Raw genomic sequence first — 57,671 nt, forward strand, 5'->3', positions numbered from 1 at the left:
GAGATACAGAGATCATTGTCTTTACAATTGAACATATCTTGAGCCACCAAAGTCAAGTGGTGATTGATACGGTCAATAGAAAAATCAAGCAGATCATTTATGAAGTGAGATGCGAACTTATAGGAGAGTTTGCTACTAAGTCCGACCTAGAAGCAGCTGTCGCTAAACTCGAGCAAAAACTTATGGGAGAAATCTCTAAGATAAGACTTGAGATAGCAGAGTTGCGAACAGAGATAGCAGAAACAAAATCTGAACTCAAGCAAGATGTTGCAGAGTTGAGGGTAGAACTCAAGCAAGATGTTGCAGAAGTAAGAACTGAAATTGCAGAGTTGCGAACTGAACTCAAACATCTTTCCAAAACCGTAGATGAGAGATTTGCTATTTCCAACAAAAACCTAGATGATAAAATTGGTGCTTTCAAGTTTTCTATTATCAAATGGATGGTAGGAAGCGTTGCAACAGGTATTATCATCTCTACTGCTATTATAAAACTACTCTAATCTCCCCCTACCTTTTGTCATTGTTAAACCTTGATAAATAAAGGGATTGTTGTGTCCGTTTAAGTTGCTTTATGCTTATGAGGGATTTTCTGTCCCCAATACCAAAACCTATAAAGGATAAATTATGCTACAATATACAAATCCACAAGGAGAAGTGATGCGATTGAATTATGAACTCAGTAAAAAAGTCTATGAAGCTATTCATAATAACTTCCCAGATAATCAGGCTGAAACGCTCACACTTGCCCTCAAACAAATCCTAGCAGAACAAACCCAAAGCGTGCGAGATGCTGTCAATGAAAAGATTGATGATATTATCTATCGTATCAAGATTGAGCTGTCTAAGGAATTTGCTACCAAATCAGACCTAAAAACAATTAGTGCTAAGTTAGAAAAAAAGATTAGTGAAGTTGCATCTAAGGTAGAACGAACTAAATCTAAAATCCAAGAGCAATTTGCCAAAAATGAAACTCAAATAGAAAAAAAATTTGGGCAAATAGAAACAAGGCTCACTAGATGTGAAGATAAAATAGATACCCTCAATGAGAAAATTGATAATGTTGAACAATCTCTCAACAAAAAGATTGACAATGTTGAAAAGTCCCTCAATGAGAAGATTGACAATGTTGAACAATCTCTTATTGAGAAGATTGATACCTTGGGGAAACAAACCCAAAAACATTTTGACCTTCTCTCTCAAAAAATGGATGAGAGATTTGCTATCTTTTCCAAAACCGTAGATGAGAGATTTGCTATCTCCAACAAAAACCTAGATGATAAAATTGGTGCCCTTTCCAAAAGTGCAGATGAGAGATTTGCTATCTCCAACAAAAACCTAGATGATAAAATTGGTGCCCTTTCCAAAAGTGCAGATGAGAGATTTGCTATCTCCAACAAAAACCTAGATGATAAAATTGGTGCTTTCAAGTTTTCTATTATCAAATGGATGGTAGGAAGCGTTGCAACAGGTATTATCATCTCTACTGCTATTATAAAACTACTCTAATTCCTTTTACAAGGAGGAATAAATGAGTTTCGGTCAGCTTCTTATGCTAATACTTGCAATTGTTGTTTTGCTTTGTGCTCTCTTTGTCAAAACAAATAAAGATGACACAACAGGCAATACTCACTGCAAAGACTAAAGCCTTACCTTTTAACCCCAGAGGATTTTCCTCAAACACCCCTTTAAACACAGCCTAGAGTTGCTTTATGCCCACATGGGATATTTCTGTCCCAATGGTTGGCGTGAAGTAAAAAATCAAATAAAACACTGCAACAACATCTCCATAGGTGGGTTAATTTTCTCCCTATGGGGTAATTAACCTTGGATTTTAACTACAACTTTAAGGAAAAACAATGAGAAATAAACTAACGAAACAAGAAGTATATTCAACCCTTATCAAATGTCTAAAAAAAGCCAATTATCAATGGTGGAATGAAGAATTATTAGTGCCTGATTATACAAATGAAGTTTTGTCTTTTCTGAGTGCAGATACTATTTATGCCCACAAAAGAATTTCGAGAAGTCAAAAAACAATCGACAAACTAGTCAAGACCATTTTTCAAGATAAAAATTTATTGGCTTATGAGATTGTTTTCATTAACGGAGAAGTATATTGGAGAAATCCCCAAGATTTTGTGTTGCCATACAAAACAATGGGGACATAAAACAAGGGATGAAACCTATATACAGCTAAAGTTGAACTTTTAGTTCTTGCCTACTAGGGCAGCAAATCCTGCCTGCCTAAAGGTAAGAATTACTGCCCTCACTTATGAGGTAAATATACATGAAAAACCGAACAACTGTCATATCTATTCTTGCATTGGCAATTCCTTTGATAGCTTTTAGTTTATCAGCAGGAAAAACCAAGCAAGTGCAATTATGCCAAAAACCCTCTCAAGATTCAAGAGCTTCTCTTTATTCTTCAGCATTTGCCAAAGAGTTCAGTGGATGCAAAATTGAATTAGCGAGGAGATGATATGATGGAAACTTTGGCACCCAATAAGATTTTTGCTTCTATCTTGCTCTCTATGGGTAAAGATCCAAATAGAATGCGAAAACAAGAAGGAGTTTATAAATACGGAAATAAGGTAATTTTCTATCCCAAAGCCAATATTCTCACCACAAAAGAGCATATCTCTAAATATATGGGTTGGGGATATGAAAGGCTCACGGAAGAAAAGGACTTTTTAATCACAATCTTGCCCAATAAAATTCAATTGAAGCAAGTCAAAACAATTACATACTAGAAAGGAAACATAATGGAAAAGACAACACAATCAGAAGGCTTTTTTGTCCTTTTGCAAGCACCTACCGAAGATATGGGAAGAAAATATGGATCAATTATTGAAAATTGTAGCATAAATCTCTACCAATCACTACGAAGATGCTTAAACCATGGAATACACGAAATGGAAAGAGATTTATGGCGAGCTGAATGGTTAGCTGACCATAATAAAGAAGAAAATCACTCTTCAATGCTTTTAAAAGCCACTCATATGCAAGATGATCAAGAATTGGCAAATTATCTTAGATCCTTGAGTGAAAATGAATTAATCAATCTATGGTTTGAACTACAAGATTGGTGTAATAACCTAGGCTTGGAATACGATTATGCAATTTTTGATTGTGTAAATGAGGTATGGCTTACACCCCACACCTTTGACAAAGGATACTTTTCATAAAATCCCTTCTAGGGATTTCCTCTACTTTGAGGTTCATTAAGGGCTCATTGGAGCTTTTAATCAATTTCAAAAAGGTTGGTATCTGTTATAGAGAGCTAGATAGTCAAAGCGTTTAGGAACAAGAAGTCCCTAAACTTATTGAGATAGGTTTGACTATCTTTATCAGTAGCATTTCTACCACCTCATTTCGAGGTCATAAATTTGCCACCGAGAGATTGTGGCTCTCTGTGGCACAATCTCAAGCATAATTATAACCAATCCAAGTCTGAAACCATTATTCTCAATCAATATAAAACGCGCACAATCGTTTAGGTTTTGTGATCGACAATAGCCCCTTTTTGGGATTAGAGTTTTTAGCTTTTTAGGAAAGGGAAAATGCTGATTGCCATAGATGGTTATCAAATGCGAATAATTCAATACGCACAAATCACCTGCTATATGTTATTTGAATACAATTTATCGAACCCCCTACACTCCACCATTACTATTTTCTTTTGCATACAATATTCCAAACATTGATACATTATTTTCCTCTAAAACCACCTATTTTACGAGTTTTTTTGTAGATTTTTTTGATAGATTTTCTGCAAGCCCCTGATTTGCGAAACTTCCCCATATTCAAAAAAGTGGTTATCAACTGGTTAGTTTTTGACAATGAGTTTTTGTGTCTATTGTTTGATAACCACCCTTTAGGTCAAATCCCCAACTCAAGGCTTGTTTATGCTCCCTTTGGATTTTGTTTGTAGCTTGAGAAAAAAGGCTATGCTATAATATAGCAAATCAAGGGCATTAACCCTTTTGGGAAAATATAAGAAATGCAAATGTAAAAGTCGAGATTTTTTCTAGCTATCATAAAAGAATAGATTTAGCTACCAACCATTAAGCCAACAAATCTATTCCACTCAAAAACCCATACCGACCACCCTTGATTTCAAAGCCATATCTAATCCCACCAATCCTTGCAAACAAATCAATAAGTCATTTGCAATCCATATTCTGCTTTCTTTGTATTTTAACAGATACCATCAATCAATTCTATAGCGCCATACAAACTCGCACCAAACCACGCCCTCAAGTGCTTAAAAATGTGTAAAAACTTCACAAAAGCAAAATCCACGCCCTGCTTAAAGGAATTTAAAACCTCTGTATGCTAAGATTGGACTAGGAAGTAGGTAGCAAGCCATTTTTAGAGCCACCTTACTATATTTCCTTGATCCAAAACTTGACATTTTAGGAAGGAACTCCCTATGAAAAAAGCATATTTCAAACTCGCCTTACTTGCTTTAGTCGGCACTTCTTCGCTCGATGCGCTCAGCTCAAGTCTGCCATTTGACTACACTATCAGCGGCAAAGCAGAGTCTTTCTCAAAATTTGGATTCAATCATACGCCCATAAACTCAACCAAAGGTAAATACCCCACAGAAAGCTTCGTGACTGCTGTAGGGGCTTTGCAGATTGACTTAGACTTGCTCTCAAAGCTATCAACTGAGCACAAATTGACGGCAGGGCTTGGAGGAATGATCGGTGGTCTTGCTTATGATTCGACTAGAAATCTCATCGACCAAGCCACAGGCAAGCCCTATGGCTCGACAATTTATAACTACATTGGCTATTGGGCGACTTATAACGGAACAGCCGATTGGAGCTCTAGCAACGCAGGTATGGCTAATCACGCTCGAAATTATGTCATCTATAATGCGTTTTTGAACTATGATTATGCGGGTATTTTTGGTATCAAAGGGGGGCGCTATGAATCGAGTGCAGAATTTTCAAGTGGCTTTACAGAGGGCTTTGAAACTTATGTAAAGTTTTCAGAATTCAAGCTTTGGTGGTTTAGCTCCTATGGACGGGGCTTTGCTTATGATGAGTGGCTCTATGATTTTTATGCCCCCAAGACCTACACCACCCCAAGTGGCAAGACAATCAATCTAGGTATCCACGCCTTCAAGGCGACTTGGCAGCACGGGGGCTTTAGACTCTCGCCTTTTATTTACTTTTCACCCAAGACCTACACAGCCCCAAGTATCGAGATCGGCTATGATACCAATCCAGACTTCAACGGGACTGGATTCCGTTCTCAAACCACCGTATATGGGCTATTTCCGTTTTTTGACCCTCGGTTATGGGAAGTGAGCCGCTATGGCAACCCCACAGGCAGAAATGGACAGACTTTACTCATCAAACAACGATTTGATATCAATAACTACAATCTCGGTGGGGGGATTTATAAAAACTTTGGCAATGCCAATGCGCAAGTGGGGACTTATGGAAACCCCATCGGCATAGACTTCTGGACAGCGAGCGTCTATGATATTGGCTCTTCACTCAGTGATATTATGGGCGAAGATGCCTTCACAGCTTTCCTCTATGGTGGGGGTGTGCACGGCAAATTTGTATGGGGCTTGCTCGGTAGAGTCACCACAAGCAAGCGCAGTGATGAACAAAGTCTAGCAGTCAATGTCGCCTATGACTTCACGCGAAATTTTTCAGCAGGGCTTAAGCTTGAATACTACAATGACATCACGCACGCTGGCTATAAAGTCGGCAGCAATAGCCGTGTCCCAGGTCAGCCTCAAGACACCTCTGATAGAAGCCATATGATGACATTTTTAAGGACAAAATTCTAATTATCTTTAAATATTCAAATCTCAAAGATTCAAAGGGCAATCAAGGGACAATCAGAGAGCAAGGCTAAATCCCTAGCTAGCCAATCTCTCTCAAATCCCTTGCCCTTTTATTTCTTTATCTTTTCCCCCCATTTTTTTATTTTTTTCCTCTTTTTTTATCTCCCCTCCCCTTCATCTTCTCCCCCCCCCCCATTTTTTTGCCCTTTATCTCCCTATTATTTTTGCCTTTTTATATTTTGTGTGGGCTTTGTGTGAGCATTTGTTACAATTATGAATTAATTGTCAAGACTTGGTATGTATATTATCAACATTTATTATTTTCCTATAGAATAAAATCCTACAAAAAGCAAAGATCCAAGGAGTGAATTATGTTTCCAAATAAAGCAAGGGTGCTAGCAATATCAATGCTGGTTTTGACCAATATGTATGGCTTTGACTATAAAGTCAGTGGGAGTGCAATCAATTTTTCAAAATTTGGCTTCAACAATAGCAAAATCGATGCAAAAAAAGGGCAATATCCCACAGAAAGCTTTGTCAATATGACAGGAACTATGCAGATAGATGCACAGCTCTTTAATGGCTTGAGTGCTGGGCTTGGCGGGGCTGTAGGCGGGCAGGCATATGATTCAACTAAATTTGCTAAAGATGTCAATGGCAACCTCGCTACACCCTATGGACTCGGCTATGAATATATGGGCGAGTGGAACGGCTGGTTTCCCAACTACTACACAAACGCCACAAGCCGCAACGCAAAAAATTACATCATCTATAATGCTTATTTGGACTATAAATACGGCGATATGTTCCATATCATTGTCGGTCGATACAAATCTGATATGGATTGGTTCTATCAATACACAGAAGGAGCAAAAGCCACACTCAAGCTAGCAGACTTCACTTTTTATGCCTTCACCTCTTGGGGGAGAGGGATTGCTGATGGGCAATGGCTGTATAATTTCTATCGAGAAAAATACTATGGTGTCCACGCCCTAGGTGTCACTTATAATCACAAAGGTATCACAGCTGAGCCCTTTGTATGGTTTTCTCCTGAAACTTTTACAGCCCCTGGCGTGAAGCTTATCTATGATACCAATCCAAATTTTGGAGGCGATGGCTTCCGATCTAAGACAACCTTTATCGGTATGTATGTCTATCAAGCCCAAAACTCCAAATATGGCAGATACGCCCCTGCAAGATACAATACTTGGGATCCTTATTTAGATGGGGGCAAGTGGAAGGGCTTGCAAGGGCCTGGTGGGGGCACTATCCTCCTCAAACAAGAATTTGACCTCAACAACTACAATTTTGGTGGAGGGATCTATCTCAACATCGGCAATCCCAACCAAAATATCGGAACTTATGGCAATCCCATCGGAGTTGAGCAATGGACAGACACGATTTATAACATCGGTTATGCAGGTATCAACAACATCACAGCAGCCGATGCCTTTACAGCGTTTTTAAAAGGTGGCGCGAGTTATGGGCAGTTTAGCTGGGATATAGTCGGTCGTGTCACAACCGCACCACGTGCTAATGAACAAAGCTTAGCGCTCTATCTTGATTATCAATTCACACACCATATCCAAGCAGGTATCAAGCTTGAATATTTCAACTCTGCTACCAACGCAGGCTACAACCCAGGTGCGGGCTATTTGGATAGCAATGGAAGTGTGATCGATCCTGCTACAGGAGTTGCTGATGCCAATGCAGGGAGCTATGGGATCGCACATACCATTATCCAAGACAGAAGCCATATCATGACACATATTAGCTATAGCTTCTAGTCTTTCATCTCTGCAATCATTTCCTAAAATTTTTTGTAACATACCCCCAATATGTTACAAAAATAAATACTTCTCTTCTTTGGGTCATTTCCTATTTTTATATTTAAACTTATTTTAATCTGTCCTAACATTAAATAAAGTTGTCCATAAAAATATTTTAGGAGCAACTATGAAAACTCTAGGCAAAACCCTGCTAGCAGTAGGTATATTCACTTCTTTGGGCAATGGCTTTGAGTATAAAGTCAATGGACAAGTGCAAAACTATTCAAAATTTGGCTTCAATAACGACAAAATCAATCAAGCAAAAGGCAAATACCCCACAGATTCATTTTCTACAATGATCGCTTCTTTGGGGGTAAATATGGATATCGGTGCAGGATTTCAAGCAGGGCTTGGAGGGACGATAGGAGGAATTGTCTATGATGGGACAAAATACCAAAAAACCATTGATAACACCACGCTCAACCCCGATGGCTTGGTGTGGAATTATTTTGGCTTTTGGGCAGGGAACGACTACAGATTCAGTGCTTCTGCAAACAACACAAAAAATTACTTCATACAAAATGCCTTCATCACCTACACTTATGATAAATATATCCAGATCAAAGGGGGGCGTTTCCAAATGCCCGGGGATTGGTTCAGCGGCTATATACAAGGCTTGTATTTGCAGTCTTGGGCGATCCCGCATACTAGACTTTGGAGTTTTGCTACCAACCATAGAGCTTCGTGGGGCGGGAAATGGTTCAAAGACTATAAATACATCAATCCCAATGTCGCAAAAGACAATGGCAAGGGCTTTTATGTCTTTGGAGTGGGTGCAGAGTTCAAATATAAAAATTTCAGCGCACAGCCTTATTTTTACGCACAAGATTCAAGGTTTTATGCCCCAGGGATCCATTTGACCTATGATACCAACCCCGATTTCAAATCTGAGGGCTTCCGATCTAAAACTGAAATTATCTTTTTACATATGACCCATGTAGGCCCTGCTCTCCAAAAATCAACTGCTTATAACAACTACGATGCGCTGCTATATCCTGGGCAGCAGTTTGTTGGCAGAGGCGGGGAGAGCCTTTTACTCAAGCAGACCTTTGAGATTGATCGTTATTATTTTGGTGGGGCGTTTTATAAAAACTTTGGCAATCCCAATGAGTTTTTAGCCCCCTATGGAGATCCTACGGGCTTTGATAACTACGATAATAGCGTGTATGATAGTGCAGCGTGGAACAATGTATTCCGCAGAGATGCTATCAATGGATTTTTATTCGCGGGGGCTCAATACGCCCAACTCAAAATCACCTTGCTAGGTCGCTACACAGATACGCCCCGTGCTAGAGAAGAGGCATTTTCTATCGGACTTGATTATAAATTCGCACACAACATCTTAGCAGGCCTTAAAGCAGAATATTACAATAACACCACCTTTAAAGGCTTTACACTAGGCTATAGCGGCAACAAACCCAAACCACTCACTCAAAATGTAACACAAGATAGGAGCTATATCTCTACATTTATCCAGCATAATTTTTGAATACTTATGAAAATATAAGTTGGATAATAGTAGAATCCATAGAAACAATAAGGTTAAAAAAGAGTGATTTTCCTAAAAAGAGCAATAATTTTTATTTTTTTGTATGGCGTATTTTGTGAGGGGGCTTCTAGGTTGAGGGATGATTTTTCGGGGAATATTTCTAGCTATTCTAAATTCGGCTTCAACCACGCCCCCATCGATGTATCAAAAGGTCAATACCCCACCGATAGCTTCTCAGACCTCTATGCCACACTCAACCTCGATCACACATTTTCAAACCATTTCAATGCAGGCATTGGCTTTGCTTTTGGCGGGATTGTCTATGATTCGACCAAATATGACAGAGATACCACAGGCAAGCTAGTCAATCCCAATGGTATGGCTTATAAATATCTGGGCTATTATGCAGGCTTTTGGAGTCAAAACAAAGCCAGCGCCCTCAATACCAAAAACTACTACCTCTCCAATCTCTACATTGGGTATAACAATAGCTTTTTTAGCTTCAAAATTGGTCGATTTTTGTTCAAAAATACCGATTGGCTCACGGGCAATCAAGAGGGAGCTGAGATCCATTTCAAGACCGAACACACGGACACTTGGGGGGTGATGACACACAAAAAGTCTTCTTTGGGGGGGAAATGGCTCAAGGATTTCAAATATATCAATGCATCTAAAGTCCCCACATTTGCTGCAGGTATCAAACTCAAATACCCACACACGACCTTTATCCCCTATATCCAATCCCAGCCCAATCTTTATTTGATGGCGGGGTTTCGTCTGGAATATATCAATAACTTTATGCTTTGGGCAACGCCAATAACCTCTGAAACGACACTCTCAAGCTTCTATATCCACCACACTCCCAAAGCCCAAAAACGACTCTCTGTCTATGACAATGGCAACACGCCTGTATTTGGGAGTATCACCTTGCCAAGCTTGGAGGGCTATAAGGGGCGATTGGTGGGGGCTGGTGGGGAGAGCTTTTTACTCAAGCAGATTTTTAGAATCTCTAGCAGTGCCCTCAAACATCACTTCGGCTTCCAAATCTATGAAAACTTTGGCAATGCCAATGAATTTGTCGGAGGATATGGCAACCCTTTAGGTATCGACCTCAATGATAGCACTATCTATGATCGCGGGACAGCCAATAACGCAATCTTTGCAGCCAATGCGTTCAATAACATTGTGTTTTATGGATTCAAATACCAAAAATTCAATATGAATATTGTCAATCGCTACACAGCTAGCAAAAGAAGCGATGAAGAAAGTTTGTCTTTGAATATGGATTATTTTTTTGCTGATAAGTTGAGTTTGGGGGTCAATTTTACTTATTTTGATGACACCACCAAAAAGGGCTATCAAGTCTATCACACATACCTAACCCACGACATCAAAGAAGATCGCAGCTATATCTCTACTTATATCAAGCATATGTTTTAAACCAAAACCTTTGCCCTCCCCTGCTCCAACATATCAGCAAAGGCTATTTGTAAGATTTGAAATCAGATTCAAGCCTCTTGTGTCTGTGCGTGTGGTGTTTCAAGGATTTTACGGACTTGAAGTCTTTTAATCCTAGCGCCGTCCATACTCAAAACCTCAAATTCACAATACTTATCACGCACGCGATCCCCCACCACAGGCAGCCTGCCCAACAGCCCAAACACATAGCCGCCGATAGTCACCTGCTCACACCCATCATCAAAACTAATATCCATCGCTTCTTCAACACTCTCTAAATCCATCATTCCCTCAAACTCATAAGTGTCTTCATCAATGCGATGCATATCTTCTGTCTTTAAATCGTGCTCATCAGAAATATCCCCCATAATCTCCTCGATGATATCTTCCATTGTCAAAAGCCCTGCTGTCCCGCCATATTCATCAATCACCAATGCTGTATGGATTTGTTCTTTATTCATTTTAATCAGTATTTGTGAAATCGACGCACTCTCAGGCACGATAATCATCTCCCGCACCAAGGCCTTGAGCTCGTGCTTATTGGAGTCAAAAACTGAGCTTGTGAGCAAATCTCGAATATGGATCATTCCAATAATATTATCCTTGCTCCCCTCACAATAGGGGTATCTTGTATGGCGACTTTCCATCACGATTTGGATATTTTCTTCATAGCTTTTTTCTGCATTGAGACAAATCATATCTTTTCTAGGAGTCATGATTTCTTTAGCGATCGTATCAGAGAAATCCACGGCATTTTTGATGATTTCTCCCTCGATGGAGTCGATAAATCCACCCTTTAAGCTCTCGCCTACAATGATTTTTAGCTCTTCTTCTGAGTGGGCTGCTTCACTTTCTTTGGCGGGCTCTATGCCGATTTTCTTGAGAAAAAAAGCAGCCAAAATATCAAAAAGCCTAATCACTGGATAAAAAACAATCCAAAAAGAATACAGCGGCCTAGCGACAAAAAGTGCAGATTTTTCAGACTTAGCAATCGCAATCGATTTGGGCACAATCTCCCCTAAGACCACATGCAAAAGCGTGATAAAAGTAAAAGCAATCACAAAACTAACGGTATGGAGCAAGATAGGATTGGACTCAAAAAGCCCTTTAAGAGGGACACTGATGAGTGCAGCTACAGCAGGCTCTCCTATCCAACCAAGTGCAAGAGAAGAAAGTGTGATCCCTAGTTGTGTAGCACTCAAATAAGTATCAAGCTGATGGGAGATTTTCAAGGCTAGCTTTGCGTTGGCACCATTGCCTTTGGCGAGCTCTTCAAGGCGAGATTTCCTCACCTTAACGATAGCAAACTCAGAAAGAACAAAAAAGGCATTTAAAAAAACTAAAAAAATCGCAAAAACAAACATTAAAACCGAATGATACGGGTCCAATCATTACTCCTTAAATTGAAACATTGCTCAAAGCAAAGCACTTGCTTATCTGATTATTCTAGCATAAATATTCTAAGGATTGCTAAAGTCCCAAGCCCACTGCAGTCACAATAAAATATGTTATCGCCCCCAAGATGGCTGAAACAGGCACGGTGATAATCCAAGAAGCAATAATTTTATGGATAATACTGCGCTTGACTAATTCGTTTTTATAGACTTTTTTGAGCGATTTTTTTTCTTTTTTATTCAAATGGGGCAGGGAAGATTTTTTATGCATTTTTTTGAGTCCCTCAAGCATTGCACCTTTGCGCTTCACGCTCGCTTGATTGAATTTTTCTAAAAATTCCAGAGCGACTTTTGCGTCCTTGCCACTATGGGCTGAGAGAATTGTTTGCTGCATTTCGTGGTATCGCTTTTTGAGATATTCCCGCAAAAATCCTACCCCAAAGACCCCACCAATAGCAATATGTGTTGAGCTCACTGGCAAGCCCAGTCCTGAAGCGATCAATACCGTGAGTGCTGCAGACATCGCAATACAAAAAGCTCGCATTTTATCCAACTCTGTGATCTCACTCCCCACGGTCTTAATCAGTCTAGGGCCATAGAGCGCAAGCCCTAATGAAATCCCAAGCCCTCCAACAACCATAATCCACAAAGGCACACTCGCCTTCTCTCCCACGCTCACAAGACTCCCTAAAGCCTGATTGATAGCAGCTAATGGACCGATTGCATTGGCCACATCATTTGCCCCGTGCGCAAAGCTCAATAACGCAGCTGCAAACACCAAAGGGATCGTAAAAAGGGCATTGATATCTTCTTTTGTATTTTGGAGTGTATCGGCCTTTGCGCTTACAAGCGGCTTGATGATAAAATATATCCCCAAAGCAACCAAAAAACTCACCACAATAGCAGTAAAAAGTCCCATAGAATAGACTTTACTCAAGCCTTTTAAAATCAAATACAGACCAAATGCCCAAGCCATAACAAAAATCAGTATCGGCACGACTTTTTTAGCCGCTAATCTTTTGTTTTGCTTATAGGTGATGGTCTTTTTTATCAACATCAAAAAAGCCATCGCAATCACCCCACCCATCAATGGCGAGATGATCCAACTCGCTACAATCCCCCCAAGCACTGCCCATTTTGCCACGCCCAAGCCCCCAGCAGCAATCCCTGCACCCAATATCCCCCCTACAATGGAGTGTGTCGTGGATACTGGTGCTTTTAAAATCGTTGCCAAATGCACCCAAACAGCTCCTGATACCAAGGCTGCAAGCATTACAGCAACAAAGACTTTAGGTGTAGCAATACTCATGGGATCGATAATGCCTGATTTGATTGTATCCACAACATCGCCCCCAGCGATGATAGCACCCCCTGCTTCACAAACTGCTGCGATGATGATAGCCCCTGTGAGCGTGATAGCTTTAGAACCAACTGCAGGACCTACATTATTAGCGACATCATTAGCACCGATACTCATCGCCATATAGCCCCCGATAATCGTAGTCAATACCAACAACAACGGGTGAGAGAGATTGCCAAAATTTAGAGCAATCAAAGAAATAAATACCGCAAAAACCATAATGATGGCAATTTTAGAGCTATCTTTTTGAAACCTTTTATCTATTTTTTGAAAATGATCCACATCTTTGATTTCCACGCCCATCTCCAGCAATGCTTTTGGCGTTATCATATCAAAAGTTATCCCAAAGAAAACTTTTTTAAGCCATTTTTATCAGACCTCCCCTCTTTTTTAAGACCCCCTAAGTCCTAGCAGAGATAGAAAAGGGCTTAGGTTTTATACACAACAAACTTTCTATTTACAAAAACTTCAAAACTTATGCTATAAAATATGCGTTCAAGCTAATGAATCAATTTTGAACCAAATAGTTATTCAATAAAAGGAAGTGATATGTTCCCATTTAGCGATGAAGAGCTCAAAAAACCTGTAGAAAATTCTATCCAAAAAATCCGTCCCACCCTCACTCTTGATGGTGGTGATATTACAATACTCAGTATCAAGGGCAATAAGGTCTATGTCCGTCTTGAAGGGGCGTGCAAGGGCTGTTCTAGCAGCTCTAATACCCTCAAATATGGCGTTGAAAGGCAGTTAAAAGAAGATATCCACCCAGATATCGAAGTCATCAATATCCCCCACGGGCAAGAAAAAAACTATCAGATTTCTTAAGGGATCTCAAAATGGAAGCCACATTTCAGATCAATAACAACCCCAAAAAGCGAACTTTTATCTACAAGGGCTTTAAGGCCTTTAGCAATGGTGCGTATCAAAATGCACTATTCTTTTTCTCGCAAGCACTTTTTTTAGACAAAGACGATCTCAATGCAAAAATAGGGCTTTTGCTCGCAGATATTGCTATGGATTTTCCCAAAGAGGCCTATGGATTTTATGAACTCTATCAAAACCTGCTCAACTCCCAGCCCCGCGCAGCTAGAGCCAAAGTCCAACACCAGATTTTAGACCTCATCAAGTCTTTTGATAGCAATCTCAATAAATTATCTGATCTTTTTTATGATGAAGACTCGATAAAAGCTGATAGCATTGATGGGATTTTGTATAAAGATTTCAAAAAGCTCACAAAAAACAAGAACTTCAAAAAAACTTTTCAAAGCTTGATGTTTAGCACTAAAATTATATTCACCAATAAAAATGATTTTTATGATTTTTTGGAGCTTTTGATTGAAAACGACCTCTATGAAATGTCGATTAGCTACATCGAAAATATCCAAAATCTCACCTTTTATGACAATAAAATCAACAAAATCCTACAAAAGGCGGCTCAAAAGCAAAGTGAAAATACCAAAACCCATTGAATACAACAAAAAAAAATATGCCTTTTTGAGCGATGATTCTAGGATTGCGTGCAATGACTCTGATGTGCTATTTGTCCAAACCAAGCAAAATGCCCCCTTTGCCAAAGAGCTCATAGACAAAGGACTTGATATTTTGCCCGCACAAGATTTGCACAAATATTTCAACCTCACACCTAAAATCATCGGTATCACTGGCACCAATGGCAAGACCACAACAGCTGCAATCATCTATTCAATTTTATTGGATATGGGATATTTGTGTGCATTGCTAGGCACAAGGGGGTTTTTTGCCAATGACAAACAGCTAAGAGGCAAAGGGCTCACCACACCGAGTATTTTAGAGCTTTATGAAGATATCGAGCAAGCAGCGGTCTTAGGCTGTGAGTTTTTCATTATGGAAGTCAGCTCACACGCCATCACTCAAGAGCGCATTATCGGACTTGATTTCTGCGCTAAAGTCCTTACCAACATCACTAGCGACCACCTCGACTATCACAAAACGTTAGAAGAATATATTCGGGTCAAAAATAGCTTTTTTGCTGATACCACGCTCAAAATCATCAATCGCGATGAACCAAAAGCCTCTTTCAACCCCACAAATGCCTATGGTTATGGGATTGAAGCAAAAACCCATCTAAGCGTGAGTGCATATTCCCTCACTCAAGGGCTCTCTGGGCATATCATCTGGAGAGAAGACCCCCGCAATAGGGATTCTAACTTGCAAGAATCCTTGATAGAATCCCCCCTCTATGGCTTGCATAATCTCTATAATATCTTAGCAGCGCTTGCTTGTATCAAAGCACTCACAAAAGCCCCATTGCAAGAGATCATCAAACATCTTGAGAATTTTGCTGGGGTGAGTGGGAGAATGGAAGTCATCTCGCAAGACCCTCTTGTTATCGTGGATTTTGCCCATACACACGATGGAATGCGCCAAATCTTTGAGAGCTTCAAGTCAAGAAAAATTTCTGTTGTCTTTGGAGCAGGTGGTGATAGAGATAAGAGCAAACGCCCAAAAATGGGGCGATGTGCCTATGACTATGCCCAAAAAATCTATATCACTTCAGACAACCCACGCTCAGAAGACCCCCAAGCCATCATTGCCGATATTCTAGCAGGTATCCCCCCACACCCAGCCCACCCCATCACCATAGAAGCCGATAGAAAACGAGCAATCCATATGGCCTTAGATGCGCTTGAGCCCGATGAAATCTTGCTTGTTTTAGGCAAGGGCGATGAAACCAATCAAATCATCGGAGGGGAAAATATACATTTTGATGACCGAGAGATCATCAGAGAGCATTTGATACACAAGACTCGCAAATGATTTTAAAGCAAAATGCGTTAAAATATTTCAAAAACAATCTAAGGACAAGATGATGGAAACTCTACAACAAGCAGGCTTTAGCCTGTGGTGTGATTTTATCGAAAGGGATTTTTTAGCAAATGGCTTCAAAGATCTCCTCAAAAAAGGTGCGATACAAGGGGCTACAAGCAATCCGAGTATCTTTGCTAACTCTATCCTCTCTTCACCTATTTATCAGCACCAAATCACTGCCCTCAAAGGCAAAAAGCCCAAAGAAATCTATGAAACCATAGCAATACAAGACATCAAAACAGCTGCCCTAGCCCTAAGACCCCTTTGGGAAAAGGACAACAACAATGGCTATATCAGTATCGAAATCGACCCATTTTTAGGCAAAGACGCACCCAAGAGTATCCAAGAGGGCAAGCGACTTTTTGAAGCAATCGACGCCCCTAATGTGATGATCAAAATCCCTGCGACCCAAGCTGGCTATGAAGTAATGCATGCACTCTATCAAGACAATATCCCCATCAATGCGACCTTGATATTCTCCCCCCAACAAGCCAAACAATGCGCTGCTATCTTCAAAGACACTCCCACCAAATCACGCAAACCAAATCACGCAGTCATCAGTGTATTTGTATCGAGATTTGATCGCGCGCTCGACCCGATTTTAAAAGACAAAGCCCCTGGCTTAATGCTCCAAGCAGGTGTTTTGAACGCTATGGAGTGCTACCATCTCATAGAAGCTCATGAAAATCCCTATACCCGCACACTCTTTGCCTCCACGGGCGTCAAAGACCCCCACCTACCCAAAGACCACTATATCAAGGCTTTGCTCTTGCCCCATTGTATCAATACTGCACCCCTAGAATCCATCAATGCCTATCTCCAATCCCCAACCCCCGCTCTCCAACCCCTAAGAGACAAACAGACGATCCACTCCCAGCTCCAAGCAATCCAAGCAGCAGGGATTGATATGCCCTCTCTTTATACGAGCTTGATGGAAGAGGGCTTGAGGGCTTTTATCACATCTTTTGAAACATTATTGCAACGCATTTCGAGCTGATATCTGGTAGATTTTTAGAAACTTTAAAGGATTTTTAGATAAAATAAGCCCTTTTAAAACCAAAATGACAAGGATTCAAAATGTTAGAAGGCATTATTAGAGAGAGTATTTCAAAGGCAAGCACAAAAGCCCTAAGAAACGATGGTTATCTAATTGCAAATATTTATGGCAAGGGAACTACCAATATCCATTGTGCTTTTAAGACCAACGATTTTATCAAAACAATCAAGACAAAAACATCATTGATCTTCCCTATCAAGCTCGGCTCCCAGACACTTGAAGTTGTCGTCCAAGAATATCAAAAAAACCCCGTGACTAGCGAACTCCTCCATGTCGATCTCCTCTTAGCCCAAAAAGGTGTGGTTTCAAAATACAAAATCCCTGTCAAGCTCAGCGGAACTCCTGTGGGCTTGAAAAATAAAGGCGTGTTGCTCTTTTCTAAAAAGCGCATTACCATAGAAGGCGCTCCTGAAAATCTCCCTGCAAGCTATGATCTTGATGTATCCAAGCTTGATGTGGGCGATTCAATCCTTATCAGAGATTTGCCCCAGACTCCATCTATCAAAATCATCGAAAACCTTTCAGTTGCCATCGTTGGTGTCATCAAAGCCAAGTAACAAGCAAATGGCATCTTTGCTGCTTGCTGGCTTGGGCAATCCCACCGATAAATACAAACACACAAGACACAATATAGGCTTTGAAGTCTTAGATTCCCTAGCCTTAAAGCTAGGGATTGAATTTCAGTTTTCTGCTGCATACAATGCTGCTATCGCTAAATCCCCCTCCCAAGAAGTCTTTTTGCTCAAACCCCAGACTTTTATGAACGCATCTGGTGAGGCCATCGCCCCTATCATGCGCTTTTATAAACTAGAAACTTTGCTTGTTATCCACGATGATTTAGACTTGCCCCTAGGGTGTGTGCGCTTTAAAAGAGGTGGCGGGAGTGGTGGGCATAATGGTCTCAAATCAATCGATACCCACTATGGCAATGACTACTACCGACTGCGCTTTGGTATCAGCAGAGATGAAAAAATACCTGTCATCAACTATGTGCTTCAAGATTTCAAGCCCAGCGAACTCTCCCTCAAAGACCAAACAATCACGCACGCCACAAAGGCATTAGAATTTTTCATCAACAATCGAGATTTTCTGTCCTTGCAAAATCGCTTCACCCAAAACATCAAAAACGAGGGCTTGTAATGCTTTTTCGCTTTGTGGGGTATTATTATTTGAAATATATCTTGATTATTTTTTGTGCGCTTGAAATGTTTTTTATCAGTATTGATAGTCTGAAATATGTAGATAAATTCCCCGATTCAGCCAACCTTGCGATTTTATTTTTTGTCTATGATGCGCTCTATGCGCTCAATTACACACTCCCTATTTCCTTGCTTTTAGCCTTAGTGATCTTTTATGTCAGTATGATCAAATCCAATCAATACACTGCCCTGCTCGCCATTGGCTTTTCTAAAAGAGCCGTGCTCAAGCCTATTTTAGCTATCAGTCTTTTTTTTAGTTTTCTTTATATCGGGCTCAATGCCACGCCCTTTGTCTATGCCCAAGAAAAGGCCGAGGGTATCATCTATCAAGGGAGCTTTTCCAACACCACTGAAGACTTGCTCGTCAAATACGGACAAGACTATGTTTATTTTGGCAAAATCTATCCTATTTTGCAAAAAGCCCAGCATATCAAGATCTTTCAACTCCAAAACAAAGCCCTAAGCTCCTTCACGCAAGCAGATACTGCATATTTTGAAAATGGCTATTGGGTGCTGCAAAATGCGACCATCTCTACCTTGCCTAAAAGCTTTGATCTTGGCGATAAGGGCTTAGATATCACGCACATTGATAGACTCTTGATTCTCAAAGGCTTTCGCCCTAAAATCCTTGATACTATCTATCAAAACAAGCCCTCTGTATCCATCATAGACGCACTCCAGTCTATGCTCATACTCAAAAAACAAAATGCAGGGAGTGAAAAAGTCCGCTCCATGCTCTATAGCTTTATCTTGATTCCATTTTTTGTCCCACTCACTGCTATCATCATCGCCTACTACACCCCCAGCTTAGCACGATATGGGAATCTAGCATTACTAAGCTTTGAATTTATCGTGATTTCACTCATCATTTGGGGCTTATTCTTTGCCTTAGGCAAGCTCAGTATCAGTGGGCTATTTCTGCCTGAAATCGGTATCTTAGCCCCTTTGGTGCTTTTGGGCGCTGTGTCTGTATGGCATTTTAAAAAGATCGACATTAAAACCTAAAACTCTATCAAATATAAAAATATCTTTAAACAAGGCAAGCACAAAACAGAGAGAGAAGTAAAAAGCTAGAGGGAAGCAAAAGGAGTGGAGTAAAAAAAGGGGGGGGGCTCTTTGTGAGCGCCACCTCCATCAATGCAAATGGGAATTATCTTTGATAGGCTGGATATTTTTATTATCAGCAAGCTTTTGATCTTCTACCTTTTTCAAAAACTCAATCAAAGCAATAGAAGCACGGACATACTCCTTAGCACTATGTGATTGTGGGTCAAAAAACACAATAGGCTTGCCACTATCCCCACTTTCTCGCACCTTTGGTTCTAGCGGGACTTCAGCGAGTATTTTTGTATCATATTTATCTGCCATCGCTCTGCTTGTGCCCTTGCCAAAAATGTCATATTCTCCCCCACAATCAGGACAAATAAACCCACTCATATTCTCAATCACCCCTGCGATAGGAATATGCAGCTTGACAAACATATCCAAACAGCGCGCACTATCATCAAGACTGACTTGCTGGGGAGTCGTCACTGCAACCCCTGCACTCACGGGCACACTTTGTGCCAAACTCAACTGCGCATCACCTGTCCCAGGGGGCATATCAATCACCAAAATATCCAAATCACCCCATATCACATCACTCAACATCTGCTCAATCGCACGCATTAGCATTGGCCCCCGCCAAATCAAGCTCTGCCCCTCTTCATACAAAACCCCCATACTCATCATCTCTACGCCAAAAGCTTTGAGTGGAATCAGTCGCTTCCCGCTAGGATCTACATTGGGCTTGGCTGTGTTTAGACCAAACATTCTAGGGATATTGGGTCCATAAACATCTGCATCTAAAAGCCCGACTTTTTTGCCTTGTTGTGCGAGTGCAACAGCGATATTGGCACTTGTAGTGCTTTTACCCACGCCCCCTTTCCCTGAGCTCACCATCACAAAATGCTTGATTTGTGGTGCTAGATTTTTTGTTACAGGTGTTTTGGGCTGAGGTTTGGGGGGCGTTTTGATATCAATATGTATTTCTTGGATACCCAATGCACTAATTTTTTCTCTGATTTCTTTTTCTAACTGCTCACACACAGCCGGTGCACTCGATGGAATATCAAGCAACAACCCCAGCTTCTCCCCGTAGAGCGTAACATTTTTGACAAAACCAAAACTCACAATATCTTTTTCAAAATTAGGATAAATCACCTTTTTCAATACTTCCAATATATTATCTTGCGTAATCATTATCATTTCCTTCTCTTTAATAAAATACACCAACCTTATAATCAATCAAACCTTAATCAATGCTAAATCCCAATAATTCTACACACAATACCCCTCTATGTCCCTTTCTTGTGTGTCTATAGCACCCAAAACCCCAGAATCTGAAAATATTGAAACTTTTTTGCCATATTTGATAGATTTCAGACTAAAATATTTAATAATAAAACTAATATTTTACTAATATGAAATATAGCCACTAAATACCCCTTAAATTGCCACAAGAATATAAATATTTATTTTAAAAATTTTATTTTATAAAAATTATTATTTAAATTTTCACAACAAAGATATGTATTACCCCCTCAAGCAACAATAAAAAATTATAGAATCTTTCTGACAAAAATTTTAATAAGGATTTACTTATGGAAAGCAAAGGTAATTTTATTATTTATCTTCCGCTGATCATTGTCTGTCTTGCCCAAGTGGGGACTTCAGGTGATAATTCAGTTGTCTCTTTGGCTACAGGTCAGTTCATCTCCAAGCTGGGTGCTACGATGGATAAAGTCCAGCTTGCTAATATTATTTATAGCCTGCTAGCAGGGGCTTTGATGGTCTTTGGTGGTATGCTAGGCATTGCTAAGGGCTTCAAAAAAATATTTTTGAGTGGTGCATTTTTATGCTTTTTGGGCGAACTCATCGCTGTCTTTGCGCCCAATATTGACGTGCTCAATTGGGGTGCGCGGCTCATCACAGGGCTAGGCGCAGCCTTTATGATACCGAGTGTATTGGGTATTATTGTCAATCTTTTCAGTGGGGCTAGGCGTGTTGTTGCCTTTGGGGCAATAGGTGCAGCCACGGGGATTGCTGCAATCATCATGCCTCTAGGCGCAGGGCTGATTATGGATCACTTGGGCTATAAAATTGCATTTTTTATCTTAGCCTCTTGGTTTTTTGTTGTTTTTATCTTAGGGACTGCCTTTATCCCCTCTATCTCAAAAAACACCATGAAAGTCGATTATTTGGGTGCTATCTTGACTTTTATCGGGCTGGTATGCTTTATTTTGGGCTGTTCTAAAATCTCTGTATGGGGGCTCATCACGCCATTGAATCCACCTTTTTTATTCTTTGGTATCTCCCCTGCTTTGCCCTTAGTGTTTTTAGGCGTGCTGATTATTGCCTTGACTTTGGTGTTTGAAAACTTCATAGAAAAATCCCGTGGTGCTGCGCTCATACCCCAGTCATTTATCCGCACAAGGCAAGTCAGAAATGGTCTGTATGTCACAGGGCTTATTTTTCTGATGTTTGGCTCTGTATTTTTCTTTGTCCCTGCGTGGATCATGGTCGTAGCCAAAGAAAGCAGTATGCTCTCTGCAGTAGCTGTTGTCTGCACGGCTGTGCCTATGATTGTGCTTTCTTTGCTTTTGCCTAAAAAATTCGCCTATCTCTCACCCCAAAAAGTCTGCTTGGTTTCAGGCGCTTCTACCTTGATTGGTTGTTTGGTGATGATTGCTTCCTTGCAAATAGGTGGGTATGACAAACTCATGCTTTATATCGGGCTTTTGTTTGTTGGTATCGGGATTGGTGGGTTTTCTTCTCAGAGTGCAATGATTGTTTCTGCTGCGCTCAATCCCAGAGATGCCGGCCAGAGTGGTGGCTGTCAAGCATCGATCCGAAATATCTGGCAAGCAGGAGGTGTGGCGATAGTTGGTGCGGTATTTTTGTTTTCCCTCACAGGTATTTTTAAGACAAATGTCGCCCAAAGCGACCTACCCCAAACCATCAAAACCACAATCGCTGATATGAAAGTCATCAACCTGATTAGAACTACAGAGATTATCAAAAAGCTCCAAACTGCAGGTATCAACGACCTCAGCGCTACAGCAGAAAGCACACTATCTGCCCTCTATGACGATGCCACCTTAAAATCAGGACGTCTAGCCCTGTGGGTCCTTTTTATTTTGGTGGCATTGCATATTCCGGGATTTTTTGGGATTCAAAAAAATGGCTGGACACAAAAACTTAAAACCAAGGAGTAGAAAATGAGATTTGACGACATTGATTATGGATTGATCGATCCAAGTAAGCCTGTGAAGGTATTCAGTGCAAAAAAAGTCATCACAATGGATAAAAACAGACCTGAGGCACAAAGTATCGCTGTGCAAGGTCAATACATCGTAGGTGTAGGGAGCAAAGAGAGTCTTTTGCGGGCATTGAAAGTCAGAGAAATCCCTCTTGAGATTGATGACCAATTTGCAAACTACTATATTTATCCTGGCTTTGCAGAACACCACATGCACCCACAGATTATGGGGAGCTTTATGGTTGGGGGCAATTATGTAGGTTTCACTGATAGAACCACTGCTGATGGGAGCATACTCCCAGGGATCCAGAGTATTGAAAAGCTCAAAGACAGAATCAAAGAACTCATCGCTCAAAATGAAGCAAGGCTCAAAAAAGGCGGCAATGAATGGCTGAACTGCTGGGGATTTGACCCTTTAATGCTCGAAGATGCAGATATCACACGCGATGTTTTAGACGAAGTATGCAAAGACTATCCCCTTTGTATCTACCACGCATCAGCCCATATCATGAACCTCAATTCAGCGGGCTTAAAACTCGCTGGCTATGAAGAGCTGCCACCAAGCCCATTTCTCCCACGATATGAAGATGGCAGAATCAATGGCACGATAGAAGAGCCTGAAATGATGCACTATGCGTTTGAAGCTGGGGCTTCTAGGGTGGATTATTCTTTAGAGGGGTTGATAAAGGCCAGTGAAGTTTCTACCAAAATAGCTAGAATCAAAGGCTGCACCTCCGTAACAGACAAAGGCACTAACTTCCCACTCACACCAAAAGATGTAGCCTCTAGGGCATGGCTAGCTGCTAGAGATCAAAAAAAGCTCCATACTCGCGTCAATATGGAAGTGTGGTTTAATACCGTAGATGTCTGGGATTATAAAGGCAAAAAGGGCTGGGAGGCAATCAAGCAAATCCAAAACGAAAAAGACCCGCGCTTGAGTGTAGGGAACTATAAAATACTCATTGATGGCTCTATACAAGGCTTCACAGCCAATCTTTTACCCAACTGCTGCTATATCAAACCCGGCAAAGAAAATGGCTTACTCACAGTCGATGAAGACCACTTGCATAAATATATCCAAATAGCTGAAGAGCACGGTATGAGCGTTTCTGTGCATACCAATGGCAATGGCGCAACAGAAGCTGTCATCAATGTCATAGAAAAAATCAGAAAAAAATCTCCCAATATCGGCTTTAGGCACTCTTTAGAGCACTGCCAACTAGCTACGGAAAACCAATTTTGGCGCATGGCAAAGCTCCATATCACACCCAACCTTTTTACCAATCACCTATATTACTGGGGAGATGCCCACGCTAAATACACCGTAGGCGACCACGGCGTGCGCCATATGGACGCTTGCCGATCGGCTTTAGGCTATGGACTCAAAATCGGTATGCACTCTGATGACCTTGTCACTGAAGTATCCCCTCTCTTTACAGCGTGGTGTGCTGTCAATCGCAAGTCGCTCACAGGCAAAGTCTATGGCGAAGATCAGTGCATTTCTGTTGATGAGGCCATGCGTGCAATCACTTATAACCACGCTTGGCTCGCCCATCAAGAAGATGTCCGCGGGAGTATTGAGATGGGTAAATGGGCAGATTTCACGATATTAGCAGAAGAAGCCACTGAGGACAAAAAAGAGCGCTTAAAAGATATCAAAATCATTGGCTCTGTCATAGGTGGTGATGATATTTTCATCAATGGCAAAAGCTAATGCCTAGCAGACTTTCTGCTGGAGGGGCGAGTGGATAGTAGATATAAGATGATGATAAAATTTCTGTCTGTTTTGTTGGGTATGTGCCTTTGTTTGAAAGCTTTTGACTCTCAATTCCACGGATCGGTTTCTAGCTTCTCAAAACTTGGCTTCAACAACCACAAAGCAGACCTATCTTCAGGGCGATTCCCCACAGAATCTTACTCGTTTTTAAATGCGGGTATGGATTTCAATTTCGGGCTTGGATATGGATTCAATCTCGGGCTTGGGGGCTATGTAGGGGGTGTTGTCTATGATGGAAGTAAGCAAGTCCAAACCACGCAACACACGCCCTTGAACCCTGATGGGATTATCTACAATCTCTTTGGTTTTTGGTCAGGGTCTAATGCTGCCACGCCAGCAACTGCACACAATGCCAAATACTACACACTCACAAATGCCTATCTTGGCTATCAATACGCTGATGATTTTGTATTCAAAATAGGTCGTTTCAAGCTTGGAGGGGATTTAGGCACAGATTGGCTGACTTCTTATGTGCAAGGTCTAGCCCTCTCAAGTGGAGCGATCCCGCATACAAAACTATGGTTTTTTACCATCAATAAAAGAGCCTTTGTGGGTGGCTCGTGGTTCAAAGACTTCAAATATATCAATCCAAACCTTGCTGTTGATAATGGCAAGGGCTTTTATATCTATGCAGGTGGGGCAAATATCACATATAAAAATTTCAATATCAATGCTTATATTTACGCACAAGACTCACGATTCATCGCACCAGGCTTTCGAGCCAAATATGACCAAAAGCCCAGCCCCCATTTTGGATTCAAGACAGAAATTTTAGGGCTTTTTATGACTCATTTTGCCCCTGGTATGCGTAAAACAAGTGGCTTCAATAACTACCCCCAAGGCAGTGCAGGCTCACCCCAGCACTATGAAACCACTATCCCTGCTTTGATGCCTACTATCGGAAAAGGTGGCGTGAGCTTGATGTTTAAACAGACCTCTTATGTGGATATTTATGACTTTGGCTTTGTGCTGTATAAAAACTTTGGCAATCCCAATGAATTCCTAGGCAGTGTCGGCGATCCCACGGGGTATGATAATTGGACAAATAGTGTCTATGATAGTGCCACTTGGAATAATGCCTTCAGACGCGATGCATTGGATATATTTTTGTTTGCTAATGCCAGTTATGAGCGGCTAAAATTAGGTCTGCTCGCTCGCCTGACTCACGCTAAGAGGGCTGATGAACAAAGCTTGAGCTTGAGTATGGCTTATCAGTTTGCCCACGGGATTGACGCAGGATTTAAGGCTGAATACTACAATAACACAACTTTCAAAGGCTACACCTTAGGTCTTCCTCCGAGCGCTGTTGTCTTGAGTCAAAATATCTCCCAAGACAGAAGCTTTATCCAAACTTTTATCAATTATCAATTCTAGCCCACCCCAAACTTTTCTATCCCCCAACGCAAGCCCAACACAAGCCCCACACGACCCATTATCCCAAACCTTGCTATCAATCTAGCCCCTAAGATATGCATAAATATAATACACGCAAATATAACACGCACAAATATGCGTGGCTAAAGTATATGCCCCTCTCCCTTTTTAAGGGCGTTAGGGGTATTAGTTTTTTTTGAATTTTAATGTGTTGTGATGATTTTAAATATGTGTTTTGGGCTATTGTGCTGTTTCTGTTTCTTGATATTCTTTGAAAATATCTTGACTGATTTTATAGCTACAAAACTTTGGCCCACACATTGAGCAAAATTCTGCTTCTTTGAATACATCTTGTGGGAGGGCTTCATCGTGGTATTCTCTAGCCCTCTCTGGGTCGAGCGCTAGGGCAAACTGCTCCTTCCAATTAAAGCCATATCTCGCATCACTCATCGCATCATCTCTATCTCTAGCCCCTACCCTACCGCGTGCAATATCAGCTGCATGCGCTGCTATCTTATAGGCCAAAATCCCCTCACGCACATCTTTAGCATTGGGCAAGCCTAAATGCTCTTTGGGCGTTACATAACACAACATCGCCACGCCTTTCCAAGCTGCCACACACGCTCCAATAGCACTTGCGATATGGTCATATCCTGCTGCAATATCTGTCACCAAAGGCCCTAAGACATAAAAAGGCGCTTCGTTGCAATATTCTTTTTGGAGCTTGACATTGCGTTCGATCTGATTGAGTGGGACATGGCCTGGCCCTTCTACCATCACTTGCACATCGGCTTCATAAGCCCTTTGAGCAAGCTCACCTAAGACCTTGAGCTCTGCAAATTGCGCAGCATCACTGGCATCAGCCAAACAACCTGGCCGCAGAGAATCCCCCAAACTCAAACTCACATCATATTCTTGACAGATTTTCAAAATCTCATCATAAGCTTCATAAAATGGATTTTGCTTATGGTAATGCATCATCCAACTAGCCATCAAACTCCCACCCCGACTCACAATCCCCATCTTGCGTCTGCTCACATAAGGCATATGCTCGAGCAAAAATCCACAATGGATAGTAAAATAGCTCACGCCCTGCTGGGCTTGTTTCTTGAGCACATCAAGCATGAGATTGATATCAAGTTGCATCACATCATTTTTGACATCGTGGAGGATCTGATACATAGGGACTGTGCCAATCGGTATGTTCGAAGCTGTGATGATGGCTTCTCGGATTTTATCGAGGTTCCCGCCTGTAGAGAGATCCATCACGGTATCTGCACCATATTTGATAGAAACTTTGAGCTTTTCTACTTCTTCATCAATACTATTGATGATAGCTGAACTCCCGATATTTGCATTAATTTTAGTTCGCAAAGCCACGCCTATTCCCATCGGTTCTAAATTAGTATGGTTGATATTTGCAGGAATAATCAATCTGCCTTTTTGCACTTCTTTGCGTATATGCTCTGCTTGGAGGTTTTCTTTATTAGCGATGTATTCCATCTCAGGGGTAATGATACCTTTTTTGGCATAATGCAATTGTGTCTTGATCTTATCATCTTTGCGTTGTGCGATCCATTGCGTTCTCATAATATTTTTTCTCACTTTCAAAATACTTTAGGGTATATTTTAATTTAATGTTTCTAATTATACACAAAACCTTGCTAATAAAATTTTCTAAAACAGACTCAAATACAAGTTTTCAAAAAAGCCAAAATAGTGTATAATTTAGTAACAAGTCAATACAAAAGGTTACAAATGACACAAAAGAGGGCGATAGAAAAAGGGGAAATATCTTTGGTGATTGTGGCAGCTGGAAGCTCTGAACGTTTTTGTGCACACTTACCCCCCCATCAAAGGGTCAAAAAACAATGGTTACGGATTGGTAATGTGCCTTTGTGGAAAAAAGTAGCAGATGATTTCATGCAACTCTACGATTTCGCACAAACTATCATTGCTGTTTCACCCGATGATTATAGCTATATACAAAAAGCTTATGGCTATCCTGTTGTGATCGGTGGGAATACGCGCCAAGCCTCTGTGCAAAATGCCTTGCAACATATCCATACTCCCTTTGTTCTCATCAGTGACGCTGCTAGATGGTGTCTTGATGGAGATGTGATTGCTAACTTACTCAACCAAGCCAATACCCACACAGATTGTATCGCACCTTATTTGGAAGTCGCTGATACAGCCGTTTATGGTGGAACTTATATCGATAGAAAAGCTCTCAAACTGATCCAAACGCCCCAGCTTTGTCATACCCAAAAACTCAAAGACGCATTGACAAAAGGCACATTTACCGATGAAAGCTCAGCTATTTCTCATTGTGGCGGGAAAGTTAGCTATATCACAGGCAGTCCCAAGCTTGCTAAACTCACTCATGGCGATGACTTGCATAGGCTCAAAGACCTCCCTTGCGTTTCTGGAGAGATTTTTACTGGGAGTGGGTTTGATGTCCATGGTTTTGAAGTAGGTAAAAAAATGGTTTTAGGTGGAGTGGAGATGGATACAGACTTTGGCTTTAAGGCACATAGCGATGGTGATGTCGCCTTACACGCACTCACAGACGCACTGCTAGGGGCGATAGGTGGGGGTGATATCGGCGAGTGGTTCCCCGATACAGACAAGACCTATCAAAATGCCAACTCCAAGCTATTACTCAAAAAAGTCTATGACTTTGCCATCAGCATTGGCTTTGAAATCATCAACGCAGATATCACTATCTTTGCCCAAACGCCCAAAATAGCCCCCTATAAATCACAAATCCGACAAAGCATTGCCTCATTGCTTCACACAGACCTCAATCGTATCAATATCAAAGCCACCACAACAGAGCATTTAGGCTTTATCGGCAGAAAAGAAGGCATATGCACACAAGCAAATGTCCATCTCAGATTCATCGATTGGAGGGCGAAAATATGAATATTTTAATCATTGAAAATGAAACTTATCTCGCACAAAGCATAGCTTCTAAACTCGCTGATATAGGGCATGAGTGCCATATCACCTCAATCATGGATAGCAACACTAAAAACACCCACGATGTGATTTTAATCTCTTCGAGTATTTGCGGGGATCATTATGAAAAATTTATCCACAACCACGCAGATGCCATTATTATTATGATGATTTCTTATGTCAGTGATGACACCGTAAGCAAGCCCATCAAAGCAGGGGCAAAAGACTATATCCTCAAGCCCTTTATGATCGATGAATTAATCCGAAAAATCGAGCATTATCGCAGCTGTAAAGACATTGCCACTAAAATCAACTTCTATAGTTCTTATTTTAATTTCATAGAAAAAGAGCTCAATACACCCACGCCCTTCCCCTATACACCCCCCTTTGTCATCAAGAGTAATTCCCAACGCAGTGCTGATATTTATGCGATGAAATATGCCCGTGAGAAAAATATCCACTTTGAATTCTACACACTCAAAGAAGATCGATACAAAAATATACTCAAAAATCCCCCCTCAAAAAGCACAATCATCTACATCACCAACCTAGAAGAGCTCAAAAGACAAGAGAGAAAAGACTTCCTTGAGATTGCCTTAAAATATTCAATGATTATCTCTCTAGTTTCTACTGACAAAATTATTTTCCCCCAAATCATTGATATATCCCATATCCCCAACAACCACGAAATTGGGGCTGAGATTTTATCTGTCAAAGAATATGAAAAGGCTATCATCGCTAAATTTGAGGGGCGCTATCCAGATATCGAACTGGCCAAAAAGCTAGGAATGAGCCGCAAAAGTTTATGGGAAAAGAGAAAAAAATATGGCATCTCCAGAAAAAAATAAATTATTTATCGACAAAGAAGCACTCGCAGCGCTCTCTTTAGCCCAAGAGGGGCTTTTGTATCCTGTTACAACCTTGATGGATCAAAAAGAAATGGAAGCAGTCAATCAAAGTGGGCTCTATCAAAATCAGACCTTCCCCTGCCCCTTTTTGCTAAGCCCTAATGGCAAAAGAAACCAACACATACTCTCCCAAGTCAAAAAAGGCGAGGTGCTCGATATTGTCAGTGAAGGTAAGCTTGTCGGCTCAATCACAGCTTCTGAGACCTATCAAATCGACAAACTCCAAAGACTTGAAAAAATCATGGGTGGAGATCTCTCCACCACCGAAGCAGCCACGACACTCCAAAGACTTGGGGATTATGCCATCAGTGGGGAATATCAGGTCGAATTTGAAGACATCAAACAAGCCAAAAAAATCCTAGAAGAAAAAATCGCCCTTTTAGGGGCTAAAAAAATCACAGGCGTGATGATGAGTGCGAACCCTATCCATATTGCCCACGAAAGAATGCTGCGTGAAGAGTTGGCCCAATGCGATCTGCTTGTTATTTTTCTTTTGAAACCTTACAAAAAGGACTCAATTAGCTATCATTTGCGAGAAAAATGCATGCAATACATCGCCAATCATTTCTTAATCAAAGACAAAATCTGTATCATTGCCCTCGATGATACTTATCTTTTTGCAGGGCAAAATAAAATGATTCTCTATGCCATCGTGGCTAAAAATTATGGCTGCACCAAGCTCATTGTCGGGCAAAATACAGCCAATCTCTCTGTTTATTATGCTGATAACACAATCCACTCCGTTTTTGACCGCCTCCAAGGCGTTGATATCGAAACCAAAATCATCAGTGAATATGTCTATTGCTCACTATGCAAAACACTCGTAAGCAAATCTACCTGCCCACACGGACACCACCACCATACCAACTACAATGCTGAATCTATCCTAGAACTCCTCAAGCTAGGGATCCCCCCTCCTTCTATCTTAGTCAGAGATCAGATTGCAGCAATGATCCTTTCTTATCTCTATCCCAATCGCTTTTCTAATCTCAAAAGGCTTTATTATGATCTTGTGCCCTCTGATGGGATTTTACACAGCCAAAATGAAGAGGAATTTTATATCCAATTGATGCGGCTTTATCAAAATTCATTTTAATCACAGGGGGTTGTTGTGAGAGAATTATTCCTTACATTATTTTATAGTGGCAAATCTCCCATCGCATCAGGGACGATGGGGAGCTTGGTGGCTTTGGTGCTAGGGTTGCCGATTTTGTATTATGGGGCTGAAACTATTTTTTTGCTGGGGTTGCTTGTGGGGGTGGTCGCTGTGAGGCAAATAGATATTTATGAGCAAAATGGTGGAGAACACGATGATAAAAGTATCGTGATCGATGAGCTTGTAGGACTATGGCTAGCGATGGGGATTGCTGGATTTTCGCTCATAGGGATCATCGGGGCATTTGTATTTTTTCGGCTTTATGACATATGGAAGCCCTCTTTGATTGGCAAAATAGACAAAGAAGTCAAGGGGGGTCTTGGTGTTGTGGGAGATGATGCCCTAGCAGGGCTATTAGCAGGTATCAGCACGCTCATTGTTGTCAAATTCATATCCATATTTTTATCCCCAATTTTATAGGATAAATGGAGCAAAATCTGACCCCATGAGTCATAACTAGATAGCTATAGTCTATAGATAGTTTAGGCTATGGCAAAATCTTATAATTCAAAACCCTCCCTCTGAAATACAGAGGGGCAATGAAAGAATACAGAGGATAAAAACAAATAGCAGAACAAATAATAGCAATAAAATCCAATCAGCCTTTGCGTTTTTCGACAATTTCTTTAGCGATATTTGCAGGAACTTCCCCATAATGGTCAAATTCCATTGAATAAGTCCCTCGCCCTTGGGTCGCAGAACGCAAATCTGTAGAATACCCAAACATTTCAGCAAGTGGAACAAATGCATTGACAATCTTAAGTCCCATTCTATCGTCCATTGAGTTGATTTGCCCTCTCCTACGATTAAGATCTCCAATCACATCACCCATATATTCCTCAGGGACTTCAACTTCAACCTTCATCATTGGCTCAAGCAACACAGGATTAGCACTCCTGCAAGCATCTTTGAACGCCATTGAACCAGCGATTTTAAACGCCATCTCAGAAGAATCCACATCGTGATAGCTTCCATCATACAATGTGACTTTAAAATCCACAACAGGATAACCCGCTAAAACACCACTTTGCATTGCTTCTTGGATACCTTTATCGACTGCAGGGATATATTCTTTGGGGATAACTCCACCAGAGATTTGATTGACAAACTCATAGCCACTGCCCGCGTCTTTAGGCTCTAGCTTGATAAAGACATGTCCATACTGCCCTCTACCACCAGATTGTTTGGCATATTTGCATTCTTTATTGACAGCACTGCGGATTGTTTCTCTAAAGGCCACTTGGGGCTGACCGATCTCGGCTTCGACCTTAAATTCTCTTTTCAAGCGATCGACAATAATCTCTAAATGCAACTCGCCCATACCTCCAATGAGTGTCTGGCCTGTTTCTTCTTGAGTGCTGACCCTAAAGCTCGGATCTTCTTCAGCAAGCTTGCCTAAAGCAACGCCCATTTTTTCTTGATCGGCCTTGGTTTTTGGCTCTACTGCAATATGGATAACAGGTTCAGGGAATTCCATTCTCTCAAGGATTACAGGGGCTTTTTCATCACAGAGTGTATCCCCTGTCAGAGTGTCTTTCAAGCCCACAAACGCACAAATCTCGCCTGCATAGACTTCTTTAATATCTTCGCGTTTATTGGAGTGCATTTTCAAAAGTCGTCCCACACGCTCTTTTTTGCCCTTTGTAGAATTCAAGACATAGCTACCTGATTCAAGCATACCTCTATACACACGCACAAATGTGAGCTGCCCCACAAAAGGATCTGTCATGATTTTAAAAGCAAGTCCAGCAAACTCCCCATCATCAGTTGATTTGATATGTATCTCTTCTTCTGTTTTAGGGTCAATGCCCTTAATATCCATGACCTCAGTGGGCGCGGGCAAAAACTCTACCACGGCATCTAAAAGTGTCTGAACGCCCTTGTTTTTGAACGATGACCCACAAAGCATTGGGATCAAACTCATATTATGGCAACCAATTTTAATGCCCTTTTTGATTTCTTCGACACTGAGTTCTTCGCCACTTAAATATTTTTCCATCAAGGTTTCATCTTGTTCTGCAGCTGCTTCAATCAGCTTTTCTCGGTAAGATTCGGCCTTTTCTTTGAGTTCAGAAGGTATCTCTTCAATATCATACTGAGCACCCATTGTTTCGTTATTCCAAACAATAGCTTTCATTGCAATCAAATCAATCACGCCCTTGAAGGTGTCTTCTGCACCGATGGGGATATTGATAGGGATCGGGTTGGCTTTGAGTCGTTGGGCGATTTGGGATTCGACATTATAGAAATTTGCTCCGATACGATCCATTTTATTGACAAAAACCATTCTAGGGACGCCATATTTATTTGCCTGTCGCCAAACGGTTTCGCTCTGAGGCTGCACACCTCCCACAGAACAAAACACTGCAACAGCACCATCTAAAACCCGCATAGATCTCTCCACTTCAATGGTAAAATCTACGTGTCCGGGAGTGTCTATGAGATTGATTTGATGGTCTTTCCAAAAGCAAGTAGTGGCCGCAGAAGTGATGGTAATCCCTCTTTCTTTTTCTTGCTCCATCCAATCCATCGTCGCAGCACCATCGTGCACCTCACCAATTTTATGACTCACGCCTGTATAAAAAAGTATCCTTTCAGAGGTGGTGGTTTTTCCAGCATCAATATGTGCAGCAATCCCAATATTTCTGATCCTGTTTAATGGTGTTTTTCGTGCCATTTGTGTCCTTGTGTCAAAATTTTATTTTATCAAATTGAGCGAAGAATAATAAAGAAGAAAGGCGAGAATCTCGCCAAATCACCAACGATAGTGAGCAAAAGCCTTATTCGCCTCAGCCATTTTATGCACATCTTCCTTTTTCTTAAATGCTGCACCTTTATCATTAGCAGCATCGATTAATTCATTTGCGAGTCGGTCTGTCATTGTTCTTTCGTTTCTTTTTCGTGTGGCTTCAAGTATCCAACGAATAGACAAAGACTGCTGCCTTACAGGTCTGACTTCTACAGGAACTTGATAAGTAGCACCCCCTACCCTCCTGCTCCTGACTTCAACCAAGGGCTTGACTTTTTCAAGGGCTTTTTCAAAGATTTCAATACCCTTTTCTCCACTTTTTTCTTCTATCTTGCCAAAAGCTGCATAAATCACTTTCTCAGCAATACTTTTTTTGCCATCATACATCATTTTATTGATAAATTTAGTCACGACTTTATTGTTATAAATAGGATCACCCAAAACTTCTCTTACAGGAGCCTTTCTTCTTCTCATTGATTACCTTCCTTATTTTTTATCTGCACCAGCTTTTGCCTTCTTGGCACCATACTTACTTCTAGAAACCGTTCTTTTAGCGACACCTGCAGTATCCAATGCACCTCTGATGATATGATACTTCACACCAGGTAAATCTTTGACCCTACCACCTCTTACCAACACAATGGAGTGCTCTTGGAGGCTATGTCCTTCACCAGGGATATAGCTAATCACTTCTACTTTGCTTGTAAGGCGAACTTTAGCGACTTTTCGCAAAGCTGAGTTTGGTTTCTTGGGAGTTGTCGTATAGACACGAGTGCATACACCTCGTCTTTGGGGGCATTCCAACAGAGCTGGTGACTTAGTTTTTCTGATCGCCTTTTTTCTTTCTTTCCTGACTAACTGATTGATGGTTGGCACTATTTGATTCCTTTTTCTAAAATTTAAATTAAAAATGGTCTAATTCTACCCTAAAAAGTCTTTTATTTATCTTAGAAATGCACAAAATTTCAATCTTGTGCATCTGCTTTGACAACAAATCTCTTGTTTTTATAAAGCCCTGTTCCCACAGGTATCATTCTACCCAAAACGACATTTTCCTTCAGATCTTCTAAAAAGTCTTTTTTGGCTGCGATACTTGCTTCAGTCAAGACCTTAGTGGTTTCTTGGAACGAAGCTGCAGAAATGATACTATCACTACCGATTGCTGCGCGAGTGATCCCTAGCAAGACAGGTTCAGCAATAGCAGGCTCACCACCCAAACGGATAGTTTTTTCATTTTCTTCTTTGAAGTGCCGCTTACTGACCAAATCCCCTTCAATAAACTTTGTATTGCCACTATCAATAATTTTGACTTGGCGCAACATCTGTGAAACAATGATTTCTATATGCTTATCAGCAATGCTCACCCCTTGTCGGCGATAAACTTGCTGCACCTCACTGACAATGTATTTATGGAGCTCTTTCTCACCACTAATCCTTAAAATATCATGACTAGAAACAACTCCCTCAGTCATCGCCTCACCTGCGTGGACGAACTCATCGGTATGGACTAAAATCTGCTTATTTTTATCGACGAGATATTCTGCAATCCTGCCATCATCGGCTGTAACGATAATTCTTTCTTTGTTTCTGATGGGCTTACCAAAGCTCACAACCCCATCAATCTCTGAAAGGATAGCAATATCTTTGGGCTTTCTGGCTTCAAAGAGCTCAGAAACTCGGGGAAGACCCCCTGTAATATCTCTTGATTTGACCGTGGCTTTAGGGGTTTTTGCCAAAATATCTGCAACTTCGACCCGAGCACCCTCTAGCACAGAAATAGATGTCTTGGGCTCTAGTGCATAACGCAAGACTTCGCCATTGCCTACATCAACCAAAATAGCGGGTTTATAGCCTGCGGGAATATATTCATTGACCACAAGATTTGTGATACCTGTGTTTTCGTCTTCTTTTTCTGCTACCGTTACGCTAGGGATTATATCTTCAAACTTCACTACACCTGCCTTATCAGCGATGATAGGGTTGTTATAAGGATCCCAAAGAGCAATCACATTTTTGCTAGCTACATCAGGTTGCGCAATGAGTGTATTGGCTTCAACAGGGCTATTATCATCGATCAAGATTTTTGAACTTCTGGCTAGATAATGTCTGATGGCCTCTCGGTCATTCCCATCAGCTACAACAGCAAAAATACCTTTTTCTTTGACAATATCCCCTGCCTTGATGTTTTTGGTTCTCTGCAAATGATCGGCTTCTAAGAAATAATATTTGACAACACCTTGCTCCTTAGCATAGATATTTTGAGCGATAGGTGCGTTATCATCGACAACTATTTCACTCGCATAAGGGATACGATTGGGGATATTCCAGCCATCTTTGATAATATCTACGATACTGCCCCCTGCTTTGACTTTATGGCCTGTGCCATAAGGCAAATAGATTTTGCCCTCAATCTTCCCGCTAACCCCTGCTAACTCATTGGGCTTTGCAACATCGCCTTTTCTGAGGATAAATCGCGCTTCTTGCTTCTCGCTGACTACACTCACGATCGTTTCATCGTGGGCACTATCAATTTTAAGCACACCATCAAAAGGAGCTTTGATCTTAGGCTCGACCACCAAGACAGCTGCATTTCTTCTGTTGGCTACAATGTTCTTGCCCTCTTTGTTTTTGTAGGTTTTGAGATTATAATACCTGATGAAGCCCTCATTTTCTGCGAGAATCTCGCGCTCTTCTTGGCTTCTGGATGCTGTCCCTCCGACGTGGAAAGTCCTGAGTGTGAGCTGAGTGCCAGGCTCACCGATGGATTGGGCTGCAATCACCCCTACTGCCTCGCCAGGTTTAGACATTTTGCCCTCACCCAAGTTGAGTCCATAGCACTTCGCACACACGCCTTTTTGCGCCTTGCAAGTGACAGGAGTGCGGATAATGACAGATTTCACACCTGCTTCAGTGATTTTTTTGGCCTTTTCTTCATTGATCAAAGTGCCTGCACTCAAAAGGATTTCATTTGTGATAGGATCGATGATATCTTCAGCAAGCACCCGACCAAAAATCCTCTCTTCTAAAGGCTCAATCAGCTCGCTCCCCACGGTGATATCTGTGATTTCAATGCCCTCGTGTGTGCCACAATCTTCCATCACAACCTTGACATTTTGAGAAACATCGATAAGCTTTCTTGTCAAATACCCCGCATTAGCAGTTTTCAAGGCTGTATCAGCCAGACCTTTTCTAGCTCCGTGTGTAGAGTTAAAATACTCCAACACATTTAAGCCCTCTTTGAAGTTAGAGATAATCGGAGTTTCAATAATCGTGCCATCAGGTTTGGCCATCAGACCCCGCATAGCAGAGAGCTGTCTGATTTGTGCAGCTGAACCCCTAGCCCCTGAATCTGCCATCATATAAATCGAGTTGAAACCACCCTTATCAGCCTCAACCAACGCCATCATCTCTTTACTCATTTTATTGTTGGTATCTGTCCAAATATCGATGATTTTATTGTATCTTTCTTGTTCTGTAAGCAAGCCCTGATCGTATTGGACTTGGATTTTCTTGACTTCATTTTTTGCTGCATTGACTACTTTTTGCTTGTCGTTTGGCACGATAATATCAGCTGCTGATATAGAAATCCCCGCTTTTGTGGCATATTTGAAGCCTAGATTTTTGAGATTATCCAAGAAAGTCGCTGTAATCCCGATACCACCTTCTTTATAAACATAATCAATCAATACACTGATGTCTTTTTTCTTCATCACTTTATTCCAAAGGCTTGTAGGGACAAAATCAGGCAAAATCGATTTCAAAATCAATCTACCTGCAGTCGTATAAAGCACTCTGCGATCAATAACTGTCCTGATTTTAGCGTTGATATCAAGCTCTTGGGCATCAATAGCTATCATGATTTCATCAATATTGCCAAATAGTTTGTGCTCGCCTTTGACCTTACTGCGCTCTAAAGACAGATAATATAGCCCCAATACCATATCTTGGCTTGGCACAGCCACTGCCTTACCACTTGCAGGGAGCAAGATATTCATTGAACTCAACATCAAAACCTTGCACTCTGTGATGGCTTCTTGAGATAGTGGCACATGCACTGCCATCTGATCCCCATCAAAGTCAGCGTTGAAAGCTGAACATACCAATGGGTGTAGCTGTATGGCCTTGCCATCTATGAGCTTGGGGTGGAAAGCTTGAATCGATTGTTTGTGTAATGTCGGTGCACGATTGAGCAACACAGGATAGCCCGCAACAATCTCTTGGAGGCACTCCCAAACTTCGTTTGCCTTTTGTTCGATCATCTTTTTAGCTTGTTTTAAGGTCGTCGCATAGCCCTTTTCTTCAAGCTTTGCCAACAAATGGGGTTTGAAAAGCTCCAATGCCATATTTTTAGGCAAACCACATTCGTCCATTCTCAAGTTAGGGCCTACGACAATAACGCTCCGTCCAGAGAAATCCACACGCTTCCCAAGGAGGTTTTGTCGGAATCTGCCCTGCTTGCCTTTGATGATTTCTGAGAGGGATTTTAAAGGTCGCTTGTTAGCACCTTTGACAGCATTAGCATTTCTGCCATTATCAAAGAGCGCATCTACAGCTTCTTGCAACATTCTCTTTTCATTGCGCACAATAATCTCAGGGGCATCTAACTCCATCAATCTCTTTAAGCGCTGGTTTCTGTTGATAACTCTGCGATACAAGTCATTGACATCACTAACAGCAAACTTCCCACCATCAAGCGCGACTAAAGGACGCAAATCAGGTGGCAAAACAGGCAACACTGTGAGCATCATCCACTCAGGGCGATTGCCCGAATTCAAAAAGCTTTCAACAACTTTCAAGCGCTTGATAATCGTCTTTTTCTTTGCTTCAGAATTGGTGTTTTTGATCTCTTCTCTGAGGTTTTGGAGTAAGACCATCAAATCAAGCTGCTCTAGCAGATCCTTCACCACTTCCCCACCCATCTGTGCGACAAAGCCCTTGTCTTCAAAGCGCTGATGGATATTCTGATATTGCTCTTCATTTAAGACATCATATTTCATCACAGGTTTTGTGGATTCATTATCATAAAACGCCTCGCCAGGCTCGCTGACAATGTAGGCTTCATAATAAAGCACACGCTCTAAATCCTTCATTTTCACGCCCAACAATGTGCCAATTCTGCTAGGTAGAGAGCTGACATACCAAATATGCGCAACTGGTGTGACAAGCTCGATATGCCCCATACGAGAGCGCCGAACCTTAGAGCTCGTGACTTCTACACCACATTTTTCACACACAGTGCCCTTATATCGAGGTTTTTTGTATTTACCACACAGACATTCATAATCTCGCACAGGGCCAAAAATTTTGGTGCAAAATAAGCCATCTCGCTCGGGCTTGAGTGTCCTATAATTAATGGTTTCAGGCTTTTTAACCTCACCACGGCTCCATTCTTTGATTTTCTCAGGGCTTGCTAGGACTAATTGGAAAGAATTGAAATCTTTTGGGCGCTCTTCTTCTTTGATGGCAATGGGCTCTGGAAGACCATATTCATCGCATTGATCGCCAAAAATATTCACATCTAAAGCCAAAGACTGCAATTCTTTTGTCAAGACATAAAAAGTTTCTGGAATCTCTGATTCTCCGACGTGCTCACCCCTTGTGATCGCTCGATAGGCATTTTCTCTACCTTTGATATCATCAGACTTGACTGTGAGCATTTCTTTGAGTGTATGGGCAGCTCCATACGCCTCTAATGCCCAAACCTCCATCTCACCAAACCTCTGCCCACCAAAGAGTGCCTTACCGCCTACAGGCTGCTGTGTGACTAGTGAGTAAGGTCCTGTGCTTCTAGCGTGGACTTTTTCATCGACAAGATGGTGGAGTTTGAGCATATACATATAGCCCACATTGACCCTCTCACGCATCTTTTCACCTGTTTTGCCATCATAAAGATCTGTTTTGCCATCAATGGATATTTTTGCCATTTCAAAAAGTTTATTGAATTTCTCTTGTGATATCCCCTCAAACACAGGAATAGCAAACTTAACTCCATTGCTCCAATCCCTTGCATAGCCCAATAACTCTTCATCATCGCACTGCTTGAGAACTTCGATAATTTCAGGTTCATTGTGATTGACAGCCTCAGCAATTTCTAACATCTTTTCTCTGAGTTTTTTAGCAAAATTGGCTGTTTGTTTCTCAAAAAGCTCAGCTATCTGATTACCAAACTCTTTACCCACAAGCCCTAAATGCACCTCCAATATTTGACCGATATTCATACGACTAGGCACGCCCAAGGGATTGAGCACAATATCAACGGGCTCACCATCTGCTGTATAAGGCATATCCACAGCTGGCACGATATTAGAAACAATGCCCTTGTTCCCGTGTCTTCCAGCCATTTTATCCCCAACTTTGAGTTTTCTTTTGGTTGCAATATAGATTTTGACTTGCTTGACAACCCCACTGGGCAAAATATCATCTTTCTCTAAGATGGAGAGTTTTTCTTCGTGCTCCTCACCCAAGGTCTTTTTTTGCTCCAAGAAGTTTGTCTTGATTTGTTCATATTTGCCTTGCACGCCCTTTGAATAGCTCTTGATGAGTGTGTTGAGTGCAAAGCGATTGATAGAGGCAATCTCTTCTTTGGGGATAATCTCGCCTTTTTTGTATTTTTTTTCATTGATAGTCGCATCAGCACTGAGCTTTTCTTTTGAGAGCATTAGACCAATACGCAACATCTCTTCTTTATTCAGCATTGTCAAGCGATCGTGGTGTTCGATATCTAAGATGGATTTTTCTTCTTCATAGGCACTGATAGCCCTAGAATCTTTTTCATAACCCTTTTTGGTGAAAATCTTCACGCCCACAACAGTCCCCTCTAATGATGGGGGGCAATAGAGCGATTTATTGACAACATGCCCTGCCTTTTCCCCAAAAATAGCCCGCAAAAGCCTTTCTTCGGGAGTGGGCTTCACTTCACCTTTTGGAGAAACCTTACCCACAAGTATCATACCCCCACTGACATAAGTCCCTATCTTGACAATACCACTGCTATCAAGATGGGCTGTTTCTTCTTCTCTGATGTTGGGGATATCAGAAGTGATCTCTTCGACACCGTGTTTGAGCTCTCTGGCTTCGATCTCTTTTTCATAGATATGGATAGAGGTAAATGCATCTTCACGGATAACTTTTTCACTCACAACAATCGCATCTTCAAAGTTATAGCCGTTCCAAGGCATAAAAGCAACACGGATATTTTTACCCAACGCAAGCTCTCCATTATCCATACTCGGACCATCAGCAATGATTTGATCGACTTGGACTTTATCGCCGATTTTGACAATAGGTTTTTGTGCAAAGCTTGTGTTTTGGTTGGTTCGGAGGTTTTTTTGCAAAGCATAGGTATCGATATAAGCTCCATTTTCATCTTCACCCAAGACATAAATATTTTTCGCATCGACTTTTTCTACGATACCTGCTCTTGTGGCTTTGATAGCCTCCCAAGAATCTCTAGCAATGATTTTTTCTATCCCTGTCCCAACAATAGGTGCGTCTGGCTTGAGCAATGGCACAGCTTGACGCTGCATGTTTGACCCCATCAAAGCGCGGTTGGCATCATCGTGCTCTAAGAAAGGGATCAAAGAAGCAGCCACACCCACTAGCATTCTAGGACTGAGGTCGATGAGTGTAACCTTGCTCTTTTCATTGAGCATGATCTCCCCACCAACTCTTGTTTCAATCAAATCTTCAACAATCGCTCCCTTATCATTGAGCTTTGTGCTTGCTGGGGCGATGATATGCCCATCTTCTTGCGTGGCAGTCAAATAGATGATTTCATCTGTCACTTTGCCATTAATGACCTTTTTATAAGGGGCTTCGATGAAGCCCAAGTCATTGACGCGTGTAAAGGTAGAGAGCGTATTGATCAGACCGATATTTTGACCCTCTGGTGTTTCAATCGGACAAATCCGCCCATAATGAGTAGGATGCACATCTCGAGCTTCAAACCCAACCCTTTCTTTGACCAAACCACCCTCACCGAGTGCTGAAAGTCTGCGTTTGTGTGTAACTTCTGAGAGGGGATTTGTCTGATCCATAAACTGAGAGAGCTGACCACCTGTGAAAAACTCCATGATTGTGCTTGTGATCATCTTGGAATTGATGAGATCATGGGGCATGATCGTATCAAAAGCACCGCTCATAGTAGTGAGCTTATCTCTGATGGCTTTTTGCATCTTAACAAGTCCAGTATGCAGTTCATTGGCTAAAAGCTCCCCAATCGCTCTAATTCTTCGGTTACCCAAGTGATCTCTATCATCAATCCTGCCTTGAGCGTTCTTGACCTTGACAAGATATTTCACGGTTTCTATGATGTCTTCGTGGGTCAAAACGGTCACATAATCAGGCACATTGAGCCCTAATTTGTGGTTCATTTTCATTCTACCTACGCGCGTGAGATCATAGCGCTCTGGTTCAAAAAACAGCTGCTTGACAAACTGCTTGGCAACTTCTTTAGTAACAGGCTCTCCAGGTCGCATTACCTTATAAATTCTGATAGCTGCTAAGTCGTTTTCATCATCGATTTTTTCTGTCTGTTTTAAGAGCTTCAAAGACTCTGCATCTGCAACAAAAGAATGGATAATAGAAGCATCATAACCCAACGCCAAATCATTAGCAATCACAAAATCTTTGACTTTGATTTCTGAGATTTTTTTGAGCTTGCTCTCATCGATTTGGGTCAAGGTATCAAAGAGAATTTCTCCAGTTTTTTTGTCAATGATTGGCTCAGCAAGATGGCGATTGAGCAAGATATCTATGGGGTATTCTATCCACTCCAGACCCTTTTCTTGGAGATCTTTTGCCTTTTTGGCAGTGAGCCTTTTGCCTGCAGGGATTACGATATCACCATCAGAGTTTCTGATATCAAATTCTACCCTACCATCAAAATCTTTAGCATTAAAAGGAATCAAATATTTTCCTTTTTCAAAGCGAACTTTTAACAAAGGATAAAAAATCTTAATAATATCTTGCTTGCTATAGCCCATTGCTCGGAACAATATTGTCACAGGAACCTTGCGACGTTTGTTGATCCGAACAAATAAAGTATCTTTGGCATCGTATTCAAAATAAAGCCACGAGCCTCTATCGGGGATAATCTGCCCTGTATAGATGAGCTTGTTGAACGAGGTGATGGATTCTTCTTCTTTAAAAATAACCCCTGGGCTTCGGTGTAATTGATTGACCACAACGCGTTCAACTCCATTGATGATAAAAGAGGTTCTATCAGTCATCAATGGGATTTCACGGATAAAGATACTTTGTTCTTTGATATCTTTTGCACCGATTCTTTCACCTTTTTCATCTTTTTCCCATAAAATAAGTCTGATTTTTATTTTCAAAGGGATTGCATAAGTGATACCTCTCTCCATCGCTTCACGCACCGTATATTTAGGCTTTCCAAACTCGCACCCAGCATATTCTAAAGTAATTCGATTTTGAGCATCTTGAATAGGAAAAATAGATTTGAAAACTTTCTCTATCCCACTTTCTCTATCGTCTTTTGATGACAAAAAAGAATCATAACTATCCCTTTGCAATAGCAGTAAATTTGGCACTTCCAAACTTTGGGGCAACTTTGTAAAATCTATTCGTAATCTATTTTTTGTTTTAATTCTTGTTGGCATATCTTTAAACCTTCGTTCGGTGGAATTTAGAAGAGTCAAACACTCCAAATAAATCTAGTTCTGATTGTGAATTAAAATTACTTGGAGTGTCTATAAATACAACAACCCAAAAATAGAAAAGCCTATTTTTGGGTATTTAAAAACATTTTTCTATGCAAGGTTATTTCACTTCGACCTTAGCTCCAGCTTCTTCGAGTTTTTTCTTAAAGGTTTCAGCATCTTCTTTATTCACGCCCTCTTTGATGGTATGGGGAGTTTTTTCAGTGGCTTCTTTAGCTTCTTTAAGACCAAGTCCTGTGATCTCTCTGACAGCTTTGATGACATTGATTTTATTCGCACCGCTATCAAGCAAAACAACATTGAATTCTGTTTTTTCCTCAACAGCTGCCGCTCCTCCTGCTGCAACAGCTCCAGCGACCACTGTAGGTGCTGCACTCACGCCAAACTTCTCTTCAAAAGCCTTCACCAATTCTGATAGCTCAAGAACTGACAAACTCCCGATATAATCTAAAACTTCTTCTTTTGTAATCGCCATAATGGCCTCCTTAAATTTTTATTCTTGTTCCTTTTGTTTTCTCAGATTATCCAATCCAGTGACAAAATATCGTGCTGGTGCTGTCCAGACAGACAAAAGCATACCGATAAGTTCTTCTTTGCTTGGTAGTTTTGAGATAGCCATAATATGATCTGAGCTAACTTTTTCTTGATCAAAACAACCCACTTTGATAGCAAACTTATCTTTATTTTCTTCAGAAAACTTAGCTACTAGCTTGGATAACGCTATTTGGTCATTGCCCCAAATGAAAATATTGGTATCTCTCAATTCCAAATCAGGGTATTGGGCATTTTTCATAGAAATCTCTGCCAAAGTATTTTTGACTACTTGGACTTTGATTTGCAAATCTCTAGCCGAAACCCTAAGCTTCTCCAAACTCTTGACACTGAGTCCTTTATAATCGCACACAACCAGAGCAGAGGCATTTTGAAACTCTGCTGCTAGATACGCAACGGTTTGATTCTTTTGAAGTTTGGTCATTTTTTCCTCCTTTCCAGACTAGACTTCTACAAGGAGAGTTATCAAATTAAGCTAAAAAGCCCTTGTGATCTTTAGTCCAAAGATAAAAATAAAACTTAAACTTTATTTAACATCCATGAGTTCTTGAGAGTCCAATTTGACTGAGGGCGACATTGTCAAAGACAAAATCCCTCCTTTGATATATTTTCCTTTTGCACTCGCAGGCTTCAAGCGATTGATGGTTTTAAGAAATTCTAACATATTTTCTTTGATTTTCTCTTCTGGGAAGCTTGCCTTGCCTATGGGAGCGTGGATATTTCCCTTTTTATCCACTCGGAAATTCACCTGACCACTCTTAGCGTTGGTTACAGCCTTGAGAATATCCATTGTTACCGTTCCAGTTTTGGGATTAGGCATTAATCCCTTAGGCCCTAATATCCTACCGACTTTCCCAACAAGTGCCATCATATCAGGCGTTGCGATCACCATATCAAAGTTCAAATTACCATTTTTGATCTCTTCTGCAAGATCTTCATCACCCACTACATCTGCTCCAGCACTCCTAGCCTCATCAGCCTTAAGCCCCTTAGCAAAGACAGCAACGCGAACTTTCTTGCCTGTCCCATGGGGCAATACTACAGCACCCCTTATCATCTGATCGGCATGTCTTGGGTCTACGCCAAGCCTGAGAGCTACTTCTACTGTTTCATCAAATTTAGCAGAGGCTAAAGATTTGACAGTGCTGACTCCACTGCTTATGTCGTATATACGATTGCTATCAACTTTTGAAAGCAAACCTTGTAATCTTTTGGCTACCTTTTTTTCCATACCATAAACTCCATTATAATTTTTTTAATCAACGACTTCTACGCCCATACTCCTCGCACTGCCTGCAACAATCTTTTTTGCAGCATCTAGAGTGGTTGCGTTCAGATCTTCTATCTTGAGGTTTGCTATTTCTTCGACTTGTTTTTGGGTCAATTTAGCGATTTTGTTCTTCAATGGATTGTCTGATCCTTTTGTGATACCTGCAGCCTTTTTGATCAAATCAGTCACAGGAGGTTTTTTAGTCACAAAAGTAAAGCTTTTATCTTGATAAATCGTAATGATCACTGGAATATTAAAATTCCCCATATCTTTAGTTTTTTCATTAAAAGCCTTGCAAAATTCCATAATATTCACCCCTCTTTGACCCAATGCAGGACCTACAGGAGGTGAAGGATTTGCCTTGCCAGCAGGAATCTGCAATTTCAATTCCCCAACAATTTTCTTTGCCATCTTTGTTTCCTTTTAAATGTTTTAATTATACTATTTTTTCTACTTGTGAATATAGTATCTCTATAGGAGTATTTCTACCAAAAATAGAAACATTTAACTTTAACTTTCTATGTTCAATATCATATTCCTCAACTGTTGCCGTAAAATTTGCAAAAGGACCCTCTACAATCCGCACAACTTCACCAGGATCAAAAGAAATCTTTGGCTTGGGCGCCGCACGATTTTTGACTTTTTCAAGAATATGGTTGATATCTGCTTCACTCAAAGGTGTAGGTTTTTTATTTTCACCAATAAATCGGCTCACCTTGGGGAGTGATTGTATCATATGCCAAAGTGCAGTATCCAAATCAACCTTGATAAAAACATAACCAGGATAGAGGCTCTGCTCTGTTACCTTGCTTTTACTTTTCTTAGAAACCTCAATAATATCCTCTGTGGGGACAACGATTTCTTTTAAACGATCACCGATATTATGCTCTTTGACAATATTTTCGATGGCTCTTTTGACAGCCTGCTCACTACCCGAATAAGTCTGTATGGCATACCAATCTAACGACATAAAATCTCCTATTACAGAATACTAGATACAGAAGCAGACAAAATAAGATCGACTAATGCCAAAAACAAAGTAATAATTGTTACTACAATAACTATTGATATTGAAGCATTTCTTATTTGCTCTTTAGTGGGAAAAATTACCTTGGATAATTCTTCTTTAGCCAATCTATAATATACAAATATTTTTTTCATAAAATCTCACTTCTAAATTATAGTCCAATTTAAAAATGGCAGGCCAGGAGGGACTCGAACCCCCAACACTCGGTTTTGGAGACCGACGCTCTACCATTGGAGCTACTGACCTATGAAGCCAGGAAAAATCCTAGCTCTTTAGCTTAACTTCTTTGTGTATTGTATGTTTATTAAGCCTAGGGCAGAACTTTTTGAGCTCCAGTTTTTCTGTATTTGTCTTAGCGTTTTTTGTTGTGCTGTAATTGATATCGCCACTCTCAGAGCATTTTAGCCCTATTTTAACTTTCATAATACTTTCCTAAACCTTATTATTCAATGATCTTGGTTACAACACCTGCACCGACTGTTCTACCACCTTCTCTGATAGCAAATTTAGTCCCAAGTTCGAGCGCAATAGGGCTGATGAGTTCGACATTGATTTTGATATTATCACCTGGCATAACCATTTCTACACCATCAGGCAATTTGATAGAGCCTGTCACATCTGTAGTTCTGACATAGAATTGGGGGCGATAGCCATCAAAAAATGGAGTGTGTCTACCACCTTCTTCTTTAGAAAGGACATAGATTTCACCTTCAAATTTCTTGTGTGGAGTGATAGAGCCTGGCTTACACAAAACCATACCTCGGATAACATCTTCCTTCTTAGTTCCGCGCAAGAGAACACCGACATTATCACCAGCTTCACCTTTGTCTAGCTCTTTTCGGAACATCTCTACACCTGTAACGATTGTCTTTTGTGTATCCCGGATACCTACGATTTCGACTTCATCACTGACTTTGACAACGCCTCTCTCGATTCTACCTGTCACAACCGTTCCACGACCTGCAATAGAAAATACATCTTCAACAGGCATCAAGAAGGTCTTATCGGTATCTCTTTCTGGAGTGGGGATATAGCTATCGACTTCTGCCATCAATTTAAGGACTTTTTCGCCCCATTCACCGACATTGCCACTTTTTGCTTCTTCCAATGCCTTCAAAGCTGAACCTGCAACAATTGGTGTATCATCACCAGGGAACTCATAAGCACTCAAAAGTTCGCGCACTTCCATCTCAACCAAATCAAGCAATTCTTGGTCATCTACCATATCTTGTTTGTTCAAAAACACAACGATATAAGGCACACCGACTTGTCTGGATAGAAGAATATGCTCTCTTGTTTGGGGCATAGGACCATCTGCGGCAGAAACAACCAAAATCGCGCCGTCCATCTGTGCAGCACCTGTAATCATATTTTTTACATAGTCTGCGTGTCCAGGGCAATCTACGTGTGCATAGTGTCGGTTTTCTGTTTCATACTCGATGTGAGAAGTTGCGATAGTGATCCCTCTTTCTTTTTCTTCTGGAGCATTGTCTATGTTATCATAGTCTTTCATTTCAGCAAGACCCTTGAGAGATAAAACAGCAGAAATAGCAGCACTCAATGTGGTTTTACCATGGTCTACGTGTCCAATAGTCCCAATATTGACATGGGGTTTAGTTTTGACAAATTTTTCCTTCGCCATTTGTTTTCTCCTGAAATTAAAATTTGAGTTTTGATTCTAATAGAAATGTTCTTATATTCAGTTAAAAACGATTCATATCAAAATCTTTTCTTAGAAAAACTGGAGCCCATAAGCGGGATTGAACCGCCGGCCTCTTCCTTACCAAGGAAGTGCTCTACCACTGAGCTATATGGGCATTGTTTTGGAGCTTAGAGTATACTTTTTAGTAGAAGTTCAGCTCCCAGTAATATGGAGCGGGAAACGGGGCTCGAACCCGCGACCCTCAGCTTGGAAGGCTGATGCTCTAGCCAACTGAGCTATTCCCGCATCTTGGCTTATACACTATAACTCAATGCGATAAACCCTAGGACAATACGACCTAAGATAGGACATATTAGTGGTGGTGAGACGTGGATTCGAACCACGGAAGACATAGTCAGCAGATTTACAGTCTGCCCTCGTTGGCCACTTGAGTATCTCACCCAACTAAAACACTGATAGTTATAGCAAACAATACTGGTCAAACACTGATTCAGAGAATTCTGTTTTAGAGTTTGAAAAAACAAAAATATGGAGCTGGTTAAGGGACTTGAACCCCCGGCCTGCTGCTTACAAGGCAGCTGCTCTACCAACTGAGCTAAACCAGCACATCAATTACAAAATCGAAATTATACTGATTTTGACCCCCATCTGTCAAGCATTTTTAATAATTTTATAGCTTTGCGATCAATAAACCCAGCAATAAACCTAGATATGCCCCCTACTTTTGAGTATAATGCAAGGCACAATTTATTTTTAGGGATCTTTACTATGACTATCACAATCCTTTGTGGGGGTTCAGGCACTAGACTTTGGCCCCTTTCGCGATCTTTGTTACCCAAGCAATTTGTCCCCTTGCTGCACGATACCTCATTTTTTACCCAAACATTACTGCGTAATCGCCCTTTTATTGAGCTTTTTGATGCACATTTCCAGATCATCACCAACCAAGACCATTATTTTCTCGCCCAAGACCAAGCCAAAAAGGCCAACACCCCTATCCAAAGCTATATCTTAGAATCGCTCGGAAAAAACACTGCTCCTGCCCTCACTATCAGCACACTCGATACAATCAAACATTATGGTGGCGATGAGATTATCCTAGCACTCCCTAGCGATCACCTCATCAAAAACACTCCAAACTACCAAAAAGCTGTCCAAAAAGCCATAGAATATGCCAAAAAAGATTATCTTGTTACCTTTGGTATCTGCCCCACCACGCCCCATACAGGCTATGGCTATATCCGATGTAGTGATTCTGATTGTGTCGAGCAATTTGTCGAAAAACCCAATCTTGAAATGGCACAAAAATACATCTGTGAAAAAAATTATTTCTGGAATAGTGGTATGTTTTGCTTCAAAGCCTCAAGTTTCTTGCACCAAATGCAAACTTATGCCCCTAAAATATATGAAATATGCCAAAAAGTCTATGAAAATTCCAAACAAGATGGAGAATATATCCGTTTAGATCCCAAATCCTCTGAAGAGCTTCCAGAAATCAGTATCGATTATGCCTTGATGGAAAAAAGTCCAAAAGTCAAATGTGTCATCGAAGAGCTTGAGTGGAGTGATATCGGTAGTTTTGAGTCCTTAGAAACCCAGTGGGATAAAGACTCTTTAGGCAATGCTTCCAAAAATGCTCTGATTGCCAAAGAAAGCAAAAATAATTTTGTGATCGCAGACAAACTTGTAGCCACTATCGGTATCGATGATCTCATTATAGTAGACACCAACGACTCCCTCCTCATCGCCAAAAAAGGTCAATCCCAAAAGATAAAAGACATTATCCACACACTCAAAACCTCCCACCCCCACCTCGCACAAATCCATACAACAGCCTATCGCCCTTGGGGGAATTACACCGTGCTGCTTGAATCTCCAAGCTATAAAATCAAGCAAATCATTGTCAAGCCAAAATCCCGTCTGAGTCTTCAAAAGCACTTCCATCGCAATGAGCATTGGACAATAGTCAGTGGCAGTGCATTGATTACTTTAGGGGACAAAGAGATTTTTCTCAAAGCCAATGAATCTACCTATATTCCGATGGGGCAACTCCACCGCTTGGAAAATCCTGGCAAAATTGATTTGGTGATCATAGAAATTCAAGTGGGTGAATATCTTGGTGAAGATGATATTATCAGAATAGAAGATGATTTCAAAAGATGTTAAAAGATTCAAAAGTCTTAGAACAAACAATCAAGACTCCTAAAATGGCTCTTTTGTGATTTTTGAGCCCAAAGCTTTTTTTGAATCTATGCTAAAATACCCCAAAATATCTAGCCAAAGGAACATCTCATGAAAGTTGCACTCATTACAGGGATCACAGGTCAAGATGGTGCTTATCTGGCTGAGTTCTTGCTGAAAAAAGACTATATTGTCTATGGTCTGAAACGGCGCAGCTCGCTTTTTAACACAGATCGAATCGACCATCTCTATCAAGACCCCCATATCCAAAATCGCAATTTTATCCTCCGTTATGGCGATATGACAGACTCGATGAATCTCACGCATATTATTCAAGAAGTCCAGCCCGATGAAATCTATAATCTTGCAGCTATGAGTCATGTGGGGGTATCCTTTGAAACACCTGAATACACAGCTAATGCCGATGGTATCGGGACACTTCGGATTTTAGAGGCTGTAAGGCTTTTAGGATTAGGAGAGAAAACTAAAATCTATCAGGCTTCAACAAGCGAGCTTTTTGGCAAGGTTCAAGAAATCCCCCAAAAAGAAACCACGCCTTTCTACCCACGCTCCCCTTATGCTTGTGCAAAGCTTTATGCATATTGGATCACTGTGAATTATCGTGAGGCTTATGGGATTTTTGCTAGCAATGGTATTTTATTCAACCACGAAAGTCCGATCCGTGGCGAAACTTTTGTCACCCGAAAAATCACACGCGGGGTCGCTAGTATCGCCCTTGGGCTTCAAGACAAGCTTTATTTAGGCAATCTAGGGGCTAAAAGAGATTGGGGGCATGCCAAAGACTATGTGCGCATGATGTGGTTGATTCTGCAAGCCAAAGAAGCGCAAGATTGGGTGATTGCTACAGGGGTCACCACAGAAGTGCGCGAGTTTGTCAAGATGGCTTTTGAAGAGATAGGCATAGAGATTGCCTTTAGGGGTGAGGGGATTGATGAAAAAGGCTATATCCAAAAATGCCACAACAAAGACTTTCAATTACCCATTGGCAAGGAGGTTATCAGCATAGACCCACGATATTTCCGGCCTACAGAAGTGGATTTGCTCATTGGGGACGCAAGCAAAGCAAGAGAAGAGCTCGGTTGGATCCCGCAATATGACCTCAAAAGCTTGGTAAAAGAAATGATGCAATCTGATTTGGGATTGATGCAAAAAAACAAATACCTCCAAAAAGGTGGCTATGAGATTTTGAGCTACTTTGAATAGCCCATATCTAAAATAGGCAATCTATCATCTACAAACAAGGAAAACAATGGATCATGCATCTAAGATTTTTATCGCAGGACATCTTGGGCTAGTTGGCTCAGCACTTACAAAAACCTTGCAAGATAAGGGCTATCAAAATCTCATCACAAAAACGCACGCCCAGCTTGATTTGAGCGATGGAGCGAGGGTGGAAGAATTTTTTAAAGAACAAGCCCCTGAATATGTATTTTTGAGTGCAGCTAAAGTCGGGGGGATTTACGCAAATAACACTTATCGCGCTGATTTTATCTATCAAAATCTAGCCATACAAAACAATGTCATTTACAACGCCTATCGATACGGGGTCAAAAAGCTTCTATTTCTAGGCTCTAGCTGTATCTATCCTAAAAACGCTCCCCAACCCATCAAAGAATCTTACCTACTCACAAGCGAGCTAGAATACACCAATGAGCCCTATGCAATTGCAAAGATTGCGGGGTTAAAGATGTGTGAGGCGTTCAACTTGCAATATGGCTGTAATTTCATCGCTGTAATGCCCACTAATCTCTATGGTCAAAATGACAATTTCGACCCAGAAACCTCCCATGTTCTGCCTGCTTTGATTGCAAAGTTCCATCAAGCTAAGCTCTCAGGGAGCCCATCTGTGCTGCTATGGGGGAGTGGGGAGCCAAGGCGAGAGTTTCTTTATAGCCTTGATATGGCAGAGGCTTGTGTGTATATTATGGAAAATATTGATTTCAAAGACCTCATCATATCAACCCAAGAGATTAAAAATACCCATATCAATATCGGCTATGGGAGCGATATCAGTATCAAAGAGCTGGCTTTGCTGATTCAAGATATCATTGGCTATGATGGAGAGATTGTCTTTGATACTTCCAAACCTGATGGCACTTATCAAAAACTGCTAGATTCTTCTAAGCTCAATGCGATGGGCTTTAAGCCCAAAACCACACTCAAAGAGGGTATCAAAAAAGTCTATGATTGGTATATCAAAAACAATGAAAAAAAATAATTTTCTCAACAATCTCAACAAACTCCGCTATCTCATCACACGACGCGATAAATTCATATTGATATTTTTGCTCCTAGCAACAATCCTGCTCTCTATCATTGAAACCTTTGGGATTAGCGTGATCATGCCATTTATCACATTTGCTAGCACCCCAAATCTCATACTTGAAAATCGATTTTCAAAATCTATCTATGAATTTTTTGGCTTCCATTCTACCTTGCATTTTATGCTAGTTTTTAGTGCAATTCTCATTGCCTTTTATGTATTCAGAGCATTTTATAATGTCGCTTACACCTATGCGATCAATCGCTTTGCCTTCAGAAAATACCATTATTTTTCTTATAAGCTCTTTTGCAAAAGCGTCGATCTCTCCTATTTAGAATTCACCAACAAAAATACCGACAAAATCCGCAGTGCCATTGTTCAAGAATCCTTCAGCACCTCCCAATCTTTCCAACACCTTTTGATGATTTTTTCAGAAATTTTTACAATTTTTCTTTTGTATATCCTCTTACTCTTAGTTAGTTGGAAAATGACACTTGTATTGAGCGTGATTTTATCCATTAAAGTTTTATTTATCACCAAAGGCATTTCAAAAATTATTCGCAATCAAGGCAATATCCGTGCTCAGATGGAAGAGAGATTTTTTAAAATCCTCTCTAAAACCTTTGGAAATTTCAAAATCATCAAGCTCAAAGGGAGCGAAGATGAAGTCTATAAAAATTTCAATGACACCAACAAAAAAAGAGCTGATGCACAAATCATCTATCAAACACTCAACACTCTCCCTAAAAATATCCTTGAAACCATAGGATTTTCAATACTCATCGGCTGTGTGGCTTATATCCTCTATCGTTACAACGATGCGAGCGCTGTCTTGCCTATCATCTCAATGTATGCGCTAGCCCTTTATCGAATCTTGCCCTCTATCAATAAAATCCTCTCAAGCTATAATGCCATTATCTTTAGCCAAAGATCTCTTGAAATCGTCTATGAACATCTCAACCATCCCACAAAGCCCGAATATGACGCTCCTCTCTCATTTTGCCATAATATCACACTCAACAACATCTCTTTTAGCTACTCACACAAAAAACCTCTCATCAAAAACTTCAGCATCACTATCCACAAAGGCGATAAAATAGCCTTTATTGGGTCTAGTGGAGCGGGAAAATCGACTTTGATTGACTTGATTATTGGGATCTATAGCCCAGATTCAGGAGAAATCTATATCGATGGCACACCACTCACAAGCCAAAACATCAAAACTTGGCGCAAAAAAATAGGCTATATTCCCCAAAATATCTACCTCTTTGATGGCACAATCGCAGAAAACATTGCCTTTGGAAGCAAGATAGATACACAAAGGGTCATTTGGGCAGCCAAAATGGCAAATATTTATGATTTTCTAATCCAAAATGATGGTTTAGACACGCTTGTAGGCGATGGGGGTATCAAACTCAGTGGTGGGCAAAAGCAACGTATTGGGATTGCTCGAGCGATTTATGATGACCCTGAAATCTTGGTGCTTGATGAAGCTACAAGTGCCCTAGATACAGACACAGAATCAAAGATTATGGACGAAATCTATCATATCGCCCATGACAAAACGCTCCTCATCATCGCCCACAGGCTCAGCACCATAGAAAGATGTGGGCGCAAAATCACCATCGAAGCACCCACCCCCTCCTAATCCCTAAACCCAATCAAAAATATCAGAGCTTTCAAACAAGCTAGCCTAGCAGCTAAACTTGCCTAAAAGTCTTAGAAAGCCTTAGAAGGAAAGTTTGCTAAATAGCACTAAGGCATTGGGATAAGGGCGATTTTGATGGGAGAGTGTGACATTAGAGCTCACATATGCCCCACCAATATCCAAGTTAGCATCTTTGCTCTTATAAGCTCGATACATCATCGCTAAAGAGATTTCATTATAAGTCCCCCCAGCATACAAAAGATCGACTTTGAGCCCATGGGCATCATAACCCAAAAACACATAACCCGAATACGCCCCACCTGCTAGGTAGTTTGAAGTCCCCATACCATTGACATATTTTCCATAAAATCTCATTTTATCATTGACTGACCATATCCCAGCCCCATTGCCAATGTTATAATACCCGACCCCTGCCTTGAAGCCTTGATATTTGAGCTCTTCTTCGATGAGGACAAAGTAAGTATTATTTTTAATATCCCCACCTGTGTGGATACCTAGTGCCACATTTCTAGCAGCTGTATTTTGAAACATAAACTTCAGTGTTGTTGTAGTTTTAATGCTTTGGTTTGCATAGCTATACCCACCATTAAAGCCTGCTTGCAATAGCCCATTATTCCCATAGCGGCCATTAGCCAAAACGACATTGGTATCATAGAGAATAAAAGGGTCTATGTTAAATCCTGCTTGCTTGAACCCCACCCCAAGAGAGAGCACCTCCCCGCCGATCGTCTTTTCTTTGATAGAGGGATTATAGGTCTTTAGCCAGCTAAGCTCTGAGCCATACCTCCCTAGCTGCTTGCCAAGCCCTAGCTTAGAGTCCATCACCACGCCCCACACATCAAAAAAGCTATTTGTATAGCGGATAGCCCCACCTTGAAGAGGTCCAGCAATCCAATCTGAGCCAATAAATGCGTCCGACATAAAGCGTCCCAATGCGAACTTAAACCCTCCGTTGTTATAGCGCACATACAGATCAGAAAAATCACCCATATCGGTGTAATAAGATTTAGAATATGCCTTAGAACTCTGCATTACGGGGAGTGCTGCTGCTACACCTGCGCCTGTATTCCAGCCATAGCCCATATCCCAATTCACGCCAACTCTTGATTGCAAACCAGCATAAGAACTTTGTGCGTTAGAATTGGCTGCTTGTGTATTGCTCAAACCTTGATTATAAAATCCAGCCAACCAACCAAATTGTTTCAACTCCATCGCACTCCCCAAGCTATAGCTCGCTGCGAGTGCCAACACTATGGAACCAAAATATTTTCTTCTCATTGAATTGCTCCTTTTTGTTTTATCTCAAGCAAACTATATATTACAAGCAATCAAAAAGAAAAAAATAGACTTAAGTCAAGAGAGGGACAGCCACCATCAAGATGGCCATCAAATCAAAAATGAGTAATCAGAAGAATCGGAGGAAAAAAGAGGTTTAAAAAGATAATTTTGCAAACACAACAGCATTATTTTGCTGGTATGCCTTGCTTTGGAAGCCATTGCTCACATAGCCACCACCTATTTGGAATCCCAAATCATCTTTTTGGAAAATATTCCAAGCAATGATGGCTGAAAATTCTTTATAATCACCATCAGCATAGAGCAAGTCAAAATTAAACTCTTCGCTCTCTAGCCCAGCAAACGCATACCAACTGCTTTGCGCCCGACCAAAATAATAATGATCGTATGCCCCACTCAAATATCTCCAACCATAAAAGCGACTTCTGTCATTGAGTGTATAAAGCCCATTATTCCCGCCCACACTATACCAACCAGCGCCAACTTTAATCATATTTTTGAATCGCAATTCCTCTTCAAGCCAGAGCAAAGTTGTGTCATCTTTATTGACATCAATGATATTTTGCCACAAAAATCTGAGTGATGTGATGGATTTGATTGCGCGATCATTACCAAATTCTAACGCAAATTTACTCCCAGCTTGCAGCATTGGGTGATTGCCTACATAAACACCATCAAGCCCATAATCCCCACCGAGCCAATAATGCACAAAAGGATTGATTTTCAAAAAATCTAAATCAATATCAATCCCTCCGGCAAATAGATCCCGATCGCCCACATTGAAGCGATTGAAGCTAGAGTGATAGCGATTGAAACGGCTGAGCTCTGAACCAAAGCGATTGGGCTGATAGCCAAAAGTTGTTGCGTCATTGACCCAAGTAGCCCACGCTCCAAAATACTTTGTATCCCATTTAGCTCCCACGCCCTGAGTATGCCCCACGATCCAATCAGAACCCAAAAAGTCATTATCAAAGCGCCCCACAGCAATCTGAATATCACTATCATATTTGATGTATAAATCAGAGAGATCAGCATAATCAGTTGTATACATTCTTTGTGCATAGTTATCACCACTAGGACTATCAATCTTTTGAGGCGATCCATACACAGGGAAAGCTCCCCAACCTGCTATACCAATATGCAGATCACCAAACCCAGCATCTACGCCGATTTGGGCACTGACCCCAGCATAATCAGCTTTTTTAGTTTTATCATCTTTGTAATCATGCATTCCATTGGCTACTCCCAATCCCTTGCTATAAAAGCCTCCCAAATGCCCAAAAAAATCAAAATCAGCCGCAGAGACACTGCTCAAAAAAGCTCCTGCTAGTATGATGGAGGGAGCAATTCTACTTTTCATTGTGTTTCCTTAGTATGTTTTAGTATATTTTATAATCACGATAGTCAAATACATTTGTCATATCGACCAAAATCAACCTTTTTGAATCAATAAGAAAACTTGCCAAAAAATACCAATGAGCTATTGCCTATGCTATTGGGTGCTTTTGATGAAATCGAATAGACATAACCCCCACCAGCATTGAATTTCATATTGCGGTATTGCCAGACTTTATAATCTGCCATCAAAGAATATTCTTGATAATTCCCAAAAGCTACCATCGCATCAACTTTCACGCGATTGGTTTCTAAACCACCAGAAAAATACCCTGTCACAGTGGCGTTAGCAAAATACACTGCAGGCACACCCGGAGAGTTGATCCCTCTGCCATAAAATTTACTGCGATCACTAAAAGTCCAGATAGAGCCCTTTTTGTCTGCTCCAGGGACAGCATAAAAACCGAGTCCAAAATTAAATATCTTATGTTTGAAAGTCTGATCGATCCAGATCAATCCAGCCGCATCATCGCCAGAAACTCCATCTGTATCACCATATTGAAACATACCACGCAAAAGTGTGATAGACTTAAATGACCCCCCTATATCAGTCGCATACCCTGCTTTAGCCCCAACTTGCACCAATACGCCTTTTGTGGGCGTGGGGAGTTGTGTGTCTATGAGCACAAAAGGTGAGATACGAAATCCCTTGTAGGTATAATCCACACCCCCTGCAATCACCTCTCCACCGACAAAAGCCTTTTTAGAGCTGGGATTATAGGCTGAGAGTGCATTGAGATCTGTAGCAATCCGATCCCCTTGCTGCCCATTGTATTGATACCCATTATAGAGCATCGAATCCATAAAAATCCCCCAATAATTCATCTTTCTGTCATTGATTTTAACAGACGCACCTTGCACATTTCCAGCAATCCAATCAAACTCAACAAAGTTAGTATTGAACCTCCCAAGGGCAAATTTAAGCCTCTGTGTATCGTATTTCACATACGCATCAGAAATATCTCCCGTGCTCGCATAAGGAGC

The 57,671-nt window shown here is 41.0% G+C and carries 45 protein-coding genes, 5 tRNA genes and 2 pseudogenes (1 of these 52 running past the window's edge); 28 read left to right on the top strand and 24 right to left on the bottom strand.

From position 1 onward, the window contains the following. The 10 genes and pseudogenes from BKH46_RS05970 to BKH46_RS06015 form a co-directional block, all read left to right on the top strand. Positions 1 to 500: pseudogene (locus tag BKH46_RS05970) on the top strand (coiled-coil domain-containing protein); the annotation flags it as partial. A gap of 124 nt (positions 501 to 624) precedes the next feature. Further along, positions 625 to 1,506, top strand: a complete 882-nt coding sequence (locus BKH46_RS09400) for a hypothetical protein (protein WP_143428919.1) — start codon at positions 625 to 627, stop codon at positions 1,504 to 1,506. A 350-nt stretch (positions 1,507 to 1,856) separates the two neighbouring features. Next, positions 1,857 to 2,168, top strand: a complete 312-nt coding sequence (locus BKH46_RS05980) for a hypothetical protein (RefSeq protein WP_095225931.1) — start codon at positions 1,857 to 1,859, stop codon at positions 2,166 to 2,168. A gap of 119 nt (positions 2,169 to 2,287) precedes the next feature. Beyond that, positions 2,288 to 2,479, top strand: coding sequence for a hypothetical protein (locus BKH46_RS05985; RefSeq protein WP_095225932.1), 192 nt, complete (start codon positions 2,288 to 2,290; stop codon positions 2,477 to 2,479). A 1-nt stretch (position 2,480) separates the two neighbouring features. Further along, on the top strand, positions 2,481 to 2,750 hold the full coding sequence (locus BKH46_RS05990; RefSeq protein WP_095225933.1) for a hypothetical protein: 270 nt from the start codon (positions 2,481 to 2,483) through the stop codon (positions 2,748 to 2,750). Between the two features lie 12 nt (positions 2,751 to 2,762). Beyond that, positions 2,763 to 3,185: a hypothetical protein gene (locus BKH46_RS05995; protein ID WP_095225934.1), complete on the top strand. Its 423-nt coding sequence runs from the start codon at positions 2,763 to 2,765 to the stop codon at positions 3,183 to 3,185. Between the two features lie 1,247 nt (positions 3,186 to 4,432). Then, the gene (locus BKH46_RS06000) at positions 4,433 to 5,812 is read left to right on the top strand and encodes an outer membrane family protein (RefSeq protein ID WP_095225935.1); all 1,380 of its coding nucleotides are present in this window, start codon (positions 4,433 to 4,435) and stop codon (positions 5,810 to 5,812) included. 368 nt (positions 5,813 to 6,180) lie between these two features. Further along, entirely contained in the window at positions 6,181 to 7,596 is a 1,416-nt protein-coding gene (locus BKH46_RS06005) for an outer membrane family protein (protein WP_095225936.1), read from the top strand. A gap of 169 nt (positions 7,597 to 7,765) precedes the next feature. After that, positions 7,766 to 9,127 (top strand): outer membrane family protein, encoded by a 1,362-nt coding sequence (locus tag BKH46_RS06010; RefSeq protein ID WP_095225937.1) that lies wholly within the window; start codon positions 7,766 to 7,768, stop codon positions 9,125 to 9,127. 132 nt (positions 9,128 to 9,259) lie between these two features. Then, a complete protein-coding gene (locus BKH46_RS06015; RefSeq protein WP_172402581.1) occupies positions 9,260 to 10,567 on the top strand; it encodes an outer membrane family protein in 1,308 nt (435 codons plus the stop codon). A gap of 68 nt (positions 10,568 to 10,635) precedes the next feature. Here BKH46_RS06015 and BKH46_RS06020 read toward each other — a convergent pair whose 3' ends face one another. Then, the gene (locus BKH46_RS06020; protein WP_172402584.1) at positions 10,636 to 11,949 is read right to left on the bottom strand and encodes a hemolysin family protein; all 1,314 of its coding nucleotides are present in this window, start codon (positions 11,947 to 11,949) and stop codon (positions 10,636 to 10,638) included. A 106-nt stretch (positions 11,950 to 12,055) separates the two neighbouring features. Beyond that, positions 12,056 to 13,642, bottom strand: coding sequence for an inorganic phosphate transporter (locus BKH46_RS06025; RefSeq protein ID WP_095225940.1), 1,587 nt, complete (start codon positions 13,640 to 13,642; stop codon positions 12,056 to 12,058). Positions 13,643 to 13,888: 246 nt separating this feature from the next. On the opposite strand from BKH46_RS06025, the gene BKH46_RS06030 reads away from it, so the two are divergent. The 7 genes from BKH46_RS06030 to BKH46_RS06060 all read left to right on the top strand — a co-directional run bounded on the left by BKH46_RS06030 (position 13,889) and on the right by BKH46_RS06060 (position 19,447). After that, positions 13,889 to 14,164 (top strand): NifU family protein, encoded by a 276-nt coding sequence (locus BKH46_RS06030; RefSeq protein WP_095225941.1) that lies wholly within the window; start codon positions 13,889 to 13,891, stop codon positions 14,162 to 14,164. An 11-nt stretch (positions 14,165 to 14,175) separates the two neighbouring features. Then, positions 14,176 to 14,808, top strand: coding sequence for a histidine kinase (locus BKH46_RS06035; protein ID WP_095225942.1), 633 nt, complete (start codon positions 14,176 to 14,178; stop codon positions 14,806 to 14,808). Next, positions 14,786 to 16,135, top strand: coding sequence for a UDP-N-acetylmuramoyl-L-alanyl-D-glutamate--2,6-diaminopimelate ligase (locus BKH46_RS06040; RefSeq protein WP_172402582.1), 1,350 nt, complete (start codon positions 14,786 to 14,788; stop codon positions 16,133 to 16,135). Before BKH46_RS06035 ends, BKH46_RS06040 begins: the two co-directional genes overlap by 23 nt. 52 nt (positions 16,136 to 16,187) lie before the next feature. Beyond that, the gene (locus BKH46_RS06045) at positions 16,188 to 17,183 is read left to right on the top strand and encodes a transaldolase (protein ID WP_095225944.1); all 996 of its coding nucleotides are present in this window, start codon (positions 16,188 to 16,190) and stop codon (positions 17,181 to 17,183) included. Positions 17,184 to 17,263: 80 nt separating this feature from the next. Further along, on the top strand, positions 17,264 to 17,800 hold the full coding sequence (locus tag BKH46_RS06050) for a 50S ribosomal protein L25/general stress protein Ctc (RefSeq protein ID WP_095225945.1): 537 nt from the start codon (positions 17,264 to 17,266) through the stop codon (positions 17,798 to 17,800). Positions 17,801 to 17,807: 7 nt separating this feature from the next. After that, positions 17,808 to 18,383, top strand: coding sequence for an aminoacyl-tRNA hydrolase (pth, locus tag BKH46_RS06055; RefSeq protein ID WP_095225946.1), 576 nt, complete (start codon positions 17,808 to 17,810; stop codon positions 18,381 to 18,383). Then, positions 18,383 to 19,447, top strand: coding sequence for an LptF/LptG family permease (locus BKH46_RS06060; protein WP_095225947.1), 1,065 nt, complete (start codon positions 18,383 to 18,385; stop codon positions 19,445 to 19,447). Before pth ends, BKH46_RS06060 begins: the two co-directional genes overlap by 1 nt. 129 nt (positions 19,448 to 19,576) lie before the next feature. On the opposite strand, the gene BKH46_RS06065 is transcribed toward BKH46_RS06060, so the two are convergent. After that, positions 19,577 to 20,683, bottom strand: coding sequence for an Mrp/NBP35 family ATP-binding protein (locus BKH46_RS06065; RefSeq protein WP_095225948.1), 1,107 nt, complete (start codon positions 20,681 to 20,683; stop codon positions 19,577 to 19,579). Positions 20,684 to 21,084: 401 nt separating this feature from the next. Between BKH46_RS06065 and BKH46_RS06070 the strand changes: the two genes are divergently transcribed. From BKH46_RS06070 to BKH46_RS06080, 3 genes are read left to right on the top strand one after another with little or no spacing between them, the layout of a single operon-like run. After that, positions 21,085 to 22,698: an MFS transporter gene (locus BKH46_RS06070; protein WP_095225949.1), complete on the top strand. Its 1,614-nt coding sequence runs from the start codon at positions 21,085 to 21,087 to the stop codon at positions 22,696 to 22,698. Positions 22,699 to 22,701: 3 nt separating this feature from the next. Next, positions 22,702 to 24,456 carry an amidohydrolase gene (locus tag BKH46_RS06075; protein ID WP_095225950.1) on the top strand — a complete coding sequence of 585 codons (1,755 nt, stop codon included), beginning with the start codon at positions 22,702 to 22,704 and terminating at the stop codon, positions 24,454 to 24,456. Positions 24,457 to 24,486: 30 nt separating this feature from the next. After that, complete coding sequence (locus BKH46_RS06080) at positions 24,487 to 25,893, top strand: outer membrane family protein (RefSeq protein WP_095225951.1); 1,407 nt, start codon at positions 24,487 to 24,489, stop codon at positions 25,891 to 25,893. A gap of 240 nt (positions 25,894 to 26,133) precedes the next feature. Here the strand turns inward: BKH46_RS06080 and thiC are convergent, their stop codons facing one another. Continuing rightward, complete coding sequence (thiC, locus tag BKH46_RS06085) at positions 26,134 to 27,483, bottom strand: phosphomethylpyrimidine synthase ThiC (RefSeq protein WP_095226024.1); 1,350 nt, start codon at positions 27,481 to 27,483, stop codon at positions 26,134 to 26,136. Positions 27,484 to 27,651: 168 nt separating this feature from the next. On the opposite strand from thiC, the gene BKH46_RS06090 reads away from it, so the two are divergent. Genes BKH46_RS06090 through BKH46_RS06105 form a run of 4 tightly spaced genes read left to right on the top strand, consistent with a single transcriptional unit; the run spans position 27,652 to position 31,338 of the window. Then, a complete protein-coding gene (locus BKH46_RS06090) occupies positions 27,652 to 28,818 on the top strand; it encodes a bifunctional 2-C-methyl-D-erythritol 4-phosphate cytidylyltransferase/2-C-methyl-D-erythritol 2,4-cyclodiphosphate synthase (RefSeq protein ID WP_095225952.1) in 1,167 nt (388 codons plus the stop codon). After that, entirely contained in the window at positions 28,815 to 29,702 is an 888-nt protein-coding gene (locus tag BKH46_RS06095) for a response regulator (protein ID WP_095225953.1), read from the top strand. Before BKH46_RS06090 ends, BKH46_RS06095 begins: the two co-directional genes overlap by 4 nt. Beyond that, positions 29,680 to 30,858, top strand: coding sequence for a sulfate adenylyltransferase (locus BKH46_RS06100; RefSeq protein WP_095225954.1), 1,179 nt, complete (start codon positions 29,680 to 29,682; stop codon positions 30,856 to 30,858). Before BKH46_RS06095 ends, BKH46_RS06100 begins: the two co-directional genes overlap by 23 nt. Before the next feature lie 15 nt (positions 30,859 to 30,873). After that, positions 30,874 to 31,338, top strand: coding sequence for a phosphatidylglycerophosphatase A (locus BKH46_RS06105; protein WP_095225955.1), 465 nt, complete (start codon positions 30,874 to 30,876; stop codon positions 31,336 to 31,338). 178 nt (positions 31,339 to 31,516) lie between these two features. Here BKH46_RS06105 and fusA read toward each other — a convergent pair whose 3' ends face one another. From fusA to BKH46_RS06190, 17 genes are all read right to left on the bottom strand, one after another. Next, on the bottom strand, positions 31,517 to 33,595 hold the full coding sequence (gene fusA, locus BKH46_RS06110; protein WP_095225956.1) for an elongation factor G: 2,079 nt from the start codon (positions 33,593 to 33,595) through the stop codon (positions 31,517 to 31,519). A gap of 78 nt (positions 33,596 to 33,673) precedes the next feature. Continuing rightward, positions 33,674 to 34,141, bottom strand: coding sequence for a 30S ribosomal protein S7 (rpsG, locus tag BKH46_RS06115; protein WP_095225957.1), 468 nt, complete (start codon positions 34,139 to 34,141; stop codon positions 33,674 to 33,676). A 12-nt stretch (positions 34,142 to 34,153) separates the two neighbouring features. Beyond that, positions 34,154 to 34,543, bottom strand: a complete 390-nt coding sequence (gene rpsL / locus BKH46_RS06120) for a 30S ribosomal protein S12 (protein ID WP_095225958.1) — start codon at positions 34,541 to 34,543, stop codon at positions 34,154 to 34,156. A gap of 89 nt (positions 34,544 to 34,632) precedes the next feature. After that, positions 34,633 to 43,290: a DNA-directed RNA polymerase subunit beta/beta' gene (locus tag BKH46_RS06125; protein WP_095225959.1), complete on the bottom strand. Its 8,658-nt coding sequence runs from the start codon at positions 43,288 to 43,290 to the stop codon at positions 34,633 to 34,635. 160 nt (positions 43,291 to 43,450) lie between these two features. After that, complete coding sequence (rplL, locus tag BKH46_RS06130) at positions 43,451 to 43,825, bottom strand: 50S ribosomal protein L7/L12 (RefSeq protein WP_095225960.1); 375 nt, start codon at positions 43,823 to 43,825, stop codon at positions 43,451 to 43,453. 18 nt (positions 43,826 to 43,843) lie between these two features. After that, positions 43,844 to 44,326: a 50S ribosomal protein L10 gene (gene rplJ / locus BKH46_RS06135; protein WP_095225961.1), complete on the bottom strand. Its 483-nt coding sequence runs from the start codon at positions 44,324 to 44,326 to the stop codon at positions 43,844 to 43,846. 102 nt (positions 44,327 to 44,428) lie between these two features. Then, positions 44,429 to 45,133, bottom strand: coding sequence for a 50S ribosomal protein L1 (gene rplA, locus BKH46_RS06140; protein WP_095225962.1), 705 nt, complete (start codon positions 45,131 to 45,133; stop codon positions 44,429 to 44,431). Positions 45,134 to 45,157: 24 nt separating this feature from the next. Continuing rightward, positions 45,158 to 45,583 carry a 50S ribosomal protein L11 gene (gene rplK, locus BKH46_RS06145; protein ID WP_095225963.1) on the bottom strand — a complete coding sequence of 142 codons (426 nt, stop codon included), beginning with the start codon at positions 45,581 to 45,583 and terminating at the stop codon, positions 45,158 to 45,160. A 25-nt stretch (positions 45,584 to 45,608) separates the two neighbouring features. Further along, complete coding sequence (gene nusG / locus BKH46_RS06150) at positions 45,609 to 46,142, bottom strand: transcription termination/antitermination protein NusG (protein ID WP_095225964.1); 534 nt, start codon at positions 46,140 to 46,142, stop codon at positions 45,609 to 45,611. 11 nt (positions 46,143 to 46,153) lie between these two features. After that, positions 46,154 to 46,333 carry a preprotein translocase subunit SecE gene (gene secE / locus BKH46_RS06155; protein WP_095225965.1) on the bottom strand — a complete coding sequence of 60 codons (180 nt, stop codon included), beginning with the start codon at positions 46,331 to 46,333 and terminating at the stop codon, positions 46,154 to 46,156. A gap of 36 nt (positions 46,334 to 46,369) precedes the next feature. Further along, a tRNA-Trp gene (locus tag BKH46_RS06160) sits at positions 46,370 to 46,445 on the bottom strand. An 18-nt stretch (positions 46,446 to 46,463) separates the two neighbouring features. Beyond that, the gene (gene rpmG, locus BKH46_RS06165) at positions 46,464 to 46,622 is read right to left on the bottom strand and encodes a 50S ribosomal protein L33 (protein WP_095225966.1); all 159 of its coding nucleotides are present in this window, start codon (positions 46,620 to 46,622) and stop codon (positions 46,464 to 46,466) included. Positions 46,623 to 46,641: 19 nt separating this feature from the next. Continuing rightward, the gene (tuf, locus tag BKH46_RS06170; protein WP_095225967.1) at positions 46,642 to 47,841 is read right to left on the bottom strand and encodes an elongation factor Tu; all 1,200 of its coding nucleotides are present in this window, start codon (positions 47,839 to 47,841) and stop codon (positions 46,642 to 46,644) included. 100 nt (positions 47,842 to 47,941) lie between these two features. Next, positions 47,942 to 48,016 (bottom strand) — tRNA-Thr (locus BKH46_RS06175). A gap of 54 nt (positions 48,017 to 48,070) precedes the next feature. After that, positions 48,071 to 48,147: transfer RNA gene (locus tag BKH46_RS06180), tRNA-Gly, on the bottom strand. A gap of 71 nt (positions 48,148 to 48,218) precedes the next feature. After that, positions 48,219 to 48,303: transfer RNA gene (locus BKH46_RS06185), tRNA-Tyr, on the bottom strand. 88 nt (positions 48,304 to 48,391) lie between these two features. Further along, positions 48,392 to 48,467 (bottom strand) — tRNA-Thr (locus BKH46_RS06190). Positions 48,468 to 48,630: 163 nt separating this feature from the next. On the opposite strand from BKH46_RS06190, the gene BKH46_RS06195 reads away from it, so the two are divergent. The 4 genes from BKH46_RS06195 (at position 48,631) to BKH46_RS06210 (ending at position 53,975) form a co-directional block, all read left to right on the top strand. Further along, entirely contained in the window at positions 48,631 to 50,028 is a 1,398-nt protein-coding gene (locus tag BKH46_RS06195; protein ID WP_095225968.1) for a mannose-1-phosphate guanylyltransferase/mannose-6-phosphate isomerase, read from the top strand. Positions 50,029 to 50,154: 126 nt separating this feature from the next. After that, complete coding sequence (gmd, locus tag BKH46_RS06200) at positions 50,155 to 51,267, top strand: GDP-mannose 4,6-dehydratase (protein WP_095225969.1); 1,113 nt, start codon at positions 50,155 to 50,157, stop codon at positions 51,265 to 51,267. A gap of 46 nt (positions 51,268 to 51,313) precedes the next feature. After that, positions 51,314 to 52,282, top strand: a complete 969-nt coding sequence (locus BKH46_RS06205; protein WP_095225970.1) for a GDP-L-fucose synthase — start codon at positions 51,314 to 51,316, stop codon at positions 52,280 to 52,282. After that, complete coding sequence (locus BKH46_RS06210; protein WP_253248317.1) at positions 52,269 to 53,975, top strand: ABC transporter ATP-binding protein; 1,707 nt, start codon at positions 52,269 to 52,271, stop codon at positions 53,973 to 53,975. Before BKH46_RS06205 ends, BKH46_RS06210 begins: the two co-directional genes overlap by 14 nt. Before the next feature lie 81 nt (positions 53,976 to 54,056). Here the strand turns inward: BKH46_RS06210 and BKH46_RS06215 are convergent, their stop codons facing one another. The 3 genes and pseudogenes from BKH46_RS06215 to BKH46_RS06225 all read right to left on the bottom strand — a co-directional run. Beyond that, the gene (locus tag BKH46_RS06215; protein WP_095225972.1) at positions 54,057 to 55,274 is read right to left on the bottom strand and encodes a hypothetical protein; all 1,218 of its coding nucleotides are present in this window, start codon (positions 55,272 to 55,274) and stop codon (positions 54,057 to 54,059) included. 154 nt (positions 55,275 to 55,428) lie between these two features. Then, entirely contained in the window at positions 55,429 to 56,652 is a 1,224-nt protein-coding gene (locus BKH46_RS06220; protein ID WP_095225973.1) for a hypothetical protein, read from the bottom strand. An 86-nt stretch (positions 56,653 to 56,738) separates the two neighbouring features. Further along, positions 56,739 to 57,671, bottom strand: a pseudogene (locus BKH46_RS06225) (hypothetical protein); it runs 218 nt beyond the window's last position.

Origin of the sequence: Helicobacter sp. 12S02634-8 (assembly GCF_002272865.1) — a bacterium.
GTDB lineage: Bacteria > Campylobacterota > Campylobacteria > Campylobacterales > Helicobacteraceae > Helicobacter_J.

Excerpts from the sequence above, each read along its gene's own strand:
- BKH46_RS09400 (WP_143428919.1), top strand. The coding sequence starts at position 625 with ATGCTACAATATACAAATCCACAAGGAGAAGTGATGCGATTGAATTAT.
- BKH46_RS05980 (WP_095225931.1), top strand. The coding sequence starts at position 1,857 with ATGAGAAATAAACTAACGAAACAAGAAGTATATTCAACCCTTATCAAA.
- BKH46_RS05985 (WP_095225932.1), top strand. The coding sequence starts at position 2,288 with ATGAAAAACCGAACAACTGTCATATCTATTCTTGCATTGGCAATTCCT.
- BKH46_RS05990 (WP_095225933.1), top strand. The coding sequence starts at position 2,481 with ATGATGGAAACTTTGGCACCCAATAAGATTTTTGCTTCTATCTTGCTC.
- BKH46_RS05995 (WP_095225934.1), top strand. The coding sequence starts at position 2,763 with ATGGAAAAGACAACACAATCAGAAGGCTTTTTTGTCCTTTTGCAAGCA.
- BKH46_RS06000 (WP_095225935.1), top strand. The coding sequence starts at position 4,433 with ATGAAAAAAGCATATTTCAAACTCGCCTTACTTGCTTTAGTCGGCACT.
- BKH46_RS06005 (WP_095225936.1), top strand. The coding sequence starts at position 6,181 with ATGTTTCCAAATAAAGCAAGGGTGCTAGCAATATCAATGCTGGTTTTG.
- BKH46_RS06010 (WP_095225937.1), top strand. The coding sequence starts at position 7,766 with ATGAAAACTCTAGGCAAAACCCTGCTAGCAGTAGGTATATTCACTTCT.
- BKH46_RS06020 (WP_172402584.1), bottom strand. The coding sequence starts at position 11,949 with ATGTTTGTTTTTGCGATTTTTTTAGTTTTTTTAAATGCCTTTTTTGTT.
- BKH46_RS06025 (WP_095225940.1), bottom strand. The coding sequence starts at position 13,642 with ATGGGCGTGGAAATCAAAGATGTGGATCATTTTCAAAAAATAGATAAA.
- BKH46_RS06030 (WP_095225941.1), top strand. The coding sequence starts at position 13,889 with ATGTTCCCATTTAGCGATGAAGAGCTCAAAAAACCTGTAGAAAATTCT.
- BKH46_RS06035 (WP_095225942.1), top strand. The coding sequence starts at position 14,176 with ATGGAAGCCACATTTCAGATCAATAACAACCCCAAAAAGCGAACTTTT.
- BKH46_RS06045 (WP_095225944.1), top strand. The coding sequence starts at position 16,188 with ATGGAAACTCTACAACAAGCAGGCTTTAGCCTGTGGTGTGATTTTATC.
- BKH46_RS06050 (WP_095225945.1), top strand. The coding sequence starts at position 17,264 with ATGTTAGAAGGCATTATTAGAGAGAGTATTTCAAAGGCAAGCACAAAA.
- pth (WP_095225946.1), top strand. The coding sequence starts at position 17,808 with ATGGCATCTTTGCTGCTTGCTGGCTTGGGCAATCCCACCGATAAATAC.
- BKH46_RS06060 (WP_095225947.1), top strand. The coding sequence starts at position 18,383 with ATGCTTTTTCGCTTTGTGGGGTATTATTATTTGAAATATATCTTGATT.
- BKH46_RS06065 (WP_095225948.1), bottom strand. The coding sequence starts at position 20,683 with ATGATTACGCAAGATAATATATTGGAAGTATTGAAAAAGGTGATTTAT.
- BKH46_RS06070 (WP_095225949.1), top strand. The coding sequence starts at position 21,085 with ATGGAAAGCAAAGGTAATTTTATTATTTATCTTCCGCTGATCATTGTC.
- BKH46_RS06075 (WP_095225950.1), top strand. The coding sequence starts at position 22,702 with ATGAGATTTGACGACATTGATTATGGATTGATCGATCCAAGTAAGCCT.
- thiC (WP_095226024.1), bottom strand. The coding sequence starts at position 27,483 with ATGAGAACGCAATGGATCGCACAACGCAAAGATGATAAGATCAAGACA.
- BKH46_RS06090 (WP_095225952.1), top strand. The coding sequence starts at position 27,652 with ATGACACAAAAGAGGGCGATAGAAAAAGGGGAAATATCTTTGGTGATT.
- BKH46_RS06095 (WP_095225953.1), top strand. The coding sequence starts at position 28,815 with ATGAATATTTTAATCATTGAAAATGAAACTTATCTCGCACAAAGCATA.
- BKH46_RS06100 (WP_095225954.1), top strand. The coding sequence starts at position 29,680 with ATGGCATCTCCAGAAAAAAATAAATTATTTATCGACAAAGAAGCACTC.
- fusA (WP_095225956.1), bottom strand. The coding sequence starts at position 33,595 with ATGGCACGAAAAACACCATTAAACAGGATCAGAAATATTGGGATTGCT.
- rpsG (WP_095225957.1), bottom strand. The coding sequence starts at position 34,141 with ATGAGAAGAAGAAAGGCTCCTGTAAGAGAAGTTTTGGGTGATCCTATT.
- BKH46_RS06125 (WP_095225959.1), bottom strand. The coding sequence starts at position 43,290 with ATGCCAACAAGAATTAAAACAAAAAATAGATTACGAATAGATTTTACA.
- rplL (WP_095225960.1), bottom strand. The coding sequence starts at position 43,825 with ATGGCGATTACAAAAGAAGAAGTTTTAGATTATATCGGGAGTTTGTCA.
- rplJ (WP_095225961.1), bottom strand. The coding sequence starts at position 44,326 with ATGACCAAACTTCAAAAGAATCAAACCGTTGCGTATCTAGCAGCAGAG.
- rplA (WP_095225962.1), bottom strand. The coding sequence starts at position 45,133 with ATGGAAAAAAAGGTAGCCAAAAGATTACAAGGTTTGCTTTCAAAAGTT.
- rplK (WP_095225963.1), bottom strand. The coding sequence starts at position 45,583 with ATGGCAAAGAAAATTGTTGGGGAATTGAAATTGCAGATTCCTGCTGGC.
- nusG (WP_095225964.1), bottom strand. The coding sequence starts at position 46,142 with ATGTCGTTAGATTGGTATGCCATACAGACTTATTCGGGTAGTGAGCAG.
- secE (WP_095225965.1), bottom strand. The coding sequence starts at position 46,333 with ATGAAAAAAATATTTGTATATTATAGATTGGCTAAAGAAGAATTATCC.
- rpmG (WP_095225966.1), bottom strand. The coding sequence starts at position 46,622 with ATGAAAGTTAAAATAGGGCTAAAATGCTCTGAGAGTGGCGATATCAAT.
- tuf (WP_095225967.1), bottom strand. The coding sequence starts at position 47,841 with ATGGCGAAGGAAAAATTTGTCAAAACTAAACCCCATGTCAATATTGGG.
- BKH46_RS06195 (WP_095225968.1), top strand. The coding sequence starts at position 48,631 with ATGACTATCACAATCCTTTGTGGGGGTTCAGGCACTAGACTTTGGCCC.
- gmd (WP_095225969.1), top strand. The coding sequence starts at position 50,155 with ATGAAAGTTGCACTCATTACAGGGATCACAGGTCAAGATGGTGCTTAT.
- BKH46_RS06205 (WP_095225970.1), top strand. The coding sequence starts at position 51,314 with ATGGATCATGCATCTAAGATTTTTATCGCAGGACATCTTGGGCTAGTT.
- BKH46_RS06210 (WP_253248317.1), top strand. The coding sequence starts at position 52,269 with ATGAAAAAAAATAATTTTCTCAACAATCTCAACAAACTCCGCTATCTC.
- BKH46_RS06215 (WP_095225972.1), bottom strand. The coding sequence starts at position 55,274 with ATGAGAAGAAAATATTTTGGTTCCATAGTGTTGGCACTCGCAGCGAGC.
- BKH46_RS06220 (WP_095225973.1), bottom strand. The coding sequence starts at position 56,652 with ATGAAAAGTAGAATTGCTCCCTCCATCATACTAGCAGGAGCTTTTTTG.